The 54,893-nt window shown below is 67.6% G+C and carries 50 protein-coding genes, 2 tRNA genes and 1 pseudogene (1 of these 53 running past the window's edge); 20 read left to right on the top strand and 33 right to left on the bottom strand.

Annotated elements, in window-relative coordinates; all coding sequences use genetic code 11:
- Window positions 1-339: 339 nt before the first annotated feature.
- The 9 genes from ABDW31_RS22180 to ABDW31_RS22140 form a co-directional block, all read right to left on the bottom strand.
- Window positions 340-804, bottom strand: a complete 465-nt coding sequence (locus ABDW31_RS22180) for a cell wall biosynthesis glycosyltransferase (RefSeq protein ID WP_184720154.1) — start codon at window positions 802-804, stop codon at window positions 340-342.
- A gap of 53 nt (window positions 805-857) precedes the next feature.
- Window positions 858-1,940: a PA0069 family radical SAM protein gene (locus ABDW31_RS22175; protein WP_184720156.1), complete on the bottom strand. Its 1,083-nt coding sequence runs from the start codon at window positions 1,938-1,940 to the stop codon at window positions 858-860.
- A gap of 53 nt (window positions 1,941-1,993) precedes the next feature.
- The gene (locus tag ABDW31_RS22170) at window positions 1,994-2,524 is read right to left on the bottom strand and encodes an SRPBCC family protein (protein WP_184720158.1); all 531 of its coding nucleotides are present in this window, start codon (window positions 2,522-2,524) and stop codon (window positions 1,994-1,996) included.
- Window positions 2,525-2,547: 23 nt separating this feature from the next.
- Window positions 2,548-2,958: a glyoxalase/bleomycin resistance/extradiol dioxygenase family protein gene (locus ABDW31_RS22165; protein WP_184720159.1), complete on the bottom strand. Its 411-nt coding sequence runs from the start codon at window positions 2,956-2,958 to the stop codon at window positions 2,548-2,550.
- 57 nt (window positions 2,959-3,015) lie between these two features.
- Window positions 3,016-4,275 (bottom strand): RNA polymerase sigma factor, encoded by a 1,260-nt coding sequence (locus ABDW31_RS22160; protein WP_184720160.1) that lies wholly within the window; start codon window positions 4,273-4,275, stop codon window positions 3,016-3,018.
- Window positions 4,272-4,658 (bottom strand): YciI family protein, encoded by a 387-nt coding sequence (locus ABDW31_RS22155; RefSeq protein ID WP_184720161.1) that lies wholly within the window; start codon window positions 4,656-4,658, stop codon window positions 4,272-4,274. The genes ABDW31_RS22160 and ABDW31_RS22155 overlap by 4 nt, the downstream gene beginning before the upstream one ends.
- Before the next feature lie 65 nt (window positions 4,659-4,723).
- Window positions 4,724-5,725 carry an acyltransferase gene (locus tag ABDW31_RS22150; protein ID WP_343699557.1) on the bottom strand — a complete coding sequence of 334 codons (1,002 nt, stop codon included), beginning with the start codon at window positions 5,723-5,725 and terminating at the stop codon, window positions 4,724-4,726.
- A gap of 22 nt (window positions 5,726-5,747) precedes the next feature.
- Window positions 5,748-6,806 (bottom strand): class I SAM-dependent methyltransferase, encoded by a 1,059-nt coding sequence (locus ABDW31_RS22145; RefSeq protein WP_184720163.1) that lies wholly within the window; start codon window positions 6,804-6,806, stop codon window positions 5,748-5,750.
- Between the two features lie 8 nt (window positions 6,807-6,814).
- Complete coding sequence (locus tag ABDW31_RS22140; protein WP_184720164.1) at window positions 6,815-8,068, bottom strand: class I SAM-dependent RNA methyltransferase; 1,254 nt, start codon at window positions 8,066-8,068, stop codon at window positions 6,815-6,817.
- Between the two features lie 176 nt (window positions 8,069-8,244).
- On the opposite strand from ABDW31_RS22140, the gene ABDW31_RS22135 reads away from it, so the two are divergent.
- Window positions 8,245-8,913 (top strand): hypothetical protein, encoded by a 669-nt coding sequence (locus ABDW31_RS22135; protein ID WP_184720166.1) that lies wholly within the window; start codon window positions 8,245-8,247, stop codon window positions 8,911-8,913.
- A 39-nt stretch (window positions 8,914-8,952) separates the two neighbouring features.
- Here the strand turns inward: ABDW31_RS22135 and ABDW31_RS22130 are convergent, their stop codons facing one another.
- Window positions 8,953-9,696, bottom strand: coding sequence for a TlyA family RNA methyltransferase (locus tag ABDW31_RS22130; protein ID WP_184720168.1), 744 nt, complete (start codon window positions 9,694-9,696; stop codon window positions 8,953-8,955).
- 118 nt (window positions 9,697-9,814) lie between these two features.
- Here ABDW31_RS22130 and ABDW31_RS22125 point away from each other — a divergent pair, with 118 nt between their 5' ends.
- Entirely contained in the window at window positions 9,815-11,296 is a 1,482-nt protein-coding gene (locus ABDW31_RS22125; RefSeq protein ID WP_184720170.1) for an amidase, read from the top strand.
- Between the two features lie 19 nt (window positions 11,297-11,315).
- Here ABDW31_RS22125 and ABDW31_RS22120 read toward each other — a convergent pair whose 3' ends face one another.
- The 3 genes from ABDW31_RS22120 to ABDW31_RS22110 all read right to left on the bottom strand — a co-directional run bounded on the left by ABDW31_RS22120 (window position 11,316) and on the right by ABDW31_RS22110 (window position 14,974).
- Window positions 11,316-11,675: a DUF1801 domain-containing protein gene (locus ABDW31_RS22120; RefSeq protein WP_184720171.1), complete on the bottom strand. Its 360-nt coding sequence runs from the start codon at window positions 11,673-11,675 to the stop codon at window positions 11,316-11,318.
- 19 nt (window positions 11,676-11,694) lie between these two features.
- Window positions 11,695-13,446, bottom strand: a complete 1,752-nt coding sequence (locus ABDW31_RS22115) for a class I adenylate-forming enzyme family protein (protein WP_184720173.1) — start codon at window positions 13,444-13,446, stop codon at window positions 11,695-11,697.
- A gap of 121 nt (window positions 13,447-13,567) precedes the next feature.
- On the bottom strand, window positions 13,568-14,974 hold the full coding sequence (locus ABDW31_RS22110; protein ID WP_221444688.1) for a serine hydrolase domain-containing protein: 1,407 nt from the start codon (window positions 14,972-14,974) through the stop codon (window positions 13,568-13,570).
- Window positions 14,975-15,069: 95 nt separating this feature from the next.
- On the opposite strand from ABDW31_RS22110, the gene ABDW31_RS22105 reads away from it, so the two are divergent.
- The gene (locus ABDW31_RS22105; protein ID WP_184720175.1) at window positions 15,070-16,305 is read left to right on the top strand and encodes a serine hydrolase domain-containing protein; all 1,236 of its coding nucleotides are present in this window, start codon (window positions 15,070-15,072) and stop codon (window positions 16,303-16,305) included.
- A 57-nt stretch (window positions 16,306-16,362) separates the two neighbouring features.
- On the opposite strand, the gene ABDW31_RS22100 is transcribed toward ABDW31_RS22105, so the two are convergent.
- The 4 genes from ABDW31_RS22100 to ABDW31_RS22085 form a co-directional block, all read right to left on the bottom strand.
- On the bottom strand, window positions 16,363-19,083 hold the full coding sequence (locus ABDW31_RS22100; protein ID WP_184720185.1) for a valine--tRNA ligase: 2,721 nt from the start codon (window positions 19,081-19,083) through the stop codon (window positions 16,363-16,365).
- Window positions 19,084-19,208: 125 nt separating this feature from the next.
- Window positions 19,209-19,754: a DUF2497 domain-containing protein gene (locus ABDW31_RS22095; RefSeq protein ID WP_184720187.1), complete on the bottom strand. Its 546-nt coding sequence runs from the start codon at window positions 19,752-19,754 to the stop codon at window positions 19,209-19,211.
- Between the two features lie 131 nt (window positions 19,755-19,885).
- The gene (locus ABDW31_RS22090; protein ID WP_184720189.1) at window positions 19,886-21,376 is read right to left on the bottom strand and encodes a TolC family outer membrane protein; all 1,491 of its coding nucleotides are present in this window, start codon (window positions 21,374-21,376) and stop codon (window positions 19,886-19,888) included.
- A 124-nt stretch (window positions 21,377-21,500) separates the two neighbouring features.
- A complete protein-coding gene (locus ABDW31_RS22085) occupies window positions 21,501-22,073 on the bottom strand; it encodes a protein-L-isoaspartate O-methyltransferase (protein WP_184720191.1) in 573 nt (190 codons plus the stop codon).
- 296 nt (window positions 22,074-22,369) lie between these two features.
- Between ABDW31_RS22085 and ABDW31_RS22080 the strand changes: the two genes are divergently transcribed.
- The 3 genes from ABDW31_RS22080 (at window position 22,370) to ABDW31_RS22070 (ending at window position 25,907) form a co-directional block, all read left to right on the top strand.
- Window positions 22,370-22,549: a hypothetical protein gene (locus ABDW31_RS22080; RefSeq protein WP_184720193.1), complete on the top strand. Its 180-nt coding sequence runs from the start codon at window positions 22,370-22,372 to the stop codon at window positions 22,547-22,549.
- A gap of 99 nt (window positions 22,550-22,648) precedes the next feature.
- Window positions 22,649-23,722, top strand: coding sequence for a glycosyltransferase family 4 protein (locus tag ABDW31_RS22075; protein ID WP_184720194.1), 1,074 nt, complete (start codon window positions 22,649-22,651; stop codon window positions 23,720-23,722).
- A gap of 22 nt (window positions 23,723-23,744) precedes the next feature.
- Window positions 23,745-25,907 carry an amylo-alpha-1,6-glucosidase gene (locus ABDW31_RS22070; RefSeq protein WP_184720196.1) on the top strand — a complete coding sequence of 721 codons (2,163 nt, stop codon included), beginning with the start codon at window positions 23,745-23,747 and terminating at the stop codon, window positions 25,905-25,907.
- Between the two features lie 20 nt (window positions 25,908-25,927).
- On the opposite strand, the gene ABDW31_RS22065 is transcribed toward ABDW31_RS22070, so the two are convergent.
- The 3 genes from ABDW31_RS22065 to ABDW31_RS22055 all read right to left on the bottom strand — a co-directional run bounded on the left by ABDW31_RS22065 (window position 25,928) and on the right by ABDW31_RS22055 (window position 27,193).
- Window positions 25,928-26,002, bottom strand: a tRNA-Asn gene (locus ABDW31_RS22065).
- A 146-nt stretch (window positions 26,003-26,148) separates the two neighbouring features.
- Window positions 26,149-26,223, bottom strand: a tRNA-Asn gene (locus tag ABDW31_RS22060).
- A gap of 265 nt (window positions 26,224-26,488) precedes the next feature.
- Window positions 26,489-27,193 (bottom strand): glutathione S-transferase N-terminal domain-containing protein, encoded by a 705-nt coding sequence (locus ABDW31_RS22055; protein WP_184720198.1) that lies wholly within the window; start codon window positions 27,191-27,193, stop codon window positions 26,489-26,491.
- 121 nt (window positions 27,194-27,314) lie between these two features.
- Between ABDW31_RS22055 and ABDW31_RS22050 the strand changes: the two genes are divergently transcribed.
- The gene (locus ABDW31_RS22050; protein ID WP_184720200.1) at window positions 27,315-27,740 is read left to right on the top strand and encodes a hypothetical protein; all 426 of its coding nucleotides are present in this window, start codon (window positions 27,315-27,317) and stop codon (window positions 27,738-27,740) included.
- Window positions 27,741-27,744: 4 nt separating this feature from the next.
- Here ABDW31_RS22050 and ABDW31_RS22045 read toward each other — a convergent pair whose 3' ends face one another.
- The 3 genes and pseudogenes from ABDW31_RS22045 to ABDW31_RS22035 all read right to left on the bottom strand — a co-directional run bounded on the left by ABDW31_RS22045 (window position 27,745) and on the right by ABDW31_RS22035 (window position 30,929).
- Window positions 27,745-28,182, bottom strand: coding sequence for a VOC family protein (locus ABDW31_RS22045; protein ID WP_184720202.1), 438 nt, complete (start codon window positions 28,180-28,182; stop codon window positions 27,745-27,747).
- Window positions 28,183-28,252: 70 nt separating this feature from the next.
- Window positions 28,253-30,195: pseudogene (locus tag ABDW31_RS22040) on the bottom strand (ABC transporter ATP-binding protein/permease).
- Window positions 30,126-30,929, bottom strand: a complete 804-nt coding sequence (locus tag ABDW31_RS22035; RefSeq protein WP_184720206.1) for a hypothetical protein — start codon at window positions 30,927-30,929, stop codon at window positions 30,126-30,128. The pseudogene ABDW31_RS22040 and the gene ABDW31_RS22035 overlap by 70 nt, the downstream one beginning before the upstream one ends.
- Window positions 30,930-30,997: 68 nt before the next feature.
- Between ABDW31_RS22035 and ABDW31_RS22030 the strand changes: the two genes are divergently transcribed.
- Window positions 30,998-31,609 (top strand): TIGR00730 family Rossman fold protein, encoded by a 612-nt coding sequence (locus ABDW31_RS22030; protein WP_184720208.1) that lies wholly within the window; start codon window positions 30,998-31,000, stop codon window positions 31,607-31,609.
- A gap of 102 nt (window positions 31,610-31,711) precedes the next feature.
- The gene (locus ABDW31_RS22025; protein WP_184720210.1) at window positions 31,712-32,026 is read left to right on the top strand and encodes a hypothetical protein; all 315 of its coding nucleotides are present in this window, start codon (window positions 31,712-31,714) and stop codon (window positions 32,024-32,026) included.
- 81 nt (window positions 32,027-32,107) lie between these two features.
- Here the strand turns inward: ABDW31_RS22025 and ABDW31_RS22020 are convergent, their stop codons facing one another.
- A complete protein-coding gene (locus tag ABDW31_RS22020) occupies window positions 32,108-32,860 on the bottom strand; it encodes an SDR family oxidoreductase (RefSeq protein WP_184720212.1) in 753 nt (250 codons plus the stop codon).
- A gap of 113 nt (window positions 32,861-32,973) precedes the next feature.
- Here ABDW31_RS22020 and ABDW31_RS22015 point away from each other — a divergent pair, with 113 nt between their 5' ends.
- On the top strand, window positions 32,974-33,372 hold the full coding sequence (locus ABDW31_RS22015; protein ID WP_221444689.1) for a helix-turn-helix domain-containing protein: 399 nt from the start codon (window positions 32,974-32,976) through the stop codon (window positions 33,370-33,372).
- Window positions 33,373-33,383: 11 nt separating this feature from the next.
- Here the strand turns inward: ABDW31_RS22015 and ABDW31_RS22010 are convergent, their stop codons facing one another.
- The 5 genes from ABDW31_RS22010 to ABDW31_RS21990 form a co-directional block, all read right to left on the bottom strand.
- Window positions 33,384-33,512, bottom strand: coding sequence for a hypothetical protein (locus tag ABDW31_RS22010; RefSeq protein WP_343699559.1), 129 nt, complete (start codon window positions 33,510-33,512; stop codon window positions 33,384-33,386).
- A 366-nt stretch (window positions 33,513-33,878) separates the two neighbouring features.
- On the bottom strand, window positions 33,879-35,018 hold the full coding sequence (locus ABDW31_RS22005; RefSeq protein WP_343699556.1) for an acyl-CoA dehydrogenase family protein: 1,140 nt from the start codon (window positions 35,016-35,018) through the stop codon (window positions 33,879-33,881).
- Window positions 35,019-35,146: 128 nt separating this feature from the next.
- Complete coding sequence (locus tag ABDW31_RS22000) at window positions 35,147-36,361, bottom strand: acyl-CoA dehydrogenase family protein (RefSeq protein ID WP_184720218.1); 1,215 nt, start codon at window positions 36,359-36,361, stop codon at window positions 35,147-35,149.
- Between the two features lie 150 nt (window positions 36,362-36,511).
- A complete protein-coding gene (locus ABDW31_RS21995) occupies window positions 36,512-37,393 on the bottom strand; it encodes a nicotinate-nucleotide--dimethylbenzimidazole phosphoribosyltransferase (protein ID WP_184720220.1) in 882 nt (293 codons plus the stop codon).
- A gap of 72 nt (window positions 37,394-37,465) precedes the next feature.
- A complete protein-coding gene (locus ABDW31_RS21990) occupies window positions 37,466-37,813 on the bottom strand; it encodes a hypothetical protein (protein WP_184720222.1) in 348 nt (115 codons plus the stop codon).
- An 89-nt stretch (window positions 37,814-37,902) separates the two neighbouring features.
- Here ABDW31_RS21990 and ABDW31_RS21985 point away from each other — a divergent pair, with 89 nt between their 5' ends.
- On the top strand, window positions 37,903-38,118 hold the full coding sequence (locus tag ABDW31_RS21985; protein WP_343699555.1) for a DUF1289 domain-containing protein: 216 nt from the start codon (window positions 37,903-37,905) through the stop codon (window positions 38,116-38,118).
- 64 nt (window positions 38,119-38,182) lie between these two features.
- Here the strand turns inward: ABDW31_RS21985 and ABDW31_RS21980 are convergent, their stop codons facing one another.
- Window positions 38,183-38,506 (bottom strand): hypothetical protein, encoded by a 324-nt coding sequence (locus tag ABDW31_RS21980; RefSeq protein WP_184720226.1) that lies wholly within the window; start codon window positions 38,504-38,506, stop codon window positions 38,183-38,185.
- 283 nt (window positions 38,507-38,789) lie between these two features.
- On the opposite strand from ABDW31_RS21980, the gene ABDW31_RS21975 reads away from it, so the two are divergent.
- Complete coding sequence (locus tag ABDW31_RS21975; protein WP_184720228.1) at window positions 38,790-39,308, top strand: TIGR02281 family clan AA aspartic protease; 519 nt, start codon at window positions 38,790-38,792, stop codon at window positions 39,306-39,308.
- Here ABDW31_RS21975 and dusA read toward each other — a convergent pair whose 3' ends face one another.
- Window positions 39,309-40,388, bottom strand: coding sequence for a tRNA dihydrouridine(20/20a) synthase DusA (dusA, locus tag ABDW31_RS21970; protein ID WP_343699554.1), 1,080 nt, complete (start codon window positions 40,386-40,388; stop codon window positions 39,309-39,311).
- Between the two features lie 196 nt (window positions 40,389-40,584).
- Between dusA and ABDW31_RS21965 the strand changes: the two genes are divergently transcribed.
- A complete protein-coding gene (locus ABDW31_RS21965; protein WP_184720416.1) occupies window positions 40,585-42,678 on the top strand; it encodes a catalase in 2,094 nt (697 codons plus the stop codon).
- Window positions 42,679-42,717: 39 nt separating this feature from the next.
- On the opposite strand, the gene ABDW31_RS21960 is transcribed toward ABDW31_RS21965, so the two are convergent.
- Window positions 42,718-43,932 (bottom strand): FAD-binding oxidoreductase, encoded by a 1,215-nt coding sequence (locus ABDW31_RS21960; protein ID WP_184720418.1) that lies wholly within the window; start codon window positions 43,930-43,932, stop codon window positions 42,718-42,720.
- Between the two features lie 181 nt (window positions 43,933-44,113).
- Here ABDW31_RS21960 and ABDW31_RS21955 point away from each other — a divergent pair, with 181 nt between their 5' ends.
- The 5 genes from ABDW31_RS21955 (at window position 44,114) to ABDW31_RS21935 (ending at window position 50,614) form a co-directional block, all read left to right on the top strand.
- A complete protein-coding gene (locus tag ABDW31_RS21955; protein WP_221444695.1) occupies window positions 44,114-44,458 on the top strand; it encodes a CsbD family protein in 345 nt (114 codons plus the stop codon).
- Between the two features lie 129 nt (window positions 44,459-44,587).
- Complete coding sequence (locus ABDW31_RS21950) at window positions 44,588-45,394, top strand: DUF1206 domain-containing protein (protein WP_184720422.1); 807 nt, start codon at window positions 44,588-44,590, stop codon at window positions 45,392-45,394.
- Window positions 45,391-46,635 (top strand): DUF2252 family protein, encoded by a 1,245-nt coding sequence (locus ABDW31_RS21945; RefSeq protein WP_221444697.1) that lies wholly within the window; start codon window positions 45,391-45,393, stop codon window positions 46,633-46,635. Before ABDW31_RS21950 ends, ABDW31_RS21945 begins: the two co-directional genes overlap by 4 nt.
- A gap of 267 nt (window positions 46,636-46,902) precedes the next feature.
- Window positions 46,903-49,620 (top strand): TonB-dependent receptor, encoded by a 2,718-nt coding sequence (locus tag ABDW31_RS21940; RefSeq protein WP_343699553.1) that lies wholly within the window; start codon window positions 46,903-46,905, stop codon window positions 49,618-49,620.
- Window positions 49,621-49,678: 58 nt separating this feature from the next.
- Window positions 49,679-50,614, top strand: a complete 936-nt coding sequence (locus ABDW31_RS21935; RefSeq protein ID WP_184720426.1) for a hypothetical protein — start codon at window positions 49,679-49,681, stop codon at window positions 50,612-50,614.
- On the opposite strand, the gene ABDW31_RS21930 is transcribed toward ABDW31_RS21935, so the two are convergent.
- Window positions 50,611-53,658: a TonB-dependent receptor gene (locus ABDW31_RS21930; RefSeq protein WP_184720428.1), complete on the bottom strand. Its 3,048-nt coding sequence runs from the start codon at window positions 53,656-53,658 to the stop codon at window positions 50,611-50,613. The two genes, ABDW31_RS21935 and ABDW31_RS21930, sit on opposite strands and share 4 nt — an antisense overlap.
- Before the next feature lie 141 nt (window positions 53,659-53,799).
- On the opposite strand from ABDW31_RS21930, the gene ABDW31_RS21925 reads away from it, so the two are divergent.
- Window positions 53,800-54,360, top strand: a complete 561-nt coding sequence (locus ABDW31_RS21925) for a sigma-70 family RNA polymerase sigma factor (protein ID WP_184720430.1) — start codon at window positions 53,800-53,802, stop codon at window positions 54,358-54,360.
- Window positions 54,345-54,893, top strand: the 5' portion of a protein-coding gene (locus tag ABDW31_RS21920; protein ID WP_184720432.1) for a FecR domain-containing protein. Its footprint extends 360 nt past the window's final position; the window shows 549 of its 909 coding nt (coding positions 1-549); it begins with the start codon at window positions 54,345-54,347; its stop codon lies off the right edge, out of view. The genes ABDW31_RS21925 and ABDW31_RS21920 overlap by 16 nt, the downstream gene beginning before the upstream one ends.

Below are 54,893 nucleotides of genomic sequence, written 5' to 3'. Positions count from 1 at the left end.
CACGATAGGCGGCTTGTACGATCACCGCCCTGTCGCTCCGCTGTCGGCTTTGGTCCCGGACAACGGGCCACCCGTACGCGCTCCTGAAGAGTAAGCGGCACGACCTGACCCAGCCTTCCGGGAGCCGGCAGCGGCCCCGCTCAACCTATCCCCATCGCCGCTTTGGGCCGGATCCAAGCGCCCTCCCCTTGCGACGGGGACGAGATGATTGTGGGGCGGGTTTGAGCGCGGATCATTCGAGGGTGCGAAAAAGCGATAAGAGACTGATTTTGCTGACTTCAAGATCGCGAACGCCGAGCGTTCAGCACCTCCAATCCCCTCTCTGATAGAGAGAGGGATTCAATACCTCAGCCGCTTCGCCCTCAGCGCCCTCGCGATCGCCTTCTCGTCGCCGCTGGCCGCAGGCCAGTCCAGACGCCGGACCAGCACCCCGTGCCGGAGCGGAAACAGCTTGTCGAAGAACGGCCCCGGCGCGGTCAGCAAGGCCGGCGCTCCGGCTCCGCCCGCCAGGTGCTTCTCGATCGGCTCGCGCCAGCCTTCGCGCAGGACGGGCTCGGGACGCAGGGTCAGGATCCAGTCACCGCGCGCCACGGCCACGCCAGCCGCCAGTTGAGCGGCGAAATCACCCGGGACCGTAACCAGACGCGCGCCGCTGTCCTCGGCCAGGGCCTCGACGCCCGGATGGCCGTCGGAGACCAGCACCACCTCCTTGACCAGGCCGTCCACGGCGGCGGGCACCAGCATGGCCATCTGGGCGGCCAGACTGGCGAGGTCTTCGGAGGCGACGAGCACGACGGAGATCATGACCCCTGCTTCGCCAGCAAGAGCGATGGGGTCAAGGCCTTGCGCGGTCTGGCCTAGCCGAACAGGTCCATCTGCTGGCTGGGCTTTCGCGGCGGGACGAACTGGGTGGCGTCCAGCGCCGTCCACGGCTGGTCCAGGCCGAACTTTTTCACCGCCAGGTGGAAGCGCTGGCGCAGCACCTCGGCCACGGGGCCATCGCCGACCATGCGCTCGCCCCAGCTCGATTGATAGTTCTCGCCGTGGCGGATCTGGCGGACCAGCGACATTACCTTGCGCGCCCGGTCGGGGTGATCGGTCTGCAGCCACTCCTCGAACAGCTGGGCGATCTCGCGCGGCAGGCGCAAGGCGACATAGCCGGCTCCGCGCGCTCCGGCCTTGGCAGCGGCCTCCAGCACGCCCTCGACCTCGTGGTCGTTGAGACCCGGGATGGCCGGGGCGAACATCACCGTCACCGGCACGCCGGCCTCGGTCAGCCGCCGCACCGCCTCGATCCGCTTGCCCGGCGTGGCCGCGCGCGGCTCCATGCTGCGGGCCAGGTGGCGGTCCATCGTCGTGATCGAGATCGCCACCCGCGTCAGCCCTCGCGCCGCCAGACGGGCGTAGATATCCAGGTCGCGCAGGATCAGCGCCGACTTGGTGATGATCGTGAACGGGTGGCCGCAAGCCTCCAGCACCTCGATCACCTGCCGCGTCACCCGCAGCTGCTTCTCGTCGGGCTGATAGGGATCGGTGTCGCCGCCGATATGGATGCTGGCCGGCTTGTAGCTGGGCTTGGACAGCTCCCGGACAAGCAGTTCGCCGGCGTGGGGCTTGAAGAAGATCTTGCTCTCGAAATCCAGACCCGGCGACAGACCCAGATACGCGTGGGCCGGCCGGGCGTAGCAGTAGATGCAGCCGTGGCTGCAGCCGCGATAGGGATTGATCGAGCGGTCGAAGCCGACGTCCGGGCTCTGGTTGCGGGCGATGATCGTCCGCGACTTCATCGGCTGAAGTTCGGTTTTCAGCTGCTTGGGCTCTTCGTCCTCGCCCCAGCCGTCGTCGAAGGCCTCGCTGACCTGGGACTCGAAGCGCCCAGTGCGGTTGGACTTCGCTCCCCGGCCACGCGGGACCGGTCCTAGTTTCACTGCCTCGGCCATGGCTCACACCATGGCCGAAAAGCGAGAACATAACAAGAACTAACCAGAACGCCTCATGCCGGCTTTTCGGCCTGGGCCTTCAGGTTGGCCAAGCCCGTCTCGAAGTCCTTGCCGATCATCTTGTCCATGTCGAACACCAGCCCCATCAGCTTGGAGATGTAGGGCACGCCGCCCTCCATGCTCCAGGTGACCCGGGTGGCCGCGCCCTCCGGCTCGAACGTGAAGCGGGCGGTGTTGGTCGCCTGGAACGGTTTGAGGAACTCGAGGCGGATCTCCACCTCGCGGGCCGGAACGACCTTTAGGATTTCCATCCGGCCGGCCCCGACCTTCTTGCCCGTCCAGGCATAGGCCGCGCCGACGCCGCGTTCCGGACCCTCATAGGTGCGGGCCATGTCGGGCTCCATCTTCTCCCACGGCGACCAGGCGCGCCATTGGTGGAAGTCCTCGACCAGGGCGACCAGCTTTTCAGGCGGCGCATTGATCAGCGCCGTGCGCTTGACCACGAAGGTGTTCGGCTTGGTGGCTGCGAAAACCAGCACCGCGATGATGACCAGCGCGACCCCGGCAATGACGATCTTGAACATGAGCTCTCTCCCCTACCCCGTTGTTATGCTAAAGCTTTCGGCGAGGTCGCGATCGACCAGCTGACGCCGAAGCGGTCCTTCAGGATGCCGTAGCGGTCGCCCCAGAACATCAGCTCGACCGGCTTGACCACCGTCAGCCCGGCCTCGACCGCGCGGGCCCAGGCGGCGTCGACGTCGGGCACTTGCAGGTGCAGCGTGTAGCCCTGCGGCTTGACCGGGTCGAAGCCGTGCTCGGGGAAGAAGTCACTGACCATCACGTGGCCGCCGTTGATCTCCAGGTGGCAGTGCATCAGGCGATCATCCCCATCCTTGTAGGGCATCCGCACGCGCTCGGTGGCGCCGAAGGCCCTCTGGTACAGGTCCGCCGCCTCGGCCGCCCCTTCCAGGTTGATGTAGGCGATGACGCCGCCCAGATCCGATGTGTCGACAGCCATGGAGCTCTCCCTTGCATGGTTCGAAGCAAGGACGCGCCAGGCAGCTGCGATCCGACATCAGCCCGTCGATTTTTCCGCCTCGGCGGTGACGCGATCCAGGTACTGGCGGATGTTGGCGGCCTCGGCGGCGGTGTTGGCGAGGGCGATGGCGCGGTCGAAGGCCTCACGCGCCTCGGCCTTGCGACCGGCCTGCAGCAGGAATGCTCCCCGTGCGCCGTGAAAGTGGAAGTAGCCGTCCAGTCGCGCGCCCAGCGGCTCGATCATCGCCAGCGCCGCCTCGGGCCCACGTACCTTCGATACCGCCACCGCCCGGTTCAGGGTGATCACCGGCGAGGGCTGCATGATCTCCAGCGTGGCGTAGAGGGCGTCGATGCCGGCCCAGTCGGTGTCGGCCGGTGTGGCGGCGCGAGCGTGCAGCGCGGCGATGGCGGCCTGCACCAGGTATGGCCCCGGAACGCGCTTGAGCATCGCCTTGTCGATCAGGGCCAGCCCCTCCCCGATCATCTTGCGATTCCAGAGGCTTCGGTCCTGATCCTCCAGCAAGATCGCGGTCCCGTCGGCGGCGAAACGGGCGTCCGAGCGGGCGTGTTGCAGCAGCAGCAGCGCCGTCAGCCCCATCATCTCCGGCTCGGCCGGGAAGAGGCGCAGCAACAGCCGCGCCAGGCGGATGGCCTCGTCGCACAAGCCGCCCTTGGCCTCGTGGGCGTGGCCGCTGGCCGAATAGCCCTCGTTGAACACGAGGTAGATCATCGCCGCCACGGCCGCGAAGCGCTGGGCGCGCTCGACCGGCCCCGGCGCCTCGAACGGCGCGTCGCCCGCCCCGATGCGGGCCTTGGCGCGGGTGATCCGCTGCTCCATGGCCGCCTCGCTGACCAGGAAGGCGCGGGCGATCTCGCGGACCGACAAACCCGAGACGATGCGCAGGGCCAGCGCCACCTGCTGGGTGGCCGGCAGATCGGGATGGCAGCAGATGAATAGCAGCCGCAGGACGTCGTCGCGATAGTGCGAATTGTCCAGCCGCTCGGCGGTGTCGGCCTCGGCGTCCTCCAGGTCCGACAGCAGTTCCTCGGGCGGCAGGGCCGTAGTGCGGCTCGACTTGCGGACGGCGTCAATGGCGGCGTTGCGACCGACCATGATCAGCCAGGCGGTCGGATCGCGGGGCGGACCGTTCTTGGGCCAGGCCTTCAGGGCGCGCAGGCAGGCGTCTTGAAAGGCCTCCTCGGCCGCGTCCATGTCGCGGAAATAGCGCAGCAGCGCCGCCATGACCTGAGGCCGGGCGGCGGTGATCGCCCCTTCGATCCAGTCCAGGTCGGTCATGCGCCGGACGGCTCCTGACCTGGAGGACCCGGGTTGAACAGCATGATCGGCCGGATCTCGTAAGAGCCGCCTGGATTGGCCTTGCCCAGGTCTTTGGCGATGCCCAGGGCCTCGTCCAGCGACTCACAGTCGACGACATAGAAGCCCAGCAGCTGCTCCTTGGTCTCGGCGAACGGCCCGTCCAGCACCAGCGGCGGATCGCGGTCCTTGCGCAGGGTCGTGGCGGCCGTGGTTGGCATCAGGCGCACGACGGGACCCAGGCGGCCGTTCTCGGCGAGCTTCTCATGGACCACGGCCAGCTTTTCCATGACCGCATCGTCCTCATCCTTGGACCAGGCGCAGACCACGTCCTCGTAGTTGTAGCAAAGAATGGCGTAGTGCATCGGCGACCTCGTTCGATCCTAGGACGCCCACCTAAGCCGACTTCCGACACTCGGCCGATGATTTTTTAGAGCGCCCACAGGCGGCGGCGCACCGGCTCGTCATAGAGCTTCAGCACCGCCCAGGCCCCGGCCAGGATCAGCGGCACGGCGACCAGGGCAAAGCCGATCGGATAGCCGGTCCCGCCCAGCGCCCGGAAGGCGCGGAGCAAGAGCTCCCAGCCCAGCCAGTGCAGGACGTACAGCGGATACGAGATCGCGCCCGAGACGCGGCAGGCGACCCCGCCCAGCCCGTCCGGATCGCGTCGTCCGGCCAGCACGATCATCGGGAACACCACGCTGACGCAGACGAAGTCGTAGAGCCAGTTCATCGGCGTCCAGGGCGCGCAGAACACCACCGCCGACACGACCGCCAATAGCCAGGCCGGCACGGTCCACTTCACGAAGCCCTGGATGCGATAGACACCCCAGCCCAGCAGGAAGGCGAAGATCGTGCGCAGGAAGCTGATGACGAAGGTGCCCCGGTCCCAGCCGGTCAGCACCCCGCCCATGCCGTGGCAGACATACAGCATCACCGGCGTCAGCAGCACCAGCATCAGCACGTGGCCCAAGACGCCCAGGCGGCGGATCGGGAACCAGGCCGCGCCGACCGCCAGCTCGAAGAACAGCGACCAGGCCGGCGGATTCAAAGGGAAAAGCGGCGCGAAGCCATCCTCGCTGACCGACAGGCGCGGGATCATCAGCAGGCCCATCCCAAGCCAGCCCGGCGCCCGCTCGCGGTGTTCGATGATCACCGTCGCGCCCAGCAGCATGGTGAGAGCGATCAGCGGCCACAGCCGGATCAGCCGCGCCTTCATGAAGGAGAGCCAGTGGATCGCCTTGCGGCCATAGGCGTGGGCCAGCACGAAGCCCGACAGACAGAAGAAGAAGTCGACGGCCAGATAGCCGTGGGGAACGAGGCCATGGCGGCCGGTCCAGCTGCCCACGTGGTACAGCAGCACCGCGAACGCCGCGACGCCGCGCAGGCCGTCCAGCGCCTCGAACCGTCTTGCCGTGCCGTCGTGCTGCAAACGCGCCCCCTAGGGCCCCTGCTTAGCCGACGGCTTTCTCCAGCAGCAAGGCCTTGGTCAGGAAGGCGCGGTCTTCGGCGACCAGACGCAGGCCCACCTCGGCGAACAGGCCGACAAGATCGGTCTGGGCGTAGGTCCCGTAGTAAGGCTCGTGGAAATAGACCGGGAAGGCTTCCAGCAGCCGGGCGAGATCCGGAGTGTCGATGGGCTGCACGGAGTCAACGAAGACCAGCACGCCGCCAGGCTTCAGCACCCGTGCCAGGCTGGCCGCCACGATGGGCCGCACACGCGGCGGCAGCTCATGGAAGAGGTAGACGCAAGCTGCCGCATCCAAAGACGAATCCGCGAACGGCAACGCTTCGACGTTGGCCTTGATCGCACCCGCGCCGGTGCGCCGCCGAGCTTCTCCCAGATAGGCTTCGGACAGGTCCAGGCCGGCGATCGCGGCGCGCGGGAACGCCGCCTTCAAGTCCTTGAGAAACGCGCCCGAACCGCAGGCCACATCGAGGATCTTCGCCTCGCGCTGGTCGCGGCCGCGCCAGTGCTTGGCCAGCAGCGACAGGCCCCGCCGACGCATGGCGCCGGCCGTACCCGAGAACAGCGCCTCGACCTGGGCGTCGTAGCGGCGGGCGCTCTCGTCGGTGAACCAACCGCCCGACTGGTAGTGGAAGTTCTGCCGGTAATAGCTTGGGTAAGCTTGACTATTGACGGCGTCACGCACCTCGACGCCGTCACCCCGGCGGCGGCGCTGATCGACCGCGAAGGCGTCGGCGATGAAGTCGGCGGCCTCGCGCAGGGCGGCCGAAGGACGGGCCGGAGCGTCCTCCACGGCGGGATAGAGACCGGCGGCGACGTCGCGGGCGTCCTTCTCGAACGCCTCCAGATAGGCGCGGCGCAGCGAGGCCTTGGACGGCGGGGCAGTAGCCGGCTTGAAGCGCTGCGCCTGCTTACCTTCCGTTGGCCGGGTCATCGAACGGGCCAGACCACCGGTGGCGGTCCACCAAGCGGCCTTGACCATCGCCTTGGCGCGCTGGCCCGCCGCGTCGACCGCGAAAGCCCCTCTCGACCGACGTTCGTCCATTCAGGTCCTCAGCGCGTGAACACTCCGACCACTTCAATATGGGGCGACCAGACGAACTGGTCCACGGGCAGCACCTTCTTGAGGCGGAAGCCAGTCTCGACCAGCGTGCGGGCGTCCTTGGCGAAGGTCGCCGGATTGCACGAGACGCTGACGACCTTGGCGACCTTGGACTTGGCGATCTCGACCGTCTGCTCGGCGGCGCCGGCGCGCGGCGGGTCGATGACCACCACGTCGGTCTTGGCCAGTTCGGTGCTCAGCACCGGACGTTTGACGAGATCGCGGGCCTCGGCGTGGATCGGCTTCAGACCCGGGACCCCGCCCATGGCGGCCTTCAACGCGGCGATCGAGGGCGCGTTCATCTCGGCCGCATGCACGGCGCCGACCTCGGCCAGGGAGAAAGTGAAGGTGCCGACGCCGCAATAGAGGTCGGCGATGCGGGCCGCGCCCTGGGCTTCGGCGACCGCAAAGGCGACCATGGCCCGCTCGGCGGCGGGCACGGCCTGCAGGAAGCTGCCGGGCGGCAGGGCGACGATGGCCTGGCCCAGCTTCACCAGCGGCTGACGTGCGCCATAAACGGTCTCGCCGGCCATGGTCACGCGGGCGAAGTCGCCCTCGCTGGCCGCCATGGCCGCGCGCATGCGGGCGTCGGCCGACAGGCCGCCGCTCTTGCGCTCCACGCCGGTGACGTCGATGTCCAGACCCGTGCCGGTCAGGGTGACGTGCAAGGTCGGGGCGGACTTGGGATGCTCCAGGAACGGTTCGGCCAGGCGGGCCAGGGCCGGCAGGGCCGCGACGATGCGCGGATCGGTGACCGGGCATTCGGCGATCGGCACGAGGTTCCAGGAGCGGCGCTCCTTGAAGCCCAGCTGCGCGCCGCCCCCATTGGCTTTAGGGATCTTGCGAGCGTGCAGCGCGACGCGGCGGCGCGAGGCCGGCGGGGCGGCGAACGGGGCCAGGATCTCGGTCTCCAGCCCCTCCATGGATAGCTGGACGCGGACCTGGTCGGCCTTCCAGGCGCGATAGGGCTCGGCGGCCCAGTGCTGGAACGCGCAGCCGCCGCAGACGCCGAAGTGGCGGCAGGCGGGATCGATGCGCTCCGCGCTGGCAGTCAGGATCTCGGCCAGCTCGCCGCGCGCGCCGTCCATACGCGCGCGCACCCGTTCGCCCGGCAGAGTCAGGGGCACGAAGGCCGGTTTGCCGTCGGGAAGGCGCGCGAGGCCGTCGCCTTGGGCGCCGACAGCGGTGATCGTCAGGTCTTGCATCCGCGGGTCCATACCCCAAAATTGGGGCTTGAGCGCGGGTCGCGAACGATTTTCTGTCGGTGAACGAAGCTGAATAGGTCGGTCAGCGACCGTTCATCTTGACCGGCGCATAGCTAGATCAACGGATGGGCGTGGCGGTCACAAAAAGGCCGCCCCTTAAAAAGACAAGCTCTCTCATGACCATGCTGGCTTCCAAGAGCAGGACCTCGAAGATGAAGACCGTTCTGGGCGTCACCGCCGCCCTCGTCTGCGGCGTGCTGGCGCCGACCCTGGCCTCGGCCCAGTCGTACGGCACGACGCCCTATGGCTCGTCGGGCTATCGCGGCGCCTACGACAACCAGGGCTACTACTACGACCCCTGCCAGCGCTCGACGACCAACCGCACCACCGGTGGCGGTCTGGCCGGCGCCGGCATCGGCGCGGCCGTCGGCAGCGGCATCGCCGCCCGCGGTCACCGCACCGACGGCGCGATCCTGGGCGGCGTCCTGGGCGCCGTGGTCGGCTCGATGGCCGGCCGCAGCTCGGCCGCCTGCGCTCCGGGCAGCAGCTACACGACCCCGCCGCCGCCTCCCCCGCCGCCGTCGGCCTATAACGGCGGCTACGGCAGCGGCTACCAGGAGCCCTATTATCGTCAGGGTTCGTACGACAACGGCGGCCGCGACAGCTATTACGAGCGCAGCTACGAGCGCCAGGACAGCTACCGCGTCGACAACCGCTCGGGCCAGGCCGACGTCAACGGCTGCACCCTGGCCGAAAGCCCGATCTACCTGCCCGACGGCCGCACCCAGAAGCGCTTCGTGCGCGTCTGCCCCGACGCCAACGGCAAGTACCAGGTCGTCGACTAAAGTTTCCAAGCACCTTGTGGTTAGACGATCGGCCGCCCCTTAACGGGCGGCCGATTTCTTTTGCGCCCAGACCAGCCGCTCGACCTGGCCTTCGCCGCCGGTGATCGGGCTTTCGGCCAGCCCCAGCACCCCCCAGCCGGACGCCTCCAGGAAGTCGACGATCTCGCCCTCGACACGGGCGATGGTCTCGGGATCCTTGACCAGGCCGCCCTTGCCGACATGCTCGCGGCCGGCCTCGAACTGCGGCTTGATCAGCGCCACGAGGTCAGCGCCCTCCTCCGCCAGGCCCAGGGCCGCCGGCAGCGCCTTGGTCAGCGAGATGAAGCTGACATCGCTGACCACCAACTGCGGTGCGCTCAGGATCAGATCCGTATCCAGCGCTCGAGCGTCGACGCCCGACAGATCCGTCACGCGCGGATCACTCTTCAGCTTGGCGTGCAGCTGATCACGCCCGACATCGACGGCGAACACACGGGCCGCGCCGCGTGACAGCATCACCTCGGTGAAGCCGCCGGTCGAGGCGCCGACATCGACCGCCACCCGCCCCTCCACCGTCACCGGCCACAGGTCCAGCGCATGGACCAGCTTCAGCGCCCCGCGCCCCACCCACGGATGGGCCGCCTCAGCGACGATCTGCGCGTCTTCCTCGACCGCTTCCGACGGCTTGGCGACCACCTTGCCGGCCACGGCGACACGGCCGGCCTCCACCGCCGCGCGGGCCTTGGCGCGGCTGTCGAAGACGCCGCGCTCCACGAGCAGCTGATCGATACGCTTCCTGGCCACGCGGCCTCCTCGAAACTGGGAACCGGCCTTTAGCACGGGGTTGCGGTCAAGGTCTCTTCAGGGTCAACTGAACGTTGTTCACCGGCGCACAAGACGCCGGCTCGTTGGGAGGACTTCCATGCGTTTCAGCCGCCGTGGCCTTATGGCCGCCTCCGCCGCGATCGCGGCCGCGCCCTCGGCCTTTGCCGGACCAAAGTCCGCCTCGCAGCCCTGGACGCCCGACGCCACCGAGCTGGCCGGCCGCGTCCGCCGCAAGGAGGTCAGCGCCGCCGAACTGGTCGAGCAGGCCATCAAGCGCATCGAGGTGCTGCAGCCCCAGGTCCAGGCCCTCGTCACCTCGGACTACGAGCGCGCGCTGGACAAGGCCAAGACCGGCCAGCTGACGGGTCCATTCGCCGGCGTGCCGTTCCTGGTCAAGGATCTAGACCCCTACAAGGGCCTGCCCACCCGCTATGGGACCCGCGCCAGCCTGGGGGCTAAGCCCGACACCGAGCAGACGGCCTATATCGACGCCTTCGACGCGGCTGGCTTCGTCACCCTGGGCAAGTCCACGACGCCGGAATACGGCTTCCTGCCGACCACCGAGCCGATGGGCTTCCTGCCCACCCGCAACCCCTGGAACGTCAAGCACTCGTCGGGCGGCTCGTCCGGTGGCGCAGGCGCGGGCGTGGCCTCGGGCATGGTGTCGATCGCCCACGCCAGCGACGGCGGCGGCTCGATCCGCATTCCGGCGGCCAACTGCGGCCTGTTTGGCATGAAGCCCTCGCGCGGTCGGATGATCCCCAACCGGCCCAGCAGCCGCGGCATCGACCTGTCGGTCTCGCACGTGCTGACACACAGCGTCCGCGACTCGGCGGCCATGTTCGCCGCCAGCGAACAGACGGGCGCCAACGCGCCGTTCAAGCCGATCGGCGTGGTCACCGCCCCGCTGAAGAAGAAGCTGAAGATCGGCCTGGTGATGAACACTGGCACGGGCCAGACGCCCGATCCGGAAGTCCAGACCGCCGTCAATAACGCCGCCAAGCTGCTGGAAAGCCTAGGCCACAAGATCGAGCCGACTGCCTGGCCGATGGACGGCGCGCAGTTTGGCCAGGACTTCACCGCCCTGTGGGCCAGCGGCGCGGCCGAGCTGGTCGCCGGCATCGGCAAGGCCATCGGCCGCAAGCCCGACGCCACGGTGCTGGAGCCCTTTAGCCTCGGCATGGCCGAGCTGGTCCAGAAGCTGCCGCAGGGCGCCTTGCCCGCCGCCCTTCAGCGCCTGAACGCCGCCAGCCAGGCCTATGACACCTGGCTGACGAAGTACGACGTCATCCTGTCGCCCGTGCTGGGCAAGCCGCCGGTCGAGCTGGGCTATGTCGCCGGCTGGGTCCCGTTCGAGGAGCTGCAGGCGAGGCTGATGACCTATGTCGGCTACACCCCGGTGCAGAACGTCGCCGGTGCCCCAGCCATGAGCGTGCCGCTGCACTGGACCGCTGACGGCCTGCCGGTCGGCGTGCAGATCGCCGGCCGCGCAGGCGGCGAGGCCCTGCTGTTCCAGCTGGCCTACCAGCTGGAAGCCGCCCAGCCCTGGGCGCACCGCAAGCCGCCGGTCAGCGCCTAAACAGAAGAACCCAGGGCGGTCAGCCGCCCTGGGTTCTGACTTTCACGTGGTCCAGCATGTCGGCGATCAGGTCGAAATCCATGGCCTCGGGCTTGCGCCAGCGGACACAGCCTTTGCCGTGATCGATGCCCTGCAAGCGCTCAGGAAAGGCCGCCATGGCGCTTTCGCCGACGTAGAAGGCTATGTGCTGCTTCTGACTGTTGAAGGCGATCCACGGCAGCTTCGGCGGGCCATAGGCCGGCATGCCAAAGGCCATCAGCTCGCTGTCGGCGCCGAAGCGCTCCCGGCACAGGCCGCGCAACCGGTCCAGGGCGGGGCGGCATTGGGGCGCGACCTCGTCCATGAAGTCGTCCACGCTCGCCGCCTTGGATTGAACCATCGCCGCCCCCTTGGCGGGCTCAGCCCGCCTCGAACACCTTCTTCAGCTCGTTCTTCATGATCTTGCCATTGGCGTTGCGGGGCAAGGTCTCGGGCCAGAACACCACCTTCACCGGCACCTTGAAGGCGGCCAGGCGATCGGCGACGAACGCGCGCAACTCGGCCTCGGAGGCCTCAGCGCCCGGCTTCAGCGTCACCACAGCCGCCGGCTCTTCGCCCAGGGTCTTGTGCGGGATACCGACCAGGGCCGCGTCCATCACCGCCGGGTGGTCGTAGAGGCAATTCTCGACCTCGATGCAGTAGATGTTCTCGCCGCCGCGGATCAGCATGTCCTTGGCGCGGTCGATGATGAAGCAGAAGCCCTCGGCGTCCAGGCGCGCCAGGTCGCCCGTGCGGACCCAGCCGTCGACGAAGGTGTCGGCGCTGGCCTCGGGCTTGTTCCAGTAGCCGCGCACGACCTGCGGGCCCTTGCACCACAGCTCGCCGACCTCGCCGATCGGCAGCTCGCGATAGGGCTGCTCGACGGTCATGATCTTCAGGTCGGTGACCGGCACGGCCGGGCCGCAGCTGTCGGGACGGTTCTCGTAGTCCTCGGCCGAGTTGGACGTCGCCGTCGCCGAGGTCTCGGTCATGCCCCAGCCGTTGCCGGGCGAGGACTTGGGCCAGATCTCCTTGATCTTGCGCACCAGCTCCGGAGCCGAGGGCGCGCCGCCATAGGCCACCGCCTCGATCGACGACAGATCGTACTTCTCGCGGTTGGGATGCTCGATGATCTGCCAGGCGATGGTCGGCACCCCACCCATCTGGGTCAGGCGCTCGTCCTGGATCAGCTGCATGGCCTTGTCCGGGTCCCACTTGCGGATCATGGCGATCTTGGCGCCGCCGAACAGCGAGGGGTTCAACACCGCGAAGCAGCCGGTGGCGTGGAAGAACGGCACCGAGATCAGCGAGCCGCGCTGCGGGCCATTGGGATCCGGCTCGGGCGGCGCCTCACCGCGACGCAGGAAGCTGCGCGCCCCGGCCGCGGCGGCGGCGAAGATGTTGCTGTTGACGTTGCGATGGGTGCCGATCGCGCCCTTGGGCTTACCCGTAGTGCCCGAGGTGTAGAAGATCGTGGCGTCGTCGTCCGAGGCGATGGCGACGGTCGGCAGCGGCTTTTCCTCGAGCTTGGCCCAGTCGTTGGGGCAGCCGATGGCGGTCTCCAGGCGCTTCACATAGGGGTGGGCGATCTCTTCCTTGGAGCGGCTGACATAGACCCGCTCCAGCGCCGGGCAGTGATTGAGGTGCTCAGCCAGACGCTCGAAGCGCTCGACATCGACGATGGCGATCTTGGCCCCGGAATCGGTCAGGCCATATTCCAGTTCCGGCCCGGTCCACCAGGCGTTCAGCGGCGTGACGATCGCGCCCAGCGACAGGCCCGCATAGAAGGCCACCGGCCATTCGGGCAGGTTGCGCATGATGATGGCGACGCGGTCGCCTTTCTGCACGCCGGCCGATTCCAGCTCGGCGGCCATGTGGGTGACGGCGCGGTAGAAGGCCTCGAAGCTGACCCGCTCATCCTCGTGAACCAGGAAGATCTTCTCGCCGTGGGCGCGGCCGGCCACCAGGGTGTCGCGCAGGGTCGGCGGAGCGTTCTTCCAGGTCCGGGTCTTCACGCCCCGAATCTCGATCTCCTCCATCTCGCCCGGCGTTCCAGGCTGAGTGATCAGGGCATAGGCCTGCTGGACGGACATCGCCGGCCACGGAGTCGGCTTTTGGGCGGCCTGGGTCATGCTTACTCTCCCGGTGTGTCGCGCCCTGTTTGATCGAGCGCGTTCGACGTCCAGAGAGCACAGCCGCAAGCCGGATGCAAACATCCGTTTGACGCTAGGGGAACATTGATAAGTTACAAGCTCAGCCCGGCGATTTTTCGAGCTTCTCGAGCCAGCTGACGGCGTTCTTGTTGGCGGGATCCAGCGCCAGGGACTTCTTGTAGGCGGCGATCGCGGCCGGCTTGTCGCCGTTCGTCGCATAGGCCTCGCCCAGGCTGTCGAAGGCGTTGCCGCTGGTCGGATAGAGCTCGGCGGTCAGCTTCAGCACCGCCAGGCCCGAGCGGGGCTTGCCGAAGCCCATCAGGCGATAACCCCAGTCGTTCAGCTCGTGCTCGTCGGGCTTGAAGCCGGGATTGGCGGCCCGGAACTTGGCGACGACGGCGGCCGGGTCGCCGCTCTCCTGCCCGGTCAGCGCCGCGCGCAGGGCCGGCACGCCGCTCAGGGTCATGCCGGGAATGAAGCCCTGGGCGATCTCGTCGACCAGGTCCTCGGGCGTCGAACCGGCCAGGTTGGTCAGGATCACCACCCCGACCTTGTCGTCGGGATAGAGGTACATGGCCGAGCGGCTGCCGCCGGTCATGCCGACGACACGACGGTCGGGGCGATCCAGGACCAGCCAGCCCATCCCCCACTGACCCTTCTTGCCGCTATTGAAGGCGACCGGCGTCCACATCGTCGCGCGGGTAGCGGGCTTGAGCAGCTTGTCGTCCTGCAGGGCGATCAGGAACCTGGCCATGTCGGTGGCGGTGCTGTTCATGCCGGCGGCCGCCCGGTGCAGCGGCGAGAAGATCTCGGTCCGGATCTTGGGATCGTCGGGCGCATCCTGGCGGTAGCCATACGAGGTCACCCGGTTCGGATCCTTGTCGCGGGTGTCGCCAAAGCCGCTGTGGGTCATGCCCGCGATGGCGAACTGCTCGGCGGCCAGGGTGGCGTCGCGCGGCCGCTGGCGCAGGCCGTTGATGGCCATCTGCACCAGGGCGTAGTTGGTCTGGTTGTAGTCGAAACGCTGGCCGGGCTGGAAACGGATTGGCTTGGCCAGGGTCACCGTCCAGGCCGCGTCGGCATCGCCCTCGCTGTCGTCGAAGTCCGGCAAGCCGGAATTGTGGCTCAGCAGGCGGCGAACCTCGATGCCGCGCCAGGCTTCGGGCAGGTCGGCCACATAGCTGCCGATCGGCTTGGACAGGTCCAGCCGCCCGGCCTCGACCTCGCGCATGGCCGCCACGCCGGTGAAGGCCTTGGTGATCGAGTTGATCGTGAAGACCGTATTGGGCGTCGCCGGCGTCTGCTTGGCCAGATCCGCCACGCCATAGGCGCGGGACATGACGATCTTGCCGTCCTTGACCACGGCGATCTGCAGGCCGGGGATGTGCTGTTCGCTGATGGCCCAGCGCACGATGGCGTCGGCGCGCGCGACGGGATCCTCGGCGGCGAGCGCCGGACCACTCGCCAGCGCCATCACAACAAGTCCCAGAACCAGCTTGCCGGCCATCGTCACGCTCCCACCATCGACGAGCGCGAGAGAACCAGTGACAGGCGTGATGGCCCAGTTAAACCTTGGTCATGTCGAAAAGCGGAGAACGCGCCATGCGCCCCTGGATGAAACCGCTAATCCTGGCCGCCGGCCTGGCGTTCGCCGCCCCGACCTTCGCGCTGGCCGCCCCGCAAGCGGTCGCGCTCGCCGAAGCGCCCGACAAAGCCCTCGCCGCACGCATCGACGCCGTTCTGGACCGCGCCATCGCCGAGCAGCGGCTGGTCGGCGTGGTCGTGCTGGTCGCCCGCGACGGGCAGCTCGTCTATCACCGCGCTGCGGGCCTCTCCGACCGCGAGGCCAGTCAGCCGATGACCGAAGAGGCCGTGTTCCGCTTCTCGTCGGTGACCAAGCCGTTCGTCAGCGCCGCCCTGATGCGACTGGTCGAGCAAGGCAAGATCAAGCTGGACGCTCCGGTCACGGCCTACCTGCCCGACTTCAAGCCCAAGCTGCCGGACGGGACGACGCCGGTCATCACCATCCGCCAGTTGCTGACCCACACCGCCGGCCTGACCTATGGCCTGGCCGAGGGGCCTTCGCATCCGTACCACACGCTGGGCGTCTCTGACGGCATCGACCTGTCGGGCATCAGCCTGGACGAGAACGTCCGCCGCATCAGCCAGGCCCCGCTGGCCGTCGCGCCGGGCTCCAGGTGGCGCTACTCGGTCGCTTTGGACGTGCTGGGCGACGTGATCGAGAAGGCGACCGGCAAACCCCTGCCACAAGTCGTGGCCGAGACGGTGACCACGCCGCTGGGCCTGGAAGACACCAGCTTCGTCGCCGAAGATCCCGAACGCCTGGCCACGCCCTATGCCAACGCTCAGCCGGCGCCGACGCGAATCCGTGACAACCAGGACGTCCCGATCGGCCCGACCTTCGTCCACTTCGCCCCCAGCCGCGCCCTGCACGCCGAGGAGTTCCCGTCCGGCGGCGCCGGTATGGTCGGCTCGGCCGGCGATGTGCTGACCTTCCTGGAGACCATCCGCAAGGGCGGCGGCGCGGTGCTCAAGCCCGCCACGATCGCCGAGATGACCAAGGACCAGGTCGGCGTCCAGGCCGGCACGCAAGGCCCCGGCTGGGGCTTCGGCTATGGCTGGGCGGTGCTGGACGATCCGGCCGTGGCGAACACGCCCCAGGGCGTCGGCACGCTCGCCTGGGGCGGCGTCTACGGCCACAACTGGTTCGTCGATCCGGTGAACCGGCTGACCGTGGTGCTGATGTCCAACACCGCTTTCGAGGGCATGAACGGACGTGTGACCTGGGAACTGCGCAACGCGGTCTACGCACGCTAAGAAAAAGGGCGGCGCTCCGCAGGAGACGCCGCCCTTTCCTATTCGCTGCGTGAGCGCCTAGCCCACCGAAGCCAGACGGCTAAGCGCCGCCTCGAGCTTGGCTTTCGCGGCTTCCGCATCCGCCAGGCGTTCGCGGTTTTCCTCGATGACCTCTTCCTTGGCGCGGGCCAGGAAGTCGGGATTGCCGAGCTTCTTGTTGACCTTCTCGATCTCGCCGGCGTGACCGGCGATTTCCTTGGTCAGGCGGGCCTTCTCGGCGGCCAGGTCGATGAAGTCGGCGATGGCCAGGGCGCCGGTCGCCTCGCCCATCACGATCGGCACCGAACCGGTCGGCGCGGCCTCGGCCTCGCTGACGCTGTCCAGGCGAGCCAGGGTCAGCAGCAGGTCGCGGTGACGGGCCAGGCGAGCCTTGGTCTCCGCACCGGCGCCGACGACGCTGAGCGCCGGTTTGGCCGACGGCGGCACGTTCATCTCGGCGCGGATCGAGCGGATCTCGCCGACCGTGCCGACCAGCCAGCCGATCTCGGCCTCGGCTTCGGCGTCGATCCAGCTTTCCGGCAGGTCCGGCCACTGGGCCGAGATCAGCATGCTGTCGCGAGCCGGGCCGAACTCGGCGGTCTTGTCCCACAGCTCCTCGGTGATGAACGGCATCACCGGGTGCAGCAGCTTCAGGATCACGTCCAGCGCCCAGGCGGCGGTGGCGCGGGTCTCGGCCTTGGCGGCCTCGTCCTCGCCGTTCAGGATCGGCTTGGCCAGCTCCAGGTACCAGTCGCAGAACACGTTCCAGACGAAGCGATACAGCGAACCCGCGGCTTCGTCGAACGCCGGGGCTTCCAGGGCCTTGGTGACCTCGGCCACGGTCTTCACTGTCTCGCCGCGGATCCACTTGTTGATCGGCTGCTGCACGGTCGAGGGATCGAAACCCTCGACACGGACGCACTCGTTCATCTGGGTGAAGCGCGTGGCGTTCCACAGCTTGGTGCCGAAGTTGCGGTAGCCCTCGATGCGCTGCTTGCTGAGCTTGATATCGCGCGCCTGGCCCGACATCGCCGTCATGGTGAAACGCACAGCGTCGCAGCCCAGTTCGTCGATCAGGATCAGCGGATCCATCACGTTGCCCTTGGACTTGCTCATCTTGGCGCCCTTCTCGTCACGGACGAGGGCGTTGATGAACACCTGCTTGAACGGGGCCTCACCCATGAAGTGGATGCCCATCATCATCATCCGGGCGACCCAGAAGAAGATGATGTCGAAGCCGGTGACCAGGGTGCTGGTCGGGTAGAACTTGGCGACGTCGGCGGTCTTTTCCGGCCAGCCCAGGGTCGAGAACGGCCACAGGGCCGAGCTGAACCAGGTGTCCAGCACGTCCTCGTCGCGGTTCAGCACGACGTCGGCGCCGAACCGCTCTCGTGCTGACGCGTAGGCCTCTTCCTCGGTCTCCTCGACGAAGATCGAGCCGTCCGGACCGAACCAGGCCGGGATGCGGTGACCCCACCACAGCTGGCGCGAGACGCACCACGGCTCGATGTTGCGCAGCCACTCGAAGTAGGTCTTTTCCCAGTGCTTGGGCTCGAACACCGTCTCGCCGGTCTCGACGGCCTTCAGGGCCGGCTGGGCCAGGGTCTTGGCGTCAACGTACCACTGGTCCGTCAAGAAAGGCTCGATGACCACGCCCGAACGGTCGCCGTGCGGGACCATGTGCTTGGTCTTTTCAATTTCCTTCAGCCAGCCCTCTTCCTCGGCGCGGGCGACGATCTCCTTGCGCGCGACGAAGCGGTCCTTGCCGACATATTCGGCAGGAACGCTGTCGTTCAGCTTGGCTTCCGGCGTCAGGATGTTGATCGCTTCCAGACCGGCGCGCTTGCCGACGCCGAAGTCGTTGAAGTCGTGCGCGGGCGTGATCTTCACCGCGCCCGAGCCCTTGGTCGGGTCGGCGTAGTCGTCGGCGACGATCGGGATGCGGCGGCCGACGATCGGCAGGGTCACGAACTTGCCGACCAGGCCCTTGTAGCGCTCGTCGGTCGGGTGAACGGCCACGCCGGTGTCGCCCAGCATGGTTTCCGGACGAGTCGTGGCCACCACGATGTAGTCGCGGGTCTCGAACTCGGTGGCCTTGCCGTCGTCATCGAAGGCGATCGGGTGCTGGTAGGTGACGCCATCGGCCAGCGGATAGGCGAAGTGCCAATAGGCGCCGTCGACTTCCTTCTGCTCGACCTCGAGGTCGGAGATGGCGGTCTGGAACTGCGGGTCCCAGTTGACCAGGCGCTTGTCGCGATACAGCAGGCCCTGCTTGTAGAGCTGGACGAACACCTTGCGGACGGCTTCCGACAGGCCCTCGTCCAGGGTGAAGCGTTCGCGCGACCAGTCGCACGAGGCGCCCAGGCGGCGCAGCTGGTTGGTGATGGTCCCGCCGCTCTCGGCTTTCCACTCCCAGACCTTGTCGACGAAGGCGTCGCGGCCCAGGTCGCGGCGGCCGATATTGCCGGCGGCGGCCAGCTGGCGCTCAACGACCATCTGCGTGGCGATGCCCGCGTGGTCTGTGCCCGGCAGCCACAGGGCGGCCTTGCCGCGCATGCGGTGGAAGCGGGTCAGCACGTCCTGCAGCGTGTTGTTCAGCGCGTGGCCGATGTGCAGCGAGCCCGTCACGTTCGGCGGCGGGATCACGATGACGAACGGCTCGGCGTTCGGATCCTCGCTGGGCTTGAAGGCCCCCGAGGCCTCCCAGGCTGCATACAGGCGGGGTTCGACGGATTTGGGATCGAAGGTTTTATCGAGCATGGCGGTGGGGATATGCCATCTGCGGCCCGGCCGGGAAACCGGCGGGCCTTGGTTTCTGACGGTTTTTCAAACGAAAAAGGCGGCCGCCGCAGCGACCGCCTCGATTTCTCGGATCTTGGAAGGGCTTAGACGCCGCGACCGCGGGCGATCCGTTGCACTTCTTCCTCGACCTTGGTCTCGACGATGCGCGGCAGGTTCTGGTCCAGCCACTCCTTGAGCAGCGGGCGCAGCAGCTCGCGTACGACGTCTTCCAGGGTGCGGGCGTCCTTCGGCATCAGCAGCGCCGAGCTCAAGCTGCCAAAGGCGCTGGCGGCGGCCGAGGCGGCCGTCGTGCCGACCAGGGTCTCGGCCACTTCGTCGCGATCGAAGATCGGCGGCGCGGCCGGCGGCGGCGTGTAGACGGGTTCCGGCTCGGGCTCCGGCGGCGAATAGACGTCGATGTCGCCGACGGTGGCCAGCGGCTCGGGCTCAGGCTCGGGCGCGATCGGGTCGGTCAGCTCGAGGATGTCGTCCTCGGGCTCTTCATAGATGGGCTCAGGCTCGGGCTCCGGCGGCGGAGGCGGCGCAGCCTCGGCCGCAGGCTCCGCCGGCGCGTCATCCTCCGAGATGATGCGTCGGATGGAGGCGAGAATTTCCTCCATTGTCGGTTCTTGCGAGCTCTGATCGGACATGTGCGGGGCCGTCGTAAAGAAATACGAATCCTGGTGCGTCCTCGAAGAACGCGTAGCCGCGATGGTGCAGACTTGCGCGGCTTAAGCAAGCGCAAGTCTGCGGCATGGGCTGAATCGACGCGGGGAAACCCTTATTTCGCGGTCGTTTGCGGCTTGGCCGACGGAGCGCCCAGCTTGTCGATCGTCTCGACCACCGGCTCCCACGGCACCCAACCGGCGTGCGTGACGCGGTCGTACGAGGCCTTGGGATCGTAGGCGGTCGTGCCGGTCGCCAGCTTGTTGACGTCCAGCTGGCCCATCGCCTGCAGCAGCGCGGCGCTGGCCACGTACTCGTCGCGACGAGCGCCGACCAGGGCCAGTTCGGCGTTAGCCAGTTCCAGCTGGGCGTTCAGCACGTCCAGCGTGGTGCGCAGGCCGACCTGCTGCTCCTGGCGCACGCCTTCGAAAGCGATGCGGCTGGCGCGGACCTGCTCCTCGTTGGAGACCAGGTTGGCGCGGGCGGCCAGCAAGGTGCTCCAGGCGGCCGAGGTCTGCTGGATCACGGTGCGCTTGGCGCCGTCGACGGCGATGCGGGCGGCGTTCTCACGCTCGCGCGCGGCGCGGACGTTCGAGGCGTTCAGGCCGCCGGTGAACAGCGGCACGCGGGCGGTCAGCTGACCGGCGATCTGGCGATTGTACTGGCCGAACTGGTCGCGGTTGCCGTTCACCTCGGCGGCGTCGTAGCCCAGGCTGGCGCCAGCCGAGACGGTCGGCAGGTAGGCGGACTTGGCCAGGGCCACGCGGGCGGTGGCGGCCTGCTCGGCGTAGCGGGCGGCCTGCACCGCGGGGTTGCTGCCCTCGGCGGCCTCGAAGGCCTGCTCGACCGAGGCCGGCAGCACATTGGCCAGCGAAGGCTCGGGCGTCAGGTCGGTCGGGTTCTGGCCGACGATCTGGGCGTAGGTGGCGCGGGCGACAGCCAAGTTGGCCTGGGCCGACGACTGGCTGGCCTTGGCGGCGGCCAGACGCGCCTGCGATTGGGCGACGTCGGTGCGGGTGATCTCGCCGACCTCGAAGCGGGCGTTCGATTCGTCGAGCTGACGGGTCAGGACCGCGACGTTCTCGTTGGCGATCCGCAGGGTTTCCTGGTTGCGGCGCACGTCGACATAGGCGGTGACGACATTGGCCAGCACGCCCTGCTCCACGCGGCGCAGGTCCTCACGGCCGGCCAGCACGTCCGCCTCGGCGGCGGACAGGTTGGCGGTGGCTTGGCCGCCGGTGAACAGCGGCTGAGACAGCTGGATCTGCGCGCTGCTGGCGCCGACCTTGTTGGTGTCGGCGCCGTTGACCAGCACCCCGCCGACGACGGTCGTCGTGGGCACCGCAAGGTCTGTACGGGAGTAGGAGATGCTGCCCTGGGCGTTCACCGTCGGGCGGAAGCCGGTGCGGGCCCGGACGACGCTTTCGTCAGTGGCGCGCTGGACGGCGCGCTGCTGCTGCAGCGTCGGGTTGGTCTGATAGGCGAGCGCGACGGCGTCGGCCAGGGTCTCGGCCTGAACTTGAGCGACTGGAACGACGAGAAACGCGCCGGCCATAAGGCTGACGCTGCAAGCGGCCAGCAACCCGGCCCGTCGACGGTTCGACATCTAGATACTATCCCCAATCACGCGAACGACGTCGCGCCCACTGCAATATTATCGCGTGTAAGTCGAACCGCCAGGGGGCGCCAATTAAGCTTTCGTCACGCGAACGTCCGCGCGACTGCCGCTCTTAGAAGCTGAAGCTCGGTTCAACCTCGAAGCCCGCCAGCAGTGGCGGCGAGGCGTCGAACGCCTGGCGGCGGCCCACGCCGTCTTCGGCGCGCAGATAGATGGCCGCGTGGCCCACCGGGCCGGTGCGCTCGATCACGCCCAGACGACCACCGATGGCCAGGGCGTCCTGCCAGGCCTTGGGGGCCGCGGCGACGGCGCCTTCGCAGATGATGACGTCGTAGCTGCCGGCCGGCACGGCCTGCAGGTCGTCACCCTCAAGGCGCGTGACGGCCACGCCCATGGTTTCCAGCACGGCGGCGGCGTACGGCGCGGCGATGGCCAGGGCCTTCTCGCCTTCGCGCGGCTTCAGCGTCTGCATCAGCTTGCCCACCTCGCGCGGACGCAGCAGCCAGCGGCCCGGCGCATACTCGATGTCGGCGTCGGCATAGGCCAGATAGGCCTTCGAGGCGGGAACCACGCTCTCGCGGGCCACCACGCGAAGGGCGTCCTGCAGCGGCAGGTCGGTGACGTCAGCGGTGCGAATCTGGCTCTCGACCATGTTCAGCCGCGCGGCGGCGAAGTCGGTGCTCATGGAATCCCTCGAAGGAACTGGACTTTCGAGCAGGCTTATAGGTCCGCGTCCGGCCCGAAAGCAATGCGATCGGAGGCCAAGCTCGCCTGCCAATGGTCGCATGACGGCCTTAAAAGCGTCATCGACTTCCCAAGGCATGGGCAAAAAGACCAAGGGACGATCATCAGAAGTAGTGACGGTCATTGTCACGTAACGTCGATTGATCACGCTCGCCCTATGGTAAATAAGCAGCCATCGGCGGCGCGTCCGGCGATGGGGGAGGAAGCCCGAACAGTACGGCTTCGTGGGGAACTGCCATGCTTGACGCGAAAGTAGTGATCGCGGGTGCGATCGTGGCCCTTGTGGTGATCTATTTCTTGCCGCGTATCGATATGGTCGCGCGCAAGAGTTACGGCCGTTATCGGCGCAAGAAACGCGACCTTCGACAGCAGAAGGAACGCGAAGAACAACTTGCGCGACGCACGCAGTCGCAATAGCGGCGGCAAAAAGGCAAACGGCGGAACCAAAGACCTTGCACGGTACTGATCTGGGGCGGCGCAACACCGCGCCTCAGTTCTCCTTTCAAGGTCCGCTCGATGAAGATCGCCCAGGTCACCCCTCTTTACGAGGCTGTTCCGCCGCGCCTGTATGGCGGCACGGAACGCGTTGTCGCTCACCTTACCGACGCCCTCGTCGACCTCGGCCATGAGGTCACGCTATTCGCCAGCGGCGAGGCCCAGACCAAGGCGAAACTGATCAGCGTCCGCGACCAGGCCATCCGCCTGGATCCCGCCCCTCTGAAGTCCGATCTGGCCGCCCATCTGGCCCAGATAGCCGAGGTCCGCGCCCTAGCCGACGAGTTCGACGTCGTCCACTTCCACACCGACATGGTGCAGTTCCCGTTCTTCGCCGATCGGGCCGACCGCACCCTGACCACCCTGCACGGCCGCCTGGACCTGAAGGACCTGCCCGCCGTCTACAAGCGCTACCCGCAGTTCCCACTGGTCTCGATCAGCGACGACCAGCGCCGCCCCCTGCCCTTCGCCAACTGGGCCGGCACGGTGCATCACGGCATGAATTCCGACCTCTACACCTTCTCGGAGAAGAGCGACGGCTACCTGGCCTTCCTGGGCCGGATCTCGCCCGAGAAGCGCCCTGACCGCGCGATCATGCTGGCCAAGCGCCTGGGCAAGAAGCTCAAGATCGCCGCCAAGGTCGACCCCGCCGACCGCGCCTATTTCGAGGACAAGATCGAACCGATGATGCTGGGCGATCCGCTGATCGAGTTCATCGGCGAGATCGGCGACCACGAGAAATCGGCCTTCCTGGGCGGGGCCGAGGCCCTGCTGTTCCCTATCGACTGGCCCGAACCTTTCGGCCTGGTGATGATCGAGGCCATGGCCTGCGGCACGCCCGTCATCGCCTATCGCTGCGGCTCTGTGCCTGAGGTCATCGACGACGGCGTGACCGGCTTCATCGTCGACAATGACAATCAGGCCGCCGAGGCGATCATTCGCGCCGCCGGCCTGGATCGAAACGCCGTACGTCGGCGTTTCGATACAAGGTTCTCGTCCGAGGCGATGGCTCGCCGATATGTCGCGCTCTACGAAAGATTGTGCGATGGCGCCGCGGTCTATCCCGCCCTGGTCGAACTGGCGGAAAGCGCCTGATTTCTGAGTCTTAGGAGGGGTTATGGAGAATCTCGCACCGGCGCTGGACGCTCCGGTCGACTACGGGGTCACGGCGGAAGTCCGTGCTCCGCAGAATCTCTACGCCCTCAAGGACAAGGACACGTTCATTGTCGCCGACCAGTTCGGCGACATCGCTGGGCAGGGTGACGGGCTCTTTCACAACGATACCCGCATCCTGTCCTTCTACCGCCTGAGCCTGGGCGGTCGCGCGCCGTCGCTGCTGTCGGCGGCGGTGGCCCACGACAACGTCTTCTTCACCTGCAACGGCACCAACCAGGCCCTACCCTATCCGGGCGAGCGCATGGGTCCGCCGGGCGTGCTGCACATCGAACGCAAGCGCTTCCTGTGGGGCGAGCGGATGTACGAGCGCATTCGCTGCGTAAACTACAGCCGCGACACCGTCCTGCTGCCGATGACGATCGAGTTCGACGCCGACTTCCGCGACATGTTCGAGGTGCGCGGCACCCACCGGGCCAAGCGCGGGACCAAGGGCCCGCCGCATGTCGACGGCCGCCGCGTCGCCTACAGCTATATCGGCCTGGACGGGGTCGAGCGCTCGTCCTTCATCTGCTTCTCGGACGCGCCCTATCGCATCGGCCCGCACAAAGCCGAGTTCATGTTCACCCTGCAGGCCGAGGGCGTCACCGAGCTCTATATCGAGGTCGGCGTCATTGACGGCCACGCGCCCAGCAGGGAACGCTTTCGCGACGCCGCCGCCCGCGCCCGCTGGGACATGCGCGCCCGCCGCCGGCATGGGGCGCGACTGAACAGCTCGGGTCGCCTGTTCAACGAATGGCTGGGCAAGTCGCGCTCGGATCTCGCCCTGCTGACCACCAGGATGGAGACCGGCCCTTACCCCTATGCCGGCATCCCCTGGTTCTCGACCGCCTTCGGCCGCGACGCGATCATCACCGCCTGGCAGATCCTGTGGTTCGAGCCGTCCTTGGCCAAGGGCGTGCTGCGCTACCTGGCCGCCCATCAGGCCCAGGAGCGCTCGACGTTCCGCGACAGCGCGCCGGGCAAGATCATGCACGAGACCCGCAAGGGCGAGATGCCCGCGCTCGGCGAGGTGCCGTTCGGCCGCTATTACGGCGGGGTCGACACCACGCCGCTGTTCGTGGCCCTGGCCGGCGCCTATCAGGAGCGGACCGGCGACGACAAGCTGATCGACGAGCTGTGGCCCGCCCTCGAAAAGGCCATGCACTGGATCGAGCATGACGGCGACAGCGACGGCGACGGCCTGATCGACTACGCCCGTGGCCAGGACAGCGGCCTGTCGAACCAGGGCTGGAAGGACAGCGAGGACAGCGTCTTCCACACCGACGGCCGCTATCCGTCCGGCCCGATCGCCCTCGTGGAGGTCCAGGGCTACGCCTTCGCGGCCTATCGCGGCATGGCTCGACTGGCCGAACGACGCGGCGAGGTCGGCCAAGCCACGATCTGGCGCGAGAAGGCTGATCGCCTGCGCGAGAAGGTCGAGAGCCTCTTCTGGATGGACGACCGCGGCTACTACGGCATCGCCGTGGATGGCCAGGGCCAGTTGTGCCGGACGCTGTCGTCCAATCCCGGCCACCTGCTGTTCTGCGGCCTCGTCTCGCCCGAGCGCGCCCGCAAGGTCACCGATCAGCTGTTGTCGGCCAGCTTCAATTCCGGCTGGGGCCTGCGGACCCTGGCCACCGGCGAGGCCCGCTTCAACCCGATCAGCTATCACAACGGCTCGGTCTGGCCGCACGACACGGCGCTGTGCGTGATGGGCCTGTCCCGTTACGGCGAGCGCGACGGCGTGGTGAAGCTGACCTCGGCCCTGTTCGAGACCGCCAGCCGCATGCAGATGCGCCTGCCCGAACTCTTTTGCGGCTTCCCGCGCTCGCCCGGCGAGCCGCCGGTGGCCTATCCTGTCGCCTGCCTGCCCCAGGCCTGGGCGGCGGGCTCGGTGTTCATGATGCTGCAGGCCTGCCTGGGCATCAGCATCGACGCCAATCGCGGCGAGATCGTTCTGGTCGATCCCCGTCTGCCGATCGGCATCGACCGGCTGAAGATCGAGCACCTGCGCGTAGGCGACGAGACCGTGGACCTGACCTTCGAACGCCAGGGCGAACGCGTGTCGGTGCATGCCGACGGCGGGGTGCCGCTGGCGATCCGGTCGAAGCCGACCTGGAGCTGATTGTCAGGGAAAAGAGAGAGTGGCTCCGCGGGTAGGATTCGAACCTACGACCAGCCGGTTAACAGCCGGCTGCTCTACCACTGAGCTACCGCGGAACAGGTCGCTCTCAAGAAGAGGCAGCCTGATAGCCGCCTCACCGAGTCGGCGCAAGCCCAGAAAGTCCTGAATTCACAGGCGAAACGCACGACCAAACATCGCGACACAGATCATCGATTTGGGGGATCTTCCGAGAGGAAGAGAGTGGCTCCGCGGGTAGGATTCGAACCTACGACCAGCCGGTTAACAGCCGGCTGCTCTACCACTGAGCTACCGCGGAACAGGTCGCTCTCAGAAGAGGCCGCGTGATAGCCGCCCCCTCGCGCCGATGCAAGCGCCTAATTTCAAAAAAGCAGCTCGGCCTAGGGCTGGCCCAATTCTCAAAAAAACAGCCCGACCTAGGGCCGGGCTGTGGAAGTCAGTGATGGTGGGGTGTCCTCAAAGAAGACGCCCTGAAAATCGGGCCTTCGTGGTTAATCAGATCTTAATTTTGAGCCCGCCGGCCATTTGGTCGCAGGCGTTCTGACCCATTCTCGGGACGCTTCCTACGGGCGCTTCGGAATCTCCAGTCCGCGCTGCACGGCCGGGCGCGCCAGCCCCGCTTCCAGCCAGCGCGGCACGTGCTTCAGCGTCGCCCAGTCGACCAATTCGCCAGCCCCATAGAAGCCGACCAGATTACGCACCCAGCCCAGGGTCGCGATGTCGGCGATGGTGTAATCATCGCCCATGATCCAGTCGCGGGTGGCCAGACGGCCTTCCAGCACGCCCAGCAGGCGCTTGCTCTCGGCGACGTAGCGGTCGCGCGGACGCTTGTCCTCGAAGTCCTTGCCCGCGAACTTGTGGAAGAAGCCCAGCTGCCCGAACATCGGACCGATTGCGGCCATCTGGAACATCACCCACTGCAGGGTCTCGTAGCGGGCGGCCGGGTCGGTGGGCAGGAACTTGCCGGACTTCTCGGCCAGATAGACCAGGATCGCGCCGGACTCGAACAGGCCCATCGGCTTGCCGCCCGGACCGTCGGGATCGATGATCGCCGGGATCTTGCCATTGGGGTTCAGCGACAGGAATTCAGGACCCCAGGTCTCGTTCGCGCCGATGTCGATCATGTGGGGCTCGTAGGCCAGCCCCGTCTCCTCCAGCATGATCGACACCTTCACCCCGTTGGGCGTCGGCAGCGAGTAGAGCTGGATCCTATCGGGATGCTGGGCCGGCCAGCGCTGGGTGATCGGGAAGGCAGACAGATCCGACATGGGGGAACCTCGTTGCGGGAGCGGAGCAGATTTGGCGTGCCCGCCAGCTGTTTTCCAGTGCGGCAGCGCTTTTCCCGTTCACCAAACCCCGCTATCGGAGCGCCGGGGGAATACCAAAGACATGACGACTGCTGACGATCACTGGCCCGCGACGCTGGAGCGCGTGACCAACGCCCTGGATTTCGAGCTGACCAATCAGCAGATCGGGGCCAAGACCACCCAGCCCAGCTTCCTGATGCGCGCGATCGCGCCCAGCGACATCTCAGCCCTACCGGCTTTGGTCGCCACCGCCGTCCATGCCAGCCTGGAGGTCGATCGCCTGATCGCCCTGCCCGGCCCCGGCGGCTATGACCCCAAGGCCCGCAGCGTGCGCCAGGCCCTGGTCGACGCCCTGAACAAGGAGCCGCCCGGCAGCGGCCAGCGCTCGCCGTTCGTGCTGGGCTACAAGACCGCCTATCGGCTGGAACTGGCGCGGGTGATGTGGAAGGCGATCTCGGACGCACCGGCCCGCCGCCTCCAGGAACTGGCCCGCGCCAGGGCTTTCTAAGCCGCTACCAGGCGCCGGTGTTGGGCATCGAGGCCCACGGCTCGGCCGGCTCCAGATGACCGTTCTGCAGCAGCTCGATCGAGATGCCGTCCGGCGAACGCACGAAAGCCATGTGGCCGTCACGCGGCGGGCGGTTGATGGTCACGCCCATGTCCATCAGGTGTTGGCAGGCGGCATAGATATCCTCGACCTGATAGGCCAGGTGACCGAAATTGCGACCGCCCTGGTACTCTTCGTCGTCCCAGTTGTAGGTCAGCTCCAGCAGCGGCGCCTTGCGGGCCTTGGCCGCCTCGGCGTCCTCGGGCGCCGAGAGATAAACCAGGGTGAAGCGGCCCTTCTCGCTCTCCATGCGATAGGCTTCGACCAGGCCCAGGCCTTCGCAATAGAACCGCATCGACGCGTCCAGATCGCGGACGCGGACCATGGTGTGCAGATAGCGCATGTGGGCAGACTCCTTCGCAAGACGGGGTCGATATAGCCCCCGCCTTACAAAGGTTCTACCGGCAGCGGTTCTAGACCGGCTCGCGCTCGCGGGTCTGGCGACGCCACAGGGCCGCGTACTCGCCGCCGGCGGCCAGCAGCACCTCGTGACGGCCACGCTCGACCACCTTGCCTCGGCGCAGCACCACGATCTGGTCGGCGTCGGCGATGGTCGACAGGCGGTGGGCTACGACCAGGGTGGTTCGCCCGGCCCTGGCCTTGCGCAGGGTGGCCTGGATCGCCGCCTCGGTGCGGCTGTCCAGCGCGCTGGTGGCCTCGTCCAGTATCAGCACGCAAGGTTCCGCCAGCAGCGCCCGAGCGATGCCGACCCGCTGGCGCTCGCCGCCGGACAGCTTCAGGCCCCGCTCACCGACCTTGGTGGCCATGCCCTCGGGCAGATTGCGGACGAACTCGCCCAGCTCGGCCGCCTCGGCCGCGGCCCAGACCTCGGCTTCGGACGCCTCAGGGCGCGCGAAGGCGATGTTCGCGGCCAGGGTGTCGTTGAACAACGCCACGTCCTGAGGGACCAGCGCCACGGCCCGTCGCAGCGAGCCTTGGGTCAGCGCCCGCAGGTCGTGGCCATCCAGGGTGACGCGGCCAGCCTGCGGGTCAATCATCCGCAGGGCTAGGCGCACCAGGGTGGTCTTGCCCGCGCCCGAGGGCCCGACGATGGCCACGGTCGTGCCCGGCGCGATGTCCAGCGACACCTCGCTGAGGCCTTCCGAGCGCGCGCCGTGGCGGAACGACACCTGCTCGAAGGCCACCGCCCCACCCCGGTGGTCGGCGCATGGCGGCAGGTCGATGGCGTCCGGCGCGTCGGCGACGTCGGCGCTCTGCCGGCGCAGCTCCAGCATCGCCTCCATGTCGATTAGCGACTGGCGAATCTCACGATAGGCAAAGCCCAGGATATTCAGCGGGGCGTATAGGTTGATCAGGATCAGCACCGCGGCGGTGACGTCGCCAGGCCCGATCCGCCCCTGCGCCGCCTCCATGCCGGCCAGCACCGCCATGCCGCCCAGGCCCAGGCTCATCACCGCAGACTGGATGACGTTCAGCAGGGTCAGCGAGTTCGTCGACTTGATCTGCGCCTCGCCGTAGCGGTCCAGCGCGCCCTCATAGCCCGCCACCGCCCGCGCCTCGCCGCCAAACGACTTGACGGTCTCGTAGTTCAGCAGGGCGTCGACGGCCCGGCCGGCGGCCTCTGCGTCAGCCTCGTTCAAAGCGCGGCGATGACCGATCCGCCAGTCGGAGATGGCGAAGGTCAGGTAGCCGTAGGTCACCACGGTCAGCAGAGCCACGGTGGCGAACCGCCAGTCATAGGCCTTGGCCAGCACGGCGGCGGCCATCAGCAGCTCCACGCCGGTCGGGGCGAGGTTGAACACCAGACTCCGCAGCAGGAAGTCCATCGACCGCGCGCCCCGGTCGATCACCCGCGACAGGGTGCCGGTGCGCTTGGACTGATGGAAGTCGATCGACAGCGACAGCGCGTGCGAGAAGGTCTCGATCGCCGCCCGGCTCTGAGCCGCCTGGGCCACGGGCGTGAAGACGGCGTCCCGGGCTTGCGGCGCGGCGGACGAGATGAAGCGGATCAGGGCCCAGCCGATGGCCAAGCCGGCGAACGACCAGGTCACCGCCACCGCCGCCCCCTGCCCGGCCGACAGCCGGTTGACGGCCGCGCCCAGCATCAGCGGGGCCAGCACGCCCAGCGCCTTGCCGGCCAGGGTCAGGCCGAGCGCGACGCTCAGCCGCCAGCGCAGGCCCGGGGCCTTGGAACGCAGGACCAGCTGGACCAGGTCGCCCATCGCCTTCCAGAAACGCACCGTCTGCTCGGGCCCCGCGATCCCACCCGGCGTCGCCTCGCGCCCTGTCGAGGCCGGGCCGCCCATGCCCCTCATGCTTGGTCTCTCATCGAGTGGCGCCGATCAGCAGTGTGGTCTGGACGCCGCCGCCCGGGGTCATCCAGTCGATCCGCCACCCCTGGGCCGTACGCTCGGCGCGCGAGGGGCCATAGGTCAGCGGCGCTGGGGGCGAGGTGATGATGGTCACCTGGTCCTCGCCGCCCTCGCCGCCCACCTGAACGTCGTGCGCGCCGTGGGCCAGCGAGTCGCTGAGCGAAATGACGAACCGGCCGGCGTCGTCGGTCTTGGCGCCGCCGCGAGTGACCCGGTCGACGCGGACGTTCAGCCCCGCCCCCGGCGACGCCACCCCCGAGACCACCGCCCCGCCCTCGCGGTCGACGTCGACGGCCAGGATGCGCGGCGACGACGAGCCGCCGGTCAGGCGCAAGGCGCCGGCCCCGGCGCGCAGCAGCGCCACCTCGCCGCCCTCGGCGATCATCACATAGCCCTCGGCCTGGACCGTGCGCCCGTCGCGCGTGGTCGACAGGCCGAACAGTCGCACGCCGGGCTGGTTGGGGACCGACAGGTTCCAGCGCCCCAGGGCGTCGGTGCGACCCATGATCACCTCACCGGTCGGCGAGCCCAGGCGCACGTCGGCGTCGGGCGTGCCTTCGCCCGAGAGACCGATGCGGTGGGAGGCGTACTGCGCGCTTTCGACCACCGGCGGAGCCACATAGCCGGCCTCGGCGCTGTCGGGCGTGGCGGGCTTGGGCGCGCGCGGCGTCGGCGGACCGCAGGCCGCCAGGATTCCCGCCGCCAGCCCCATCAAGAGGATCTGCGACTTGAAAGCCTGGGAGCGAATCCGGATCATGCGGCCTCAAATAGGAACGAAGCGAAGGGCGCGCGACCGGCGCGCCTTCTTCATGTGTGGAGTGGACGATGACGCCCAACGAGTCTAGCCGCCTGGGATCGGTCTGCGTCTACTGCGGATCGTCCAACGACGCCGACCCCAGTTACCTGACGGACGCCTTCAAGATCGGCGAGAGCTTCGCCACGGCGGGGCTGAAACTGATCTATGGCGGCGGCGGCGTGGGCCTGATGGGCGCCACCGCGCGAGGCGCACATTCGGCCGGCGGCGCGGTGCAAGGCATCATCCCGACCTTCCTGCGCGGCCGCGAGCAGCCGTTCGACGACGTCGAGACGGTGATCGTCGACAACATGCACGAGCGCAAGATGATGATGTACGAGCGCTCGGACGCCTTCGTCGTGCTGCCCGGCGGCATCGGCACCCTGGAAGAAATCATCGAACTGCTATCTTGGCGCCGTTTAGATCTTCACCAGAAGCCGATTGTGTTCCATAACCCCGGCGGCTTCTGGGATCCGCTGTTCGCACTGATCGAGCACACCATCGAAGCGCGCCTGACCCCGCCCACCCTGGCCAAGGCCTGGCGCTCGGTCGAACGGGCCGAGGACGTCACTCCGGCCCTGCTGGCCTGGGACGAAGAAATCTTCCAGTCAGGCGCTCCGGCAACGCTTCGGCAGTTGACTTAGTTTTCAAAAGAAACGAACTATGCGTGCAAGCGTAGCGGCGCCATGAGTCCGCGCGCTTATGCGTCGGAACTCCCATCCGGCGCGGGGATAGGAGACCAAGGAATGCGTACCGCTCTATTTGCGGGCCTGACGGCCTGCGCCCTGATGGCTGGCCTCGTGACGCCGGCTTTCGCCGCCGACGAAACCGCCTCGCTGAAGCTGAAGACGCCCGCCACCGCGGCGCAATTCATCCACGACGGTTCGGTCTGGCACTGCAAGGAAGACACCTGCAGCACGACCAAGACCCGCGCCCTGCCCGCGGGTCGCGCCTGCCGCAAGCTGGCCGGTCAGCTGGGCGAACTGACCGCCTTCACCTACCGCGGCGCGGCCCTGGACGATGCGGCCATCACCGACTGCAACACGGCCGCCAAGCGCTAAGCCCGCGCCCATGGATGCAAGAAGGCCTCTGCCGATCAACGGCGGAGGCCTTTTTCGTGAACCGATCCAGGCGTGGAAAGGCTAGTGGCGCCCGTTCAACGCCTTGAACACCGCCTCGTAGCCGTTCGCCTCGGCAAAGCGCAGCGGCTTGACCCGCTCGACCAGAATCTCCCCGCGGGGCGCTTCCCGACGCTCGATCAGATCCATGACCTCGGCGACGTAGTCAGCCAGCGGCATCGCGTTGGGGTTCTCGGCATGGCCAGGCATCAGGTCGGTGGCGACGGCCGGCGGGGCCAGTTCCAGAACCTCGATCCCGGTGTCGACCAGCTGGTGGCGCAAGGACTGGCTCCAGGAATGGATCGCCGCCTTGGTGGCGTTGTAGGTCGGGGTAGCGGCCAGCGGGATGAAGGCCAGTCCCGAGGAAACGGTGATGATCGTCGCGGCGGGCTGAGCACGCAGGTGCGGCAGCAGAGCGGCCGTCAGCCGGATCGGCCCGAGCAGATTCGTGGCGATCGTCGCATCGACCGTATCCAGGTCGAAGACGTCCGCCAGCAGGTTCTCCGCCAGCATGATCCCGGCGTTGTTGATGACGACGTTCAGGGCGGGATGAGCGGCGGTCAGCTTGCCGGCGAAGGCGCGGATCGCGGCGGCGTCAGTGATGTCCAGGGTGGCAAAGTCCATGCCCGGGCTCTCGGCGCAAACCGCCTTCAGGGCATCGGCGCGGCGGCCGCTGATGATGACGTGATTGCCGCGCGCATGCAGCGCTTCGGCCAGCGCCCGACCGATCCCGGAACCGCCGCCGGTGATCAGGATCGTGTTTCCGGTGATGTTCATTTCGGGTCTCGCTTGCAGGAAAGTGTTGGGCCTGAAACGAGTTAGGATGATAACTCTCCAAAAGAAAGTAGGCACCCAAAGGAGCCATACTTACCCTTCGGAAAGTAATGGACATGAAGCCGGATATCGTCGCCAGGATCGCAGATCCCGCCACCGGCCAAGTCGCCGATCCGCGGGTGGAGGCGCTGGTCAATGAGGTCATCGGCCGCGTCGCCGACAAGTGGACCATGCTGGTGCTCGAAGTGCTGGCCGAACATGGCGAGCTGCGTTTCACCCGCGTGGGTGAACTGGTGGACGGCATCAGCCAGAAGATGCTCACCCAGACCCTGCGCTACATGGAGCGTGACGGCCTGGCGATCCGCACCGTCCACCCTGTGATCCCGCCCAGGGTCGAATACCGGTTGACGGACCTGGGCCTGACCCTTGCCGAAGCCTTCTGCCCGGTCTGGCATTGGGCGGAACGAAATCTCGAACAGATTGAGGCCGCGCGCGAAGCCTACGACAAGCGATAGAGCCCCGGACCCTACCTGAACCAACGACGCCAGAAAGGCCGGCGGCGCTGTGGCCGGTCGCCGACCAGCAGTCCGCCCATCAGGCCGAACGAGAGCATGGCGTGGTTCATCTTCGATACGTTCATGGCGGCGCCTCCCAGGTGAGCCGTTAGGACCAGGAGACGCGCGCGGCTTACAGGGGTTCTCCCCCTCCTAGTCGTCAGCGCGTCAGGGCCGAACATGCGCGCTTGGGCCGACCTCGCAAACGATAATATTCCGCATAAGGATGATATCAGCGCGCGGACGATCGATTCTCAAGCTGTTGAAATTGCTCGACTAAATAATCCGTATACGGTGAATTTTTTCGCAGCCTGAGACACAGCAAGGCTTTGCGGGACCTCGCTGGGCCCCACCAACCGCGAGCCGGTTTTGACGCCACCGCCCCACCGCCGTGTAGAAAAAAGCCGCCCGCGTCGGCGTGACGCAGGCGGCTTCGGCATTTCAGACCCGTTGGTCCGTGGACGGCCTTAGGCCGCGGCGTCGAACGACAGGGATTCGTAGCGCTTCAGGTGATGGTCGACCGAGCCGAACAGGCCCTCGATCAGGCTGGCGCGCTTGAAGTAGTGGCCGATGGCCAGCTCGTCGGTCATGCCCATGCCGCCATGGATCTGGATGGCGTTCTGGCCCACGAACTTGCACGCCCGGCCCACGCGCACCTTCATGGCCGAGACCGCCTTGGCCCGCTCGGCGTCGCTCTCGTCCAGCTTGATGGTGGCCATGTAGGTCATCGACACCGACTGCTCGACCTCGATGAACATGTCGACCATCCGGTGCTGCAGCACCTGGAAGTTGGCGATCGAGGTGCCGAACTGCTTGCGCTGCTTGGCGTAGTCCAGCGTGCCTTCGTGCAGCTTGCGCAGCACGCCCACGGCTTCGGCGCCGACGGCGGCGGTGGCCTCGTCGATCACCTTGTTGACCAGCGGCAGGCCGTCCTCGGCGATCAGGGCGTCGGCGGGCAGCGAAACGTTCTCAAAATAGACTTCCGAGGCTCGGCCGCCGTCCACCGTCGGATAGTCGCGGGTGACGATGCCCGGCAGGCTCTTGTCGACCAGGAACACCGAGACGCCGCCAGCGTCGCGCTGGGCGCCGCCGGTGCGGGCCGTGACCACCAGGTGGGTGGCGAACGGCGCGCCGACCACCACGGCCTTGTGACCGTTCAGCACGTAGCTCGCGCCGTCCTTCTTGGCCGTGGTCTTCAGGTCCTGCCAGGTGTAGCGGGCCTGAGGCTCGGCATAGGCGAAGGCGATGGTGGTCGTGCCGCCGACGATGCCCTCGATGACCGAGGCCGCGCCCGCATGGCCGGAGTGCTTCATGAAGCCGCCACCGATGACGACCGTGCCCAGGTAGGGCTCGATGACCAGCGCCTTACCGAACTCCTCCATGATGACCATGTTGTCGATCGCGCCGCCGCCCAGGCCGCCCAGCTCTTCGCTGAACGAAGCGCCCAGGATGCCCAGCTCCTCGGCGAAGGCCTTCCAGTAGTCGGCGCGCCAGCCGGCGTCCGAGCTGACAATCTTGCGGCGGGTCTCGAAGTCGTACTTGTCCTGCAGGAAGCTCGCGACCGTGTCGCGGACCATCGACTGCTCTTCGGTGAAGTTGAAATCCATCCCTGGGTTTCCGTTCTTTTTGATTGTCATCCCGGCCGTAGCGCTAGCGGAGAGCCGGGACCTTCAAAGTCACTGAGTTGGGCGGTCCCGGATCACGCCTCCGGCGCGTCCGGGATGACAGCCAGGCGCTAGAGCCCCAGCACCATCTTGGCGATGATGTTGCGCTGGATCTCGTTGGAGCCGCCATAGATCGACGTCTTGCGGACGTTGAAATAGGTCGGCGCCGCGCGATGGGCGAAGTCGGGGCCGATCGGATGGGCGTTATCGCCGTCCTTCGGGAAGCCGCGGAAGTACGGCGCGCCGTAATGGCCGGCCGCTTCCAGGACCAGCTCGGTGATCCGCTGCTGGATCTCGGTGCCCTTGATCTTCAGCAGGCTCGACTCCGGACCGGGGCCCTTGCCGGCCGCTTCGCCAGCCAGGGTGCGCAGTTCGGTATATTCCAGCGCCGTCAGGTCGATCTCCAGCTCGGCGACCTTGCGCTTGAACATCGGATCCTTGATCAGGGCCTCGCCGTCGTCGCTGAGCTCGGTCGAGGCCATCTGGCGGATGCGCTCGATGCCGCGCTTGGAGCGGGCCACGCCGGCGATGCCGCTACGCTCGTGGGCCAGCAGGAACTTGGCGCAGGTCCAGCCCTTGTTCTCGTCGAAGATGCGGTTCTCGACCGGCACCTTGACGTTCTCCAGCCAGACCTCGTTGACCTCGTGCTCGCCGCCCAGGGTGATGATCGGACGGACGGTGACGCCCGGCGACTTCATGTCGATCAGCAGGAACGAGATGCCTTCCTGGATCTTGGCCGTCGGGTCGGTGCGGACCAGGCAGAAGATCCAGTCACCGTGCTGGGCCAGGGTGGTCCAGGTCTTCTGGCCGTTGACCAGGTAGTATTCCTTGCCATCGTCGCCGGTGAAGCGTTCGGCCTTGGTCTTCAGGCTAGCCAAGTCCGAACCGGCGCCCGGCTCCGAATAGCCCTGCGACCACCAGATGTCGCCCGACAGGGTCGGCGGCAGAAAGCGCTCTTTCTGCTCCGGCGTGCCGAAGGTGTAGATCACCGGGCCGACCATGTTGATGCCGAACGGCAGGATCGGCACGCAGTCGGCGCGAGCGGTCTCTTCCGACCAGATGTAGCGCTGCACCGAGGTCCAGCCCGGACCGCCGTACTTCTCCGGCCAGGCGGGAGCGACCCAGCCCTTGTTGGCGAGGGTGCGGTGCCAGGAGAGGAAGTCCTCCTTGGCCATCTCCTCGCCCTCTTCCTGCTTCTCCCGCAGGCCCTCCGGATAGTTCTGCGCGATGAAGGCGCGAACCTCGTCGCGGAAGGCGAGGTCCTCGGGCGAGAAGTCCAGATTCATGGCGGGCTCCCGTTCAATCGGCCTTTCTACGGAAGGCCGTTATTGCGTTTCGGGCGCCACGATAGATGTCGAACGAGCGTTTGGAAAGATGACGTTAGCGTCAACGGAAGTGAAGATGATCCGCGTTCACTTACGCCGCCCTCGCCGGCCCTAGCGAACCTCGCAGGCCAGCTTGACGAGAGCCAGGGCCGAGGCGCCGCCGACCCCTTCCTCATCCGTCGTATCCAGCGCCAGAAGCGGCCGCTTGTCGAGGATATCGAGCAGCTTGGCGTGACCCTTGGCCGGGCTAACATGGGCGGCCAGGCAGTGGTCGATGGCGGCCGGCTCGACGGCGCGGACGATGGCGGCGGCGGCGCAGGCGGCATAGCCGTCCAGCAGCACCGGGATCTTCTGGGTGCGCGCGGCCAGGATCGCGCCGACGACGGCGGCGGTCTCGCGACCGCCCAGTTGGCGCAGGATTTCCAGCGGATCGTCACCCATGCCCTCGGCCTTGGCGCGGGCCACGGCGGCGGCCACGGGTTCGGGATCCTCCGACCAGTCCGAGGCCTCGCCGCCGAACAGCGCCAGGCAGACGGCGGCGGCGGTGCGGGCGGGCTCGGCGACGATGACGCCGGGGATCAGGAGGTCAGGCTGCTTGGCCAGAGCCTCCATGCCGAAGGCCATGGTGGCGGCAGCCTCCTTCTCGCTCATCGACGGCTTGTCGAGGAAATCCGGCGACGGGCGATCGATGGCCAGGTCGAAGGCTTCCAGGCCCGCGCCCTGCACACCGGCAATGCGCGAGACGGTGGCGCCACCCGAGGCGATAGCCTCCAGACGGTCGCGAGCATAGCCACGCGGCCCGACGTTCTGGCGCGCGCCGGCATAGAGCGCCACGACAGGACGGTTGACGGCCGGCGGGCTCTTGCCGCTCCACGCCGTCAGCCAGGCCGAGATCTCGGCCAGGCGCCCGCCCTGCTCCAGCGTCGGAGACGGGCCCGGCGCGGGCGGCGAGACGGCGAGCTGGCGGATGTCGGCGAAGGGGGAAGAGGTCATGAGCGCGGACTTAAACCCGTCCGCGCCCAAAGCAACCCCCAGGCGTCAAATCGCCGGCCATAAGCCGGGCGATCAGTTGGCGGCGATCTGCGGCGCGGCATAGGCCGCGCAGCTGGCGCGTTCCGCCAGTAGCTTGGCCTTCACCTTCTCGTCGGGCTTGCGCCCCGCACGCATCGCCTGCTCGCGATGGGTCTCGCCGCGCTCCAGGATCAGGCTCTGGCGGCCCGGCGTCTGCGCCTTGACCTGGGCCTCGAGGCCGCTGGCGTCGATGGCGTCGAGGCCCTTGGCCTTGGCCAGACCCACGCAGCGCTGGGCGTTCAGGAACTGGGCGTCGCTCCAGCGAACATCGTTGGCGAAGGCGGGCGCTGCGGCGGCGGACAGGGCGACGACGGCCAGGGCCAGGGTGACGGATTTACGCATGGACTTTGCTCTCTTGGCAGAACTTGGGACACGAGCGGTCCCTCGCCACGAAGCTTGCGCTCGGGCGTCGGGTCGCTCAGAATTTCGGAATGACACCCGCCAGACCGCCCCGCCCCATCGTCACGCCGTGCGTGAAGGTGTGCGCGGTCGACGGCGCGTCGGGCTATTGCCTGGGCTGTCGGCGGACCCTGCCGGAGATCGCCGGCTGGGCGAAACTGAGCGACGAGAAGCGGGCGGCGATCATGACCGCCCTCCCCGATCGCCCCGACCCGATGGCCGCCTTGATGGCGGCCACACGGGCCTAGCTCAGACTTAGGGGCCCGATGGTCGCCCTGATGGCGGCGACCAAGCGAGCCTAAGAGACAGACCTTACTTCGAGCCCGCCAGATAGACGGCGCAACCGCCTTCGCGTTCGGCCAGCAGCTTGGCCTTCTTGTCGCCATCTGCGCTGTCGGCGACCTTGGTCGCTTCCGACATTTTCCGTGTGGCCGAGGCCTTTACCGCCAGGGTTCGGGTCGCAGCCTCGTCGCGCAGGAAGGTGTCGATCGAGGCGGTGTCCAGCTTGCCCAGGCCTTCCGAGACGGCCAGGCCGCGGCAGCGGGCGGCTTCCAGGAACTGGAAATCCGAGACGCCGGCGTGGGCGACACCCGCGAGCGATGTGACGGCGAGCGTCGCGATAATCAGGGTCTTCATGGCGTTTTCCCTCAATCAAGCCACTTGAATTCGATGCCGGAAGAGATAACGCCGTCCGAAAGCTTCCCGAAGTTAATTCCAAGACAGGATAAGCATTACACGCAAGTAATGTCTGATATTAATTTGATGTAATGAGATCAACGAAAAGACTTCACAGACACAGGTTATGATATCAGTAACCATCACGTGAAACCCGCCGGGCGGATTCACGCCTTGCAAACACCTGCCTGCTATTCATCTACCTAACGGCCGCAGAAGCGGTCGCAAGAGCCTGTATGGCAGGGTGTCTTCGATGTTTAAGTTCGCGGCGATCGCTTTCGTGGGCGCCTTGTCGGCGGTGGGCGCGGCCAAGGCCGTCGTCTCGCTGGACGACCTGCGCCAACCAGGCCTGCACGCGCCGATCGCGACGTCGACCAGCCTGGGCGGCGCCGAGGGCGGCTCGGCCCAGATCACCAAGGACCGCGACGGCCACTTCTGGACCGAGGCCGCCGTCGACGGCAAGGCCGTGCGCTTCCTCGTCGACACCGGCGCCACCGCCGTCTCGCTCAGCCTGGCAGACGCTCAACGCCTGGGCATCGACACCAGCAAGCTGAACTACGACTACAACGTCATTACCGCCGACGGCCGCACCCGCGCCGCCTCGGTGAAGCTGGCCAGCGTCGCCATCGCCGGAACCAAGATCCGCGACGTCGACGCCCTGGTCATCGAGAAGGGCCTCGAAAACTCGCTGCTGGGCATGAGCTATCTGGGCCGCCTCTCGCGCTTCGAGGCGACGCAGAACTCGCTGATCCTGCACCCGTAATTAAGCGGCGGGCGCTTCCGCCCGCTCCTCGCGCGCCGCCAGGGCCGCGCGCACGGCGTCCAGCGCCCGATCCACGACTTCCAGACCCGCGCCGGCCTTGACGCCCTCGACCGTCAGGATGCGCCGCCACGCCCGCGCGCCCGGCAGACCGTGGAACAGCCCCAGCATGTGCCGGCTCATCGCCGCCAGATGCACGCCCGCCGCCAGTTGCTCCGCCAGATACGGCCGATAGGCCTCGACGGCCGTGAAGCTGTCGATGTCGGCCACATCCATCCCAAACACCCGCCGGTCGACCTCGCCCAGCAGACCGGCCTCGTGATAGGCCGCACGGCCCAGCATCACCCCGTCGACGCCGTGGGCCAGATGCTCCAGCGCCGCGTCGACACTGGGCACGCCGCCATTGATGGCGATGATCAGGTTCGGCCGCTCGCGCTTGAGCCGGTAGACCAGTTCGTAGTCCAGCGGCGGGATGTCCCGGTTTTCCTTGGGCGACAGCCCCTTCAGCCAAGCCTTGCGGGCATGGACTACGAAGCCCTCGATCCCCGCCGCCGCGCACGCGTCGACCAGGGTGAACAGCGCCGCTTCCGGATCCTGGTCGTCGACGCCGATCCGGCACTTCACCGTGGCCGGGACCGTCACCGCGTCCTTGATGGCCGCCATGCACTCGGCCACCAGATCCGGCTCGCGCATCAGGCAAGCCCCGAACCGACCGCTCTGCACGCGGTCCGACGGACACCCGACGTTCAGATTGACCTCGTCATAACCGTAGTCCTCGGCGATCCGCGCCGCCTGCGCCAGCTCGGCCGGATCCGACCCGCCCAGCTGCAGCGCCACCGGATGCTGGACGGGATCGTAGCCCAGCAGCTTCTCCCGATCGCCATGCACCACCGCCCCGCTGGTCACCATCTCGGTATAGAGCAGCGCGCGGCTGGACAGCACTCGGTGCAGCGACCGGCAGTGCCGATCGGTCCAGTCCATCATGGGCGCTACGGAAAATCTCGTCATAGTTATTTGATTTTGTTCAATGTTTCCCACGCCAATCGCTCCTTTGGAGAATTGGACGAATGGAAATGGGTCCATGGACTTTCAATGAGTTAGCTAAACTCGAGGTGCGAAAAACACGCCCAAGGCCACTCTCACCGCGCGCGCGTTGTACACGCCGAGCGCCGAATTGCGAACAGGGCGAGGATGTTAGCGCGTGCCCCTAAGGTTAGCCTTAGGAACCGGCGTGGCCAGGGCGAGTTTGCCCCTCGAATTCCAGATCGAGGAGGCGACCATGGACGACGGCTTCACCACCGAGCGCGGCGCGGGCGACGAGACCCATCAGCGCGTTCCCGACGGCGGCCCGCATAGCCCCGAAGGTCACCTGACCACGAACCAGGGCATTCGCGTTTCTGACAACCAGAACCAATTGAAAGCCGGCGCGCGTGGGCCGGTGCTGCTGGAGGACTTCGTCCTCCGCGAGAAGATCTTCCACTTCGATCACGAACGGATTCCCGAACGTATCGTCCACGCCCGCGGCTCGGCCGCGCACGGCTATTTCGAGGCTTATGAGGGCGCGGCCAAGCTGTCCAAGGCCGACCTCTTCCAGCGCCCTGGCGAGAAGACCCCGGTTTTCGTACGCTTCTCCACCGTGGCCGGCGGCGCGGGCAGCGTCGACACGCCCCGTGACGTGCGCGGCTTTGCGGTCAAGTTCTACACCCAGGAAGGCAACTGGGACCTCGTGGGCAACAACATCCCGGTGTTCTTCATCCAGGACGCCATGAAGTTTCCCGACCTGGTCCATTCGGTGAAGATGGAAGCCGATCGCGGCTACCCACAGGCCGCCAGCGCCCATGACACGTTCTGGGACTTCATCAGCCTGATGCCCGAGAGCACCCATATGATCATGTGGGCGATGAGCGACCGCACCATCCCGCGCTCCTTGCGCACCATGGAGGGGTTCGGCGTCCATACCTTCCGGCTGGTCGACGCCAAGGACAAGGTCACCTTCGTCAAGTTCCACTGGAAGCCCAAGCAGGGCGTGGCTTCGACGATCTGGGACGAGGCGGTGAAGATCGCCGGCGCCGATCCCGACTTCCAGCGCCGCGACCTGTTCGAGGCCATCCAGCGCGGCGATTTCCCCGAGTGGGAACTGGGCGTCCAGGCCTTCGACCAGGCGTTCGCCGACAGCCTGCCTTTCGACGTGCTGGACCCGACCAAGATCATTCCCGAGGAAGTGCTGCCGGTGCAGCCGATCGGCCGGATGGTGCTGGATCGCTATCCCGATAACTTCTTCGCCGAGACCGAGCAGGTCGCGTTCTGCCCCGGCAACATTGTGCCGGGCGTGGACTTTACCGAGGACCCGCTGCTGCAGGGACGTCTGTTCTCCTACCTCGACACCCAGAAGAGCCGGCTGGGCACGGCCAATTTCCACCAGATCCCGATTAATGCCCCCAAATGCCCGGTGATGAACTTCCAGCGCGACGGCATGATGCAGATGCTGCAGCCCAAGGGCCGCGCCAACTACGAGCCCAACAGTCTTGCCGAAACGGCCGGCGAGGTGGGCGGGCCGCGTGAGTGCCCGGTAACCGGCTTCCGCACCACCAATGTAGGCGCCGACCTGGGCGCGGAAAAGCTGCGGGTCCGGCCCGAAAGCTTCGCTGACCACTACAGCCAGGCCCGGCTGTTCTTCCGCTCGCTGGATCCCGCCGAACAGGCGCACCTGGCCTCGGCCCTGGTGTTCGAGCTCTCCAAGGTGGGCATCGAAGCGGTGCGGACGCGGATGTTGTCCAACCTCGTCAATGTCGATCCCGATCTGGCCAAGCGCGTCGGGGCGTGTCTCAACATGCCCGTTCCGAAGGCTTCGAAGGCGGCGGTCGCGGTCCAGGACCTGGAGCTGTCGCCGGCCCTGCGGATCATCAATGGCCCGCTGGAACCGACCGACATCAAGGGCCACGTCATCGGCGTGCTCGTCGCTGATGGTTCCGACGCCAAGGCGGTCGACAAGCTCAAGGCGGCGATCAAGAAGGCCGGCGCGGTGGCCAAGGTCATCGCCCCGAAGATCGGCGGGGCCAAGGGCGCGGACGGGACCTTGATCCCGGCTGATGGCCAACTGGCCGGGACGCCGTCGGTGACCGTCGACGCCATCGCGCTGGTTCTCTCCGAGGACGGCTGCGCGGCCCTGCTCAAGGAGGCGGCCGCCGTCCAGTTCGTCATGGACGCCTTCGGGCACCTGAAAGCCATTGGCGCGACGGAGGCGGCTCAGCCGCTGCTCGACAAGGCCGGCGTCGAGCCCGACGAAGGCGTGACTGACCTTGGCGGCGATTTCATCGCCGCGGCGGCCAAGCGCTTCTGGGATCGCGAGCCGAAGGTGCGCATGCTGGCCTAGCTTTTGAGGGGTGACGCTCGTGCTGCGAGCGTCACCCGGTCAGGCCCGATATAGATCGGCGTCAGGGTCCCGCTGCCCTCGGATTTCGGCCGCGACGATCTGCGAAGCGATCACCGAATAGGTGATGCCGTTGCCGCCAAAGCCCATGACAGCCCAGGTGTGATCCATGCCTTTCACAGGGCCGATGCTGGGCAGCCCTGTCGCGCTCTCACCAAAAGCGCCGGCCCAGCCATAATCGATCTCGAACGATACATCCGGCAGCAACCGATGCAGCTTGCCGGTGAGGATCTCGCGCTTGCGCCTGAGTTTCGCCTTGTCCTGGTGAGCGGTCGCGGAGTCTTCGTCCTCGCCGCCCACGATCAGGCGACCGTCGCCGCCCATGCGCAGATAGAGGTATGGGTCGGACGCTTCCCAGACCAGCATGTCCTTCAGCCAGGTGGGACAGCGTTGGCGCGGCTTGGACGCCATCGCCCAGGTCGAAATGATCTCCGCCCCTGGGGTCGCAACACCCTTGGGGAACTCATAGCCGCAACAGAACACCACCGACTTGGCGCGCACCGCGTGACCCGCGTCGGTCAGCAGCGTCACCCCGTCCGGATCGCTGACCGCCTGCAGCACTTCGACGGGCGACCAGATCTGCGCACCGTGCGCGTGGGCGCGTCTCAGAAGCCCCGCCGCCAGTCGGGCGGGATCGCCGCTCGCCGAACCGCTTGAGAGGATGGCGCCCGTCCGCGTCACGCCGAACCGCTCGCGCAAAGCTGCGGCGTTCAGATACTGGCTATCCAGGCCGATCGCCGCGCGGGCTTCCGCCTCGGCCTCCAGCGCGCGGTAGCCATAAGCGTCGCCCGCCAGATAGAGCGAAGACTTGTCCTTCAGCCCGCAGACGATGCGCTCTTCGGCGACGATCTGCTTCAGGGCGTCCACCGCATGGCGGGATCGGAGATAGGCCCGCTTGGCGTTGGCCGCGCCGATCTTCTGGGAGAGCGTCGTCAGCGGCAGATCGATTTCCCACTGCAGCAACGCCGTCGACGCCAGGGTCGACCCCATCAGGGGCGCGCGGCGGTCCAGCACCGCGACCGAATGATCCTTCGACAGCGCATGAGCCATGAAGGCGCCACTGATGCCCGCCCCGACGATGGCGACATCGACGCTGATCGCGGCGTCCAGCGGCCGCACGGGCACGCCCAGTCCAGGGCTGTCGGCCCACAGCGATCGGCCTGTCCTGAGGTCGCGTTTGATCGTGGTTCCGGTCATCAGGGCCTCTCTCTGAGCGAGAGTCAGCTCTCCAAGTCCTTTGCAGTTCCGCGGCCGCTGAGCCCGAGGCCTTGGCCTTGCCGCTCTTGGTCGGCGTTTGGTCTGGAACCGCGACCATGGGCGCGGGTTTGGGGGATAGCGCCGCGATGGACGCGGGCTTTCAGCGCCGCAGGAGCAGATGATGGACGATCAAGTGATGGGCGTGGCCAAGCAGGGCTTTGGCCGGGTGCAGGACGCTGTCGGTGGCCTGACCGGCGACGCCACCCTGCAGGGCAAGGGCAAGATCAACCAAGCCGCCGGCGCGGCGCAGCACGCCTTCGGCGAAGCCAAGAGCAGCCTTCTCGAAGCCGTCGACGAGATCGTCGGCGGCGTGCGCGGCGAGCTCCACACGCAGCTCGACACGGTCGAAGGCTATGTTGTGACGCGCCCGCTGCAGGCGCTTGGCGTCGCGGCCGGTGTCGGCCTGCTGCTGGGGCTGCTGCTGCGTGGCCGCAGCCGGACGGTCTATACCCGCGCTCCGCGCTAGCGCCTCGAGGCGTTGATCGATCGCGCCCTCGGGGAATCCCCGGGGGCGTCGCCTTTGGTGGGGGCTGCGACATTCATGGATTTGGCGAGGATCGTGCGAGCAGCGCGGCGTCGGTTGGCGAAGCTGGACGTGACGCGGGTGCTCGAAGGGGCGTCCCGCCTGGGCTATGCGGCGCGCGGTCTGGTCTATCTCGGTCTTGGCGTGATCGTCCTGCTGGCGGCGACCGATGTGACGCCGCGCGCTCAAGGGGCCAAGGCGATGCTGGCGGCGTGGGCCGGCTGGCCACTGGGCCTGGCCCTGGTCGGCCTTGTCGCGATAGGCCTTCTGGCCTTTGCCGTCTGGCGAGCCTTGCAGGCGATCTTCGATGCGGACCAACATGGCGCGTCGCCCAAGGGCGTCGCGGTTCGGATCGGACAGGCGGTCAGCGGCCTGATCTATGGCGGCCTGGGCTTTTGGGCGCTGGAGCTGCTCGACGCCTTCGAGGATGTCGGCGAGGCTGACGAGGAACAGGCCGCACGCGGGGCGGCAGCCACCGTCTTGGCCCTGCCCTATGGTGAAATCCTGTTGCTCCTGGCCGGTGTCGTGATGCTGAGCGTCGGTGTCGGCAACGTCGTCCAGGGCCTGGCTCAGGACTTCGCCAAGCGCCTGCGCTGTGACGACCGACTGTGCCGCTGGGTCGTCCCGATGGCCAAGGTCGGCTACGCGGCCAGAGGACTGGCGACCCTGCCGGCGGGTGTATTCCTGATCCTGGCAGGTCTGGAGGCGCGCAGCCGCGATGCGCGCAGCTGGGGCGGCGCGCTGCAGGCGCTCGAAGCTCAGCCGTTCGGATCCTGGATGCTGGGTCTGGTGGCCCTCGGCCTGATCGCCTTTGGCCTGTTCGGTTTCGTTGAAGCCCGCTTTCGGCATATCCGCCCCAGCCTGGAGCTGGCCTCTTGAGCAAGGCCGAGCGCCTGGACCGACTGAAGGCCGCGCGGCGCGCCCAGGCGGCGAAGCCCGACGAGCGTGGCCCGATCCTGGCGCGCACCCGAAACCTCAAGATGGCGCGCTCGGCCCACGCCTATGTTCGCGGTAGCACCGTCAAGTTCTACGAGTGGCTGGAGACGCGCGCCGCGATCGTGCCCAGCGGCCCGCCCGTCTGGATTTGTGGCGACTGCCATCTGGGCAATCTCGGCCCCCTGGCCAACCCCAAGGGGCGGGTCGATATCCAGATCCGCGATCTCGACCAGACCGTGGTCGGCAATCCCGCCCATGACCTGATCCGGCTTGGACTATCCCTGGCGTCGGCCGCGCGCGGCTCGGACCTGCCGGGCGTGATCACCGCGCAGATGCTCGAAGCGATGATCGAGGGCTATGAGGAGGCGCTGGCCGCCGACTTCGACCAGGAGACCCAGCATCCGCCGATGATCGGCGCGGTTCTGCGCCAGGCCGAGCGCCGAACCTGGAAGCATCTGGCCAATGACCGGCTCGCGGGGGTGCGGCCGGAGATCTCGATCGGCAAGCACTTCTGGCCCATCACCCGCACCGAACGCCACGAGATCGAGGCCATCTGCGCCAGCGCCGCCGTGCGCGACCTGGTGACCAGCCTGAAGTCGCGCGGGCGCAAGGACGAGATCCGGATGCTGGACGCGGCCTATTGGGTAAAAGGCTGCAGCTCCCTGGGCCGCCTGCGGTTCGCCGTGCTGCTGGAGGTCGATGGCGGCGATGGACCGCCCGACATCTGCTTCCTGGACATCAAGGAGGCGATCAAGGCCGCCGCGCCACGGCAAGCGGGCGCCGCCATGCCGCGCGGCAACGCGGAGCGGGTGGTGGCCGGGGCGATGGCGCTGTCTCCGAACCTGGGCCAGCGCATGGCGGCCGGCCGCCTGCTCGACAAGGCCGTCTTCGTGCGCGAACTGATGCCGCAGGACATGAAGCTGGAGGTCGTGGGCCTGGCGCCGACCGAGGCCATGGATGCGGCCCGCTCCCTGGCGCGCGTGGTCGGCGACGCGCATGGCCGGCAGATGGACGCCGCCACGCGCAAGGCCTGGATCGCCGACCTCGCACGCAACCGATCCGGCGCGCTGGATGCGCCATCCTGGCTCTGGTCGAGCGTGGTGGATCTGATGGCGGTCCACGAGGCGGCCTACCTGGAACACTGCCGGCGCTACGCCTTGGCTCTGGCGTCCGACAACCGCTAGCGCCCCACCTTTCCCTGCCGAACCGAAGGCCCGCGACGCTGGCTTGGCGCTGCAAGCAGATGTGCCGACAGACCCGACGCGACGACACGGGCGCGTAGGACCGACATCGGTAGGGTCCGAGGCCGCGCGGACTGTGAAGTATTCATAAAATTCAGGCGCGCACCGCGGTCGGCCGCGTCCCTTGAACTTGGGGGCATATCAGCTCCGGCTCAGGGACTGCGGTCGATGAAAACGCTATCGTTCAAAACCAGACTTCTGGCGTCCTCCATGGCGCTGTTCTCGCTGCTGGGCGCGGGGCAGGCCCTCGCCGACGAGCAAGCGCCCATTCCGACGGCCGCCGCCGAGGTCGCCGCGGTCACCGTGGTCGCCACCCGCAACGACGCCATGCGCAGCCAGATGAAAGCCGACAACGCCGTCAGCGTGATGTCGGCCGAGGACCTGGAACACACCGCCGTCCACAACGTCGCCGAAGCCCTGGCCCTGCTGCCCGGCATCAGCGTCCAGAACACCGGCAACTCGTTCTTCGGCGGCGTCGACGGCGCCTCGCGCGGCGAAGGCATGTTCGTCGGCGTGCGTGGCATGAACTCGGAGTTCACCCTGGCCCTGATCAACGGCGTCAACGTCGCCCAAGGCATGCCCTATTCGCGCCAGGTGCAGCTGTCGCTGCTGCCCCCGTCGGGCCTGAAGACCATCGTGGTCAACAAGAACTCGACCGCCGACATGGACGGCGACGCCATCGGCGGTACGATCGACTTCGTCACGCCCTCGGCGTTCAGCTTCAAGGACGGCTACGCCTCGCTGTCGGTCGCCGGCCGGATCGAGAGCCGCGCCCGCACCTATGACGAGAACGGCCTGGGCGGCGGCGTCAACGGCGAGTTCGCGCGCCGCTTCGGCCGCGACGGTCAGTTCGGCCTCTATGTCAGCGCCTTCTACGACAAGCGCACCTTCGCCAACTCGATGGTCGCCGCCCTGATGAACGCCCAGAACGACGGCGGCTGGGCCTATCTGCACTCCGCGACCAACTCGGCCGAGGGGACCAATCCGGCCGGCATGGACAAGGAAGCCAACCTGGCCCTGACCGGCATGAACATGGGTGTCTCGACGGGCCACACCGAGCGCTATGGCGGCAACTTCTCGCTGGACTGGAGCCCCTCGACCGACCTCGAGGTCTATCTGCGCGGCTCGTACGCCTTCGCCGAGACCCAGCAGAACTCGACGCTGAACCAGTTCGTCCAGAACCGCGCCCGCGTGCTGAACACCACCACCGGCCTTTACGACCTGAACCTGACCAATTCGTCGGTCCGGATGTGGTACACGACCAACCCCGAGGACGCCGACCTCAGCACCATCACCCTGGGCGGGATCAAGCGCCACGGCGCCTGGACCCTGTCGCCGTCGATCTTCTACTCGGAAGGCGGCAACGACCGTCCCGACCACATCGAAGCGTCGGTCCGCAACAACCAGTCCGACAACTTCAACACTGGCTTCCTGACGCCCTACAGCGGCCTGTTCACCGGCTACGACAAGAAGGGTTATCCGCAGCCGCTGCTGACCCAGACGCAGCGCGACCTGATCAACAACTCGGCCACCGCCCTCCTGGCCCGCCGCGCTGGCCAGCTGACCGAGCAGTTCTCGAACCAGCAGAAATTCGGCGGCCGCTTCGACGCCCAGCGCGACTTCGATGGCGGCGCGCTGTCCTACGTCAAGACCGGCGTGAAGTACGTCAGCAGCCACCGTCGCGTCACCAGCCACGACTGGACCAACGACCACTTCGCCAACATCGCCGGCCGTCCGGGCGTGACCTGGCAGGACCTGGGCCTGGTCGATGGTTATTTCGACTCGGTCTATCCGGGCCTCTACGACATCCGCGCGCCGAAGGTGAACCACGACCGCCTGGTCGAGCTGTTCCACCAGAACTTCAACGCCGCCGCGGCCGCCGCCGACCTCTGCTACCTGAACTGCAACACGCTGAAGGGCGATGAGGACGTCGCCGCCGCCTATGTCACCGGCAAGTGGGACCTGGGCGCTCTGGAGGTGATCCCGGGCCTGCGCTTCGAGCACACCGAGATCGAGAACACCTACTGGAACAACGACGCCAAGGGGCGCCGCTTCGAGACCAACTCGACCAAGTACAACGAGTGGCTGCCTAGCCTGTTCGTCAACTACCGTCCCAGCGACGAGGCCGTCTTCCGCGGCTCGCTGACCCGCTCGTACATGCGGCCGGCCCTGGTGCAGCTGGGCGCGGCCGAGACCACCTCGCGCGGCGACAACTCGATCACGGTCACCCGCGGCAATCCCGACCTGAAGACCCTGAAGTCGTGGAACCTGGACCTGTCGGGCGAATGGCGCAACTCGGCCGGCGGCTACGCCATGGTCGGCGCCTACTATAAGCGCCTGTCGGACTACATGTTCGACAACGGCTCCACGATCGTGAACGGCGGCCAGTCCAGCGGCGGCACGACCTACAATGGCGAGACCTTCGATCGCGTGACTATCGTGTCGCCGACCAACGGCGGCAAGGGCGACGTCAAGGGCATCGAGCTGCAGCTTTACCAGCGCTTCCAGATGCTGCCGGGCTGGCTATCGGGCTTCGGCGCCGGCGCCAACCTGACCCGCCAGTGGACCGAGGTCGATATCGGCGCGGGCGAGCAGCACCGCATGCAGAACGCGCCCGACTGGCTGGGCAACCTGAAGCTCAACTACGCCTGGGGCCCGCTCACCCTCGACCTGAACTACAACTACGCAGGCGAGACCGTGACGGCCTACAACCGCATCGCCGGTCTCGACTACTGGACCCGTCCGACCCAGCGGACCGACCTGCACGCCGGCTATGACTTCGGCAACGGCGTCAAGCTGGACCTGTCGGTGTCAAACCTCTTCAAGAACTACAGCTACTGGAGCCATGTCGGGCAGAACAGCCTGGCCATCTCCGACGTGGTCAATTCCGGCCGCACCACCCTGCTGACGATGAAGTACGACTTCTAGCCCTCGGCCCGGAGCGTGTTCGCGCGCTCCGGGCCTTTTTCCTTCAGACGAGATCCGCATGCTGCTGGCCGCCCTGCTTGTCGCCGCCCTGGCCGCGCCCGCGCCCCGAACCCAGGCCGCGCTCGACACGCTGCGGACAGCGGCGAGCAGCCTCGCTCAAGATCACCTGCAGACCGAGACCCTGGCGGCGCTCCAGCCCGCACCTTGCGTCCGTCACCGCACGGGCCTGACACCGGCCGACGAGGCCGCGATCATCCAGACCCTTCGCGCCGAAGGCCTGCTGCAAGCCGATCAGTCGCGAGACGTCGTCTTCCCGCCGCTGGGCGAGGGATCGACTTGCCCATCCCTGCCGCAGTCTATTCTGACCGCGCCTGGCGGCAACACCGGCTCGCACCACGACTGGCCCGGCGGGCTGGTCGCGCACGAGGCTTTCAACCTGCGCTTCGCCCTGTCCCTGGCCGACCTGTATGAGGCCGAAAGCGGCGTTCCGATTGACCGACAGATCCTGACCGCCTCGGTGCTGTGGCACGACTGGGCCAAGGCGCTGGTCCTGACCTGGCGCGACGACGGGACCCTGGTTTCGGAAGGCGCGATCGGCGGCGCCGGGGCCCATCACGTCTTGGGCCTGGCCGAAGCCATGGCGCGCGGCCTGCCGCCGGCGATGATCCTGGCCCAGGCCTGCGCCCACGCGGCGCCGGTCGAGGGCGATCGGGGCAAGGTCGAGGGCTGGCTGCGCGCCGCGGCGATCGTCTCGCGCACCGCCTGGACGACAACGGTCCAGCCGTCGCGCGAATGCCTGATCAGCAACGCCGCCGACGACAACTGGATTCACGCCGAGGCCGCCGTCCACGCCGCCGATGCGGCCTTGGCCGGCATGGCCCGGGACCGGCGCAACGCGGTGCTCGAGCAGCTGGGCGCAGACCGCATCAAGGCGCTGCTGGACACAGAAGGTGATGCGGGCCTGGAACGCGCCCTGCGCGCGGCCGGCTTCTAGAATACTCGCCGCAGACTGACGACCACGCGTCGCCCGGAATCCACGACATCCGACAGCGCCGTGGTGTCGCGCCCCACATGGGCCCAATAGCTGTAGGCGCCGGTCAGGTTGGTGGCGATGACGTCCAGCCGCGTCCGCCCGTCGAACCGCCAGCGCACCCGCGCGTCCAGGCGGGTCACGGGCCGGACCCACTGGTTGTCCCAATCCCCTGCCGCGCCAAGGATGTCATAGGCCGAGACATAGGCGCCGGTGTGGTTCAGGCTCAGATAGAACGACGCCCGCCCCTGGCTGTAGGCCAGCTCGGCGTTGCCCAGCCACTCGGGGGCGCTCAGCATCGGTTGGGACCGGCCCAGGCGCTCGCCCAGATCGACGCGCGACCATTGGCGGCTGGCGTTGACGTCCAGGCTGGCCCGGCCGCCCAGGCCCAGCGGATCGCCCAGAGGCTGGAACCACTCCAGCTCCAGTCCGTGCGTGCGCCCTCGCCCGCCGTTGCGCGGCGTGACCACACGAACGGCGCCGGCCTCCGGAACCACCCCGACACCCAGGCTGGCGCCGCTCTCGAACAGATAGTGGTCGATACGCTTGGCGTAGACCGACACGCTCAGCGCCCCGCCGCCTGGCAGCCAGCGCTGGTGCGACAAGTCGAGGTTCCAGGCGTCGGCGCTCTTCAGGTCGGGATTGCCGCGGGTCACGGTCGTCACCCCGTCCAGAGTCTCGGTCCGCACACCGCCGCCTAGTTGCATGAAGGCCGGACGGCTGTAGGCGCGCCAGACGGAGGCCCGCCAGACGTCGCGGTCGTTGGGCCGGTAAGACAGGTTCAGACTCGGCAGAAGCTTGTCATAACGGCTCCGGCTTTGGTCCCATTCGCCGGCCGTCTCCACCACGCTGGCGTCCGGCATGACCCAGAAGCGGTTGTGGATCCGGGTGTGCTCGTGACGCAGGCCAAACTGCGTTTCCCAGGCGCCAACGGCGTGGGTCGCCATGGCGTACAGCGCCTGGACCGTCTCGTGACCGGACTGGCTGTTGCAGTTCAGATTGTTGACCTCCAGCGCCCCGCAGGTGTCGAAGCTCTCGGCGGTCCGGTGAGTGTGGAACAGCGCTTCCAGCCGGTCGTGATCGATCTTCGGCAGCGACCAGTCATAGAGGCCTGGGAAGACCTTCCCGTAGGTCCCGTCCGCGATGCCCAGCGCTTCCCAGGTCAGGCCGGGCTGCTGATAGAGGTCGGCGAAGAAACCGTTGGTCCAGTTGCGGTCGGTCAGGTCGCGGTCGCTGCGGCTGAGCTTGGCCCCGACCCGGACGCTACGCCAGGCCCCGATCGTCGGCGTGAAGGTCAGGCCGAACCCACCGCCATACCGCGTCTGGTCACTGAACTGCTCGGTGCGCTGGCCGGCCCGCCGCGCCAGCAGCACGCGGCCCGCGTCGTTCAGGTCGTCGAAGACGCTCGCCGGCCACTGGGGGACCGGCAAGCCGTCGCGATAGGAGACCGTCACGCCTCCGAACGGACGCGGCTGCTGACCGGTGTTGTAGGCGTCGCTCTGATTGATCCAGGCCGAGGCTTCCAGATGATCGGGCCGCGCGCTCTGGCCGTGACTGGCGAACAGATAGGGCGACAGACGCCAGGCGCCGGCGACCAGATCGGCCGCAAGGCTGGCGGTCGACAGCGACACGGTGTCGGGGTTGGTCTCGTACCAGACCCGCGTCGACAGATCCTGCACCGACAGGTGATAGACGCCCGTCCCGTCGTCGCTCCAGCTCTGGGGTCCGCTGACTACCTGGCTAAAGGTCGAGTTCTGCTCGGTATGGGCCCGGGCGTGGGTGGCGTTCAGCCGGACATCCAGGCCTGGCCGGACACGCCAGTCCATCGCCAGCACATAGTTCTGCAGCCGACTGCCACCGCTGGACAGCCCGACGTTCAGGCTGGTCTGGACGAGATTGTCCTGCGGCTTGTTCGGATCGACCGGCCCGCCCTGCGACGAGCCCGAAACGCCGTAGGCCCAGCCCCGGTCGTTCTGCGCGGCCATGACCCCGGCCAGTTCGGAATTGGCGAAGCCACGGGCCTCGTAGGCGGCGGCGACGTACAGCCCGACCTGCTCCTCGGCGCCGAACCGACGACCGTGCTCCACCTGGACATGCTCGCCCAGGCCCGAGCGCCCATAGTCGCGGGCCCGCGTCTCGATCCGTCCGCTCAGGGTCACCGCCGTCCAGGGCGATCGCGCCAGGCTGGCCGGCCCCGGGGTCTGGAAGTCCAGCGCCGCACCGATGAAGTCGCCGTCCAGGTCGGCCCGGCCAGTCTTGTGTGTGACCACGGTCTGGAAGGCGCCCGGCGGCAGCAGGTTCAGCTGGATCCCGCGTGAGTACGGCAGGCCCTGGGCCGCGGACACGCCGTTGATCATGGTCAGATTGTACTCGGCATTGAGGCCGCGATAGGCCGCGTACAGCCCCTCGCCTCGCGACGCCGAGTCGATGCCGCCGATGAATGAGCGGCCGGTGTTGATCACTGTCATGCCCGGCAGGTCGCCGAGGGCCTCGGACACGTTCTGGGCGGCGCCGCGCTCCATGTCGTCGCGGGTCAGGCGGCGCACGGGGGCCAGCTCGGCCAGATCGACCGCCAGGCGCTGCACGACGGGATCGACGTCCGCGCGCGGGCTCAGCACCAGCAGCGGCTCCACCGGTGTAACCGGCGTCCAGGGAACGGGCCTAGGCGAGAGAGCCAAAGACGGGCGCACCATCGGCTGGGCGGCGATGACGAAGGTGCGGCTGTCCACCCGCCGGGCCTCGAAACCAGCCTCGGCCAGGGCGGTGTCGAAGGCGCGCCACACCGCGAGGCGGCCGGCGACGGCGCGGCTGCGCCGGCCCTGCAGGTCCTGGGCCGAGAACAGCACCTGCACCCGCCCCTGCCGCGCCAACTCGCGCAAGGCCGAGGCCAGGGGTTGGGCGGGGACGTCGAAAGTCTGGGCGCGATCCGCCGCCAGGACGCATCCCGGCAGGGCGATGGCGACGACACCTACGGACAGGAGGAAAGCGTGACGACCGCCACCGCCCATGTGGGACGATCCGTGATGAAAACCCGCGACTGCGGCGGCTTCTAGGGGCGGGCTGCAATGGAATGATGACATTTCGCCCGCGCATTTGGCGGTCTGTCGACAGGCCTGCGTCTCTTGAAGTAGAGGCGTGAACGAGTTCGCATGTTTGACGGCGTCGACCCACCGATGACTGCTGCCCAGGAGCCCGCGCCGGCCGCTGCGATCGTGGCCGAGTTGGTGACGCGGTTCGACGCGCGCCTGCGCCGTTACCTGGGTCGCTTCCTGGTTTCCGCCGACCTCGAGGACGCCCTGCAGGACATCTATCTGCGGCTGACCCGGCTGGCGGCCGGCATCCCTCCGCCCGAGTTCAACGCCACCTATGTGTTCAAGACCGCCGACAGCGTCGCCCGCGACCTGCGCCGCCGTCGTCTGGGCCGCGGGGGCGACCGCCATGTCGAGCTGCCCGAGGATCTGGCCGACGAAGGTCCTTCGCCGTTCGACGAGTTGCGCTGGCAGCAGAACGCCGACCTACTGCGCCGCGCCATCGCTTCCCTGCCCCGCGAACAGCGCCTGGTGCTGATGATGCACCGCGTCGAGGGGCTGACCCTGGTTGAAATCGCCGCCCGCACGCGTACGCCGTTGCGGACGACCCAGCGCCTGATGGCCGACGCGCTCGCCCGCTGCCGGTCCAGGCTGAAGGATTGTGGATGGTTCGAACTGTAATCCCGTTTGGCCGCCCGGCCCCAAACGCCGAGATCGACGCCGAGGCCGACGCCTTCGTCGCCGATCGCCTGCGCGAAGAGCAAGGCAAGGACGCGCGTGCGCCACACGGCCAGATCGGTGAGGTCTGGGACGCCCTGGGCCAGCTGGACGCCTCTGACTTCGCGGTGGACGAACGACCCGCGCCCAGCCGTCGCGGCCTGATCGTCGGCGGAGCCTTGGCCGCCAGCTTTGCCCTGGGCGGCGTGCTGCTCTGGCGCGGACAGCCGGTGATCCATGAGACCGCTCTCGGCGAGCGGCGCATGGTCGATCTGCCCGATGGCTCGCGCGTCACCCTGAATACGGCCACCCGTCTGGCCGCCCGGTTCGACGGCGATCGGCGCGAGGTTGTGTTCGAAGCAGGTGAAGCGCTGTTCGAGGTCGCGCATCGCGACGGCGCGCCGTTCGACGTGCTGAGCCAGGACGGCCGCATCCGCGTCACCGGCACGCGCTTCAACGTCTATCGCCAGGCCGCCTTCACCCAGGTCGACCTGCTG

This window comes from Caulobacter sp. (assembly GCF_039596335.1).
Taxonomy (GTDB): domain Bacteria; phylum Pseudomonadota; class Alphaproteobacteria; order Caulobacterales; family Caulobacteraceae; genus Caulobacter.
The sequence above is the reverse complement of the archived record's forward strand: the minus strand, read 5'-3'. Positions and strand labels throughout refer to the sequence as shown.

Bases quoted from the DNA above. Each gene is read 5' to 3' on its own strand.
- ABDW31_RS22180 (WP_184720154.1), bottom strand. From the start codon at position 804: ATGATCTCCGTCGTGCTCGTCGCCTCCGAAGACCTCGCCAGTCTGGCC.
- ABDW31_RS22175 (WP_184720156.1), bottom strand. From the start codon at position 1,940: ATGGCCGAGGCAGTGAAACTAGGACCGGTCCCGCGTGGCCGGGGAGCG.
- ABDW31_RS22170 (WP_184720158.1), bottom strand. From the start codon at position 2,524: ATGTTCAAGATCGTCATTGCCGGGGTCGCGCTGGTCATCATCGCGGTG.
- ABDW31_RS22165 (WP_184720159.1), bottom strand. From the start codon at position 2,958: ATGGCTGTCGACACATCGGATCTGGGCGGCGTCATCGCCTACATCAAC.
- ABDW31_RS22160 (WP_184720160.1), bottom strand. From the start codon at position 4,275: ATGACCGACCTGGACTGGATCGAAGGGGCGATCACCGCCGCCCGGCCT.
- ABDW31_RS22155 (WP_184720161.1), bottom strand. From the start codon at position 4,658: ATGCACTACGCCATTCTTTGCTACAACTACGAGGACGTGGTCTGCGCC.
- ABDW31_RS22145 (WP_184720163.1), bottom strand. From the start codon at position 6,806: ATGGACGAACGTCGGTCGAGAGGGGCTTTCGCGGTCGACGCGGCGGGC.
- ABDW31_RS22140 (WP_184720164.1), bottom strand. From the start codon at position 8,068: ATGCAAGACCTGACGATCACCGCTGTCGGCGCCCAAGGCGACGGCCTC.
- ABDW31_RS22135 (WP_184720166.1), top strand. From the start codon at position 8,245: ATGACCATGCTGGCTTCCAAGAGCAGGACCTCGAAGATGAAGACCGTT.
- ABDW31_RS22125 (WP_184720170.1), top strand. From the start codon at position 9,815: ATGCGTTTCAGCCGCCGTGGCCTTATGGCCGCCTCCGCCGCGATCGCG.
- ABDW31_RS22120 (WP_184720171.1), bottom strand. From the start codon at position 11,675: ATGGTTCAATCCAAGGCGGCGAGCGTGGACGACTTCATGGACGAGGTC.
- ABDW31_RS22115 (WP_184720173.1), bottom strand. From the start codon at position 13,446: ATGACCCAGGCCGCCCAAAAGCCGACTCCGTGGCCGGCGATGTCCGTC.
- ABDW31_RS22110 (WP_221444688.1), bottom strand. From the start codon at position 14,974: ATGGCCGGCAAGCTGGTTCTGGGACTTGTTGTGATGGCGCTGGCGAGT.
- ABDW31_RS22105 (WP_184720175.1), top strand. From the start codon at position 15,070: ATGCGCCCCTGGATGAAACCGCTAATCCTGGCCGCCGGCCTGGCGTTC.
- ABDW31_RS22100 (WP_184720185.1), bottom strand. From the start codon at position 19,083: ATGCTCGATAAAACCTTCGATCCCAAATCCGTCGAACCCCGCCTGTAT.
- ABDW31_RS22095 (WP_184720187.1), bottom strand. From the start codon at position 19,754: ATGTCCGATCAGAGCTCGCAAGAACCGACAATGGAGGAAATTCTCGCC.
- ABDW31_RS22090 (WP_184720189.1), bottom strand. From the start codon at position 21,376: ATGTCGAACCGTCGACGGGCCGGGTTGCTGGCCGCTTGCAGCGTCAGC.
- ABDW31_RS22085 (WP_184720191.1), bottom strand. From the start codon at position 22,073: ATGAGCACCGACTTCGCCGCCGCGCGGCTGAACATGGTCGAGAGCCAG.
- ABDW31_RS22080 (WP_184720193.1), top strand. From the start codon at position 22,370: ATGCTTGACGCGAAAGTAGTGATCGCGGGTGCGATCGTGGCCCTTGTG.
- ABDW31_RS22075 (WP_184720194.1), top strand. From the start codon at position 22,649: ATGAAGATCGCCCAGGTCACCCCTCTTTACGAGGCTGTTCCGCCGCGC.
- ABDW31_RS22070 (WP_184720196.1), top strand. From the start codon at position 23,745: ATGGAGAATCTCGCACCGGCGCTGGACGCTCCGGTCGACTACGGGGTC.
- ABDW31_RS22055 (WP_184720198.1), bottom strand. From the start codon at position 27,193: ATGTCGGATCTGTCTGCCTTCCCGATCACCCAGCGCTGGCCGGCCCAG.
- ABDW31_RS22050 (WP_184720200.1), top strand. From the start codon at position 27,315: ATGACGACTGCTGACGATCACTGGCCCGCGACGCTGGAGCGCGTGACC.
- ABDW31_RS22045 (WP_184720202.1), bottom strand. From the start codon at position 28,182: ATGCGCTATCTGCACACCATGGTCCGCGTCCGCGATCTGGACGCGTCG.
- ABDW31_RS22035 (WP_184720206.1), bottom strand. From the start codon at position 30,929: ATGATCCGGATTCGCTCCCAGGCTTTCAAGTCGCAGATCCTCTTGATG.
- ABDW31_RS22030 (WP_184720208.1), top strand. From the start codon at position 30,998: ATGACGCCCAACGAGTCTAGCCGCCTGGGATCGGTCTGCGTCTACTGC.
- ABDW31_RS22025 (WP_184720210.1), top strand. From the start codon at position 31,712: ATGCGTACCGCTCTATTTGCGGGCCTGACGGCCTGCGCCCTGATGGCT.
- ABDW31_RS22020 (WP_184720212.1), bottom strand. From the start codon at position 32,860: ATGAACATCACCGGAAACACGATCCTGATCACCGGCGGCGGTTCCGGG.
- ABDW31_RS22015 (WP_221444689.1), top strand. From the start codon at position 32,974: ATGAAGCCGGATATCGTCGCCAGGATCGCAGATCCCGCCACCGGCCAA.
- ABDW31_RS22005 (WP_343699556.1), bottom strand. From the start codon at position 35,018: ATGGATTTCAACTTCACCGAAGAGCAGTCGATGGTCCGCGACACGGTC.
- ABDW31_RS22000 (WP_184720218.1), bottom strand. From the start codon at position 36,361: ATGAATCTGGACTTCTCGCCCGAGGACCTCGCCTTCCGCGACGAGGTT.
- ABDW31_RS21995 (WP_184720220.1), bottom strand. From the start codon at position 37,393: ATGACCTCTTCCCCCTTCGCCGACATCCGCCAGCTCGCCGTCTCGCCG.
- ABDW31_RS21990 (WP_184720222.1), bottom strand. From the start codon at position 37,813: ATGCGTAAATCCGTCACCCTGGCCCTGGCCGTCGTCGCCCTGTCCGCC.
- ABDW31_RS21985 (WP_343699555.1), top strand. From the start codon at position 37,903: ATGACACCCGCCAGACCGCCCCGCCCCATCGTCACGCCGTGCGTGAAG.
- ABDW31_RS21980 (WP_184720226.1), bottom strand. From the start codon at position 38,506: ATGAAGACCCTGATTATCGCGACGCTCGCCGTCACATCGCTCGCGGGT.
- dusA (WP_343699554.1), bottom strand. From the start codon at position 40,388: ATGGACCCATTTCCATTCGTCCAATTCTCCAAAGGAGCGATTGGCGTG.
- ABDW31_RS21965 (WP_184720416.1), top strand. From the start codon at position 40,585: ATGGACGACGGCTTCACCACCGAGCGCGGCGCGGGCGACGAGACCCAT.
- ABDW31_RS21960 (WP_184720418.1), bottom strand. From the start codon at position 43,932: ATGACCGGAACCACGATCAAACGCGACCTCAGGACAGGCCGATCGCTG.
- ABDW31_RS21955 (WP_221444695.1), top strand. From the start codon at position 44,114: ATGGACGATCAAGTGATGGGCGTGGCCAAGCAGGGCTTTGGCCGGGTG.
- ABDW31_RS21940 (WP_343699553.1), top strand. From the start codon at position 46,903: ATGGCGCTGTTCTCGCTGCTGGGCGCGGGGCAGGCCCTCGCCGACGAG.
- ABDW31_RS21935 (WP_184720426.1), top strand. From the start codon at position 49,679: ATGCTGCTGGCCGCCCTGCTTGTCGCCGCCCTGGCCGCGCCCGCGCCC.
- ABDW31_RS21930 (WP_184720428.1), bottom strand. From the start codon at position 53,658: ATGGGCGGTGGCGGTCGTCACGCTTTCCTCCTGTCCGTAGGTGTCGTC.
- ABDW31_RS21925 (WP_184720430.1), top strand. From the start codon at position 53,800: ATGTTTGACGGCGTCGACCCACCGATGACTGCTGCCCAGGAGCCCGCG.